Origin of the sequence: Streptomyces rapamycinicus NRRL 5491 (assembly GCF_024298965.1) — a bacterium.
In the GTDB taxonomy this organism is placed as follows: domain Bacteria; phylum Actinomycetota; class Actinomycetes; order Streptomycetales; family Streptomycetaceae; genus Streptomyces; species Streptomyces rapamycinicus.
In genome coordinates, this window is sequence record NZ_CP085193.1 from 1 (window position 1) to 57671 (window position 57671).

Sequence of the window (57671 nt, forward strand, 5' to 3'; positions counted from 1 at the left end):
GGACGCTTGGCATCCTTCCAGGTCAGGGCGTGGGCGGCTTCGATGGGGGTGTGCGGCTGGTCGGTCCGGGCCCAGGTGCCGCGGTGCGGCTTGAGCGCGACCACGTAGGCCAGGCCGGCCGCGCGCAGTGCGAGGTACCAGTCGTCACCGACGGAACAGGCGCAGTCGGCGACCACCGCGCGGCAGCCGAAGCCGGCCTGTTCCGAAGAGAGGTTCGCGCACTGCCCACGAGTCAAAGAGCTTCAGGTGACACAAACCGGATCACGAGACACTAGCTCGACACTTCGATCTCTCTAGAAGAGCATGCGATCCGCCGTTGCATGAAGACCGCGTGATGCGGCAGCCGCGCATCACATACTCTGGCTGCACTCTCGCCTTACAGCCAAAGCATTCTCCACTTCTGCCGACGCTGGCGCGTCACTTCACGGGCATCATTCTGCCCGTCGGGACGTGTCAGACTTTTATGCCGAACAGTTTTTCCGCATTTCGGAACGCAATTTTTTCCTTGGCTTCGCGTGGCAAATCGACTCCCCGGAACCAGTCGGTTTGAGTTTTCATATTTGCAAACGGGTAGTCGGTTGCAAACATCACTCGATCCACACTTATGTACTTCAGCAGGAGATCGAGCAGTTCAGTCTGAGGGAATGCGCTGGTTGTGAACCAGAAATTGTCATGGAAATACTGCTCGAACGGCTTGTCCAGGCTCTTCTTGGTCACTTCGCTCATCTTCTCCACGACGCGTTTGTAGAAGAACGGAAGGCCCTCTCCCATATGGCCGATGATAATCTGGAGCTTGGGATACCTGTCGAATACTCCTGAGGTGATCATTCGGAGGCACTGAGTAACGACTTCCTGGTGCCATCCATATGCAGAGATGCTGAGAACCTGGTCCTGGAACTCCTTCTGATATTCCGGCCGCATATTGCTGTAGTAGATTTCAAAAACCTCATCAGGCGGCAGGCCCGGATGGATATATATCGGCACATCAAGGGCTTCGGCGCGCGCCAGCAGGGGCTCAAAGTCGGGATGGTCGAGAAATTTCTTCCCGATGATTCCATTGGTCAAACATCCCAGGAAGCCATCTTCCCGAACTGTGCGTTCCAGTTCGTCTGCCGAGGCCTCCGGATTCTGTAGAGGCAAGGTTGCAAATGCCTTAAACCGCCCCGGATAGGTGGCCATCGGTCCATCGACGAGCAACTTGTTGAGGCGATACGCAAAATCGATGCCCTTCTGACCTTTGACATTCTGCACACCTGGCGTATGTGCGGAGAGGATTTGAACGTTGATCCCCGCCTCATCCATTGCACCGATGCGGCGCGGGCCGAGCTCGGCAAGACCAGTATCCTCGAGGAACAGCCTGTCGTTCAGCACCATCAACTCATGGGTGGAAAAGGTCTCTTCCGTGCCGATGAAGCGCAGGTCCTGATTCTCGTTCGCTGCCGTGCAGGAGGCAATGGCAGGCGTGGACAAGCCGGCACCAATGCCAAGTGCCGTGGCGCCGTTTAGAAAGGTGCGGCGTCCCATCGTGAGGTGCTCCAGAGGGTTTGCGATGGACTTCATGTCAGTCTCTCTTCAGGTGTTTGTGTGGTGCGATATCCGTGCGGCATCCGTCTGCAAGATCATTCAGATCGACCCTTCGTCGTTACCAGGCGCGCCCAGGGGTCCACCCACGCCGCGTCCCCCTCTTCGACCTCGGCGCCGGCCACGCCGGTCCCGCCGAAACACTGCCAGCCGAGACCAGGGGTCTTCGCGTCCTGCTCGCGCACCGCGGCAGCGCCGCCCGGCGGCACCGCGTACACGACGGCGTGGTGCGCGATGGCAACGTTCTCCGGTCCGAATTGGGTCCCGGTCAGGAACGCCGTCTTGGTCAGGCCCGGATCGATCATCTGGCACCGGTACTCGTCCGAGCCGCCGCCCTCCGGCGGCGCGGGCGTGTAGGCCTCGGCCATCCTCAGGTCGAGGAACCGCTCGCCGGGGCGCAGCGGCTGTGGTGGAGCTGACGACCCGCCCGCGTGCGCGCTGTGCGGGCCGGCCGCGGCGGGCCCCGCACTGTTGTCGGCGTGCGACCCGCAGGCGGCGACAGCGAACGCCGTCGCCGGCGCCATGGTGGCCGCCCCGAACCTCAACCGCCCGGGCGGCGCTTCCCCCTGACGGCGCTGCGTCGACTGCCATCACTAGCCTCCTACATACGGGTTGCATCGCTTATCTGGATGCCTACTTCCTACGGAGCGAACCTGAGACGATTGTTAATGCGGTGCTCAGGCCGGTTGGCCGGACCATGTGCCAAGCGCACGCACCAGCGTGGTGGTGGCGAGGTCCTGCCCGGTAGGCAAGGCCCAGGCGACACAACCGTCGGGCCGGATCAGCAAGGCGTCGACGTCCACCCGGTCCGTGCGGGCTGTGACGGTGTTGACCCGTCCGGTCCACGCGGCCGCGGCGTCGCGGACCTCCGCGCGGTCGACGAGGTCCAGCAGGAGCTCACGACCCTCACGCAGCAGGTCCGCCGACCGGGTCACCGCAGTGAAGTCTTCTCGGCAACATGTGATGGTTGCGGTGCGTGACCGTGTGTGCGAGGTGTCGGCTGGTGACCCGGCGTCAGATATGCGTGAAGCCCTTGGTAGGAACGAGTCTGCGAAGATCAAGTTCCGGCCGAGAGGCTTCACGTGCCGTCCAGTATCACCTACACCGCTGTGCTTGATGTCCGAGGGGACCGCCGAGCATCTCGCGATGCTACTGCGCGACCACCGCAGGCGGATCGGCACCCGCAGGAACACCCGCGCCCTGGGCGTCTTCAAGCAGGCCGTGCTGGTGTTGCGCTGGTTCGTCGACGGCACCCGGCTCGTCCAACTCGCCCGGGACAACGGCATCGCGGCCCCGACCGCCTACCGCTACCTGTACGAGGGCCTGACCGTGCTCGCCGACCACGCGCCCGACCTGTCCACCGCACTAGAACGCGCGGCGGCGGCCGGATACACCCACCTCAACCTGGACGGCACGGTGATCCGCACCGATCGCGTGGCCACCGCTGGCCCCAACGGTGCGGACCTGTGGTGGTCCGGGAAACACCGGCACCATGGCGGGAACGTACAGGTCATCGCGGCCCCGGACGGCTGGCCGCTATGGGTCTCCCCGGTCCGCCCGGGCCGCGAGCACGACACCACCTGCGCCCGCGCCCACGGCTTGGTCGACGCCCTCGACCGGCTCGCCGCCACCCTGGGCGTCCCCACCCTGACCGACCTCGGCTACGAGAACACCGGCGACGGGTTCCGCCACCCGGTCAAGAAACCCAAGAGCGGCGAACTCACCGAGCCCGACGAGGCGTTCAACGCCGTGATCCGAGGCGTGCATGGCATGGCGGAGCGTGCGAACGCCCTACTGAAGGTCACCTTCAAGGCCCTTCGCAGAGTCAGCCTCGACCCAGCCGCCATCTCCCGCATCGCCCGGGCCGCCCTCCTCCTGCTCCACCTCGAACACGGCCGCACCACCTGAACGAAGATCACGAACCGTCACGAGACGTTACCGAGAAGGGTTCATTGATCACGACTCGATACGCGTCTTAGACTACGGCCGCGGGGGCGACAGAGCCGGGCCGTTCCGACCTGGCACATGCGAAAGACGAGAAACTCGTGAACCAACAGAACCCCATCCAAGTCGCCGTCCCCGCTACCGGTAGGGACACTGGGGCCGCGGTCGCGTACCAGTTCAGCCACCGGCAGGACCTCCGTGGCGCTCATGGGGCACACCGAAGCGACCCTGCGGCCCACCGTCCAAGACCGCCCCGCTGGTGTGGTGGAGACGCGTCCCCCGGTGCGTGGACTCGGGCCTGACCGCCATCACGGCGGTCACGAGCGGTGCGGCCGAACGGTCTGGGTGGCTGCACGTACGGGTTCAGCGGCACGGGCATGCCGTTCCTGGCGCCGTCGACCAGATGGGCTTGGGCGACTACCGGACCATGGCCGCGACAAGAGTTCACCGGCGTCGATGACGCGACGCCGTGGAGCGCAGACCTCGGCTGCTTCCGGCCGCAGCGCCCTGGACCGACGCCACCGCCCACATGCTCGACCGAGCAATGGAGTGCGACTCGCCGCTGTCGGGCAGGTCGGGACGTTGGAAAGAGCACCGGTCGGCATCATATCGCCCCGGCCCAGAGGGTTTCGCGGGGCCGAACGTACATGGTTCGTAATTGGTTTCAGATCAGCGGGATCACCTGATCTGCCTTGAACGACTCATGAGGTGAGGGTCGCGGAGGCCGCGGCTCACCGCGTGAAGCGGAGGCCATCCCGTTCTCGCTGTGCGAGGCAGGTTCCCGCCGTGATGAAACGGCGCCGGCCACGGCGCCTCCTCGAAGAAGCCAACCGAAGCCTCCGGCCCACGCGTTACCGCATGAGGAGGGCATGGTGTCACTGGAACGCAGGACTGAACTGGCGACGGCAGCAGCCGCCCTGCGACAGGCCGTGAACGGAAACGGATCACTCCTTGTCGTCCGAGGCCCGCTGGGCATGGGCAAATCGTCGTTCCTGGAAGCTCTTGCCCGGCTGGCGCAGGAGGAGCGGACCGGGCTCCTCAGAGCCCAGGCGTCCGCCACGGAAGAAGACTTGGCACTCGGTGTGGTGCGCCAATTGGCGGACTCCGGCCGCTGTGGCGTCCCGGCGGGGCCCACGGGATCGCGGGCCACCACGGCCATGGTGGCCAAGCCTGGTGGGAAAACAACGCCCGCCGGGCAGGCGCCCCGGACCACACCTGAGCACACGCGGAAGGACCTGAAATCTCTCCTGGACACGCTGTCGGCGGACAGAGCCCTGCTCGTGCTCGTGGACGATCTACACATGGCCGACACCGAGTCGTTGCGGGCACTGGCTCAGGAAGTGGCTCGGCGGCACAGCCGACGGCTGCTGTTCGTCTTCTCGATACTCTCGGGCGACGCGCGCGCCGAACGGCCCGCCATGAAAAGCCTGCTCGGGACCGCGGACCGGACGACCGTCCTGTCCGCCCTCGGCCCAATTGGCACACAGGCCCTGATCGCGGACGCGTTCGAGACGACGGCAGAAGAGGAGTTCGTCAGCGCCCTGCATGAGCGATCCGGTGGCAATCCTCTGTTGACGCAGTCTCTGATGGACGAGGCGCGGTTCCGTGGGCTGAGCCCGACCGCCGCGAACGCCGGCGCCGTCCTCGCGCTGCGCCCCGACCACCTGTACCAGCGCCTGGCCGGCTTCCTCCGGTCCCAGCCCGATCACGTGCGACGCACGGCCAACGCGTTGGCCGTGCTCGGCGGGACCGTGGACCTACCGGTCACGGCCCAGCTTGCCGGGCTGGACGCACACCGGTACGCCGAGGCGCTCCATGTGCTGGGGCTCCTGGGTTTCCTCGACGAGCGCTCTGGCGCACGAGCGGGCGGAACGCTTCTTTGGGACGCAGTGGTGGACAGCATTCCCACCGAAGAGCTCACCGCAATGCGGAGCATGGCCGCAGAGCTGCTGCACCGAGCGGGGCATCCGGCTGAAGTCGCCGCGGAGCAGCTGCTGTCCGTCCCTACCCTGCACACCCCAGAAGCCGTCCACATCCTCCGCAAGGCCGCGGACAGCGCACTGCTCCGGGGCGCGCCCCGCGACGCGGCACGCTACCTGCGGCAGGCCTTGCTGGACAGCTCGTCCGTCGGCTCCGTCCGCACGGGTCTGCTGACCGACCTGGCGTCGGCGGAGCGCAGCTTCGCCACCATGTCCGCACTGCGCCATGTCGCCGAGGCCCTACCACTGCTCGACACCGCCCGGGATCGCGCGGCCGTTGTGACACGGCTGGGCCCGCTGCTGATAGAACCGGCAGAATTCACCATCGACTCGTTGATGCGCGACGTGGCCGATGCCCTGGACGCACCGGGCGCGGGCGATCCTCTGACGAGCGAGCTGGCCCTGCGTCTGGAGGCCCACACATACGCTCTGGCCTCCCCTGACCCCTCCTATATCCGCGACGCCATGCGCAGGTTCAAGGAATTCGGCCCGCGCCCGCCACTGCGTACAGCCGGTCAACGGGCGCTGGTCGCCTCGGTGGCGCATATCGCGTTCGTCACCAACAGCACATCCGCCGATCGATTGGCGGCTTTGTGCACCCAGCTGCTGGAGCGGGAGCGGCCGGGCCCGGAACACGTGCACACCACGCTGCCGCTGGCCGTGAACGTCCTCGCCGCCACAGGGCGTACGGAAGGGATGGCCGACTGGCTGCGCTTGGCAAGTCGACGGGCGCACCGCCAGGGCGGGGAGGTGGAGAGAGCGGTCATACGGGCCGAACAGGCCATGATCGCGCTGGCTGTCGGGAACGTGGCCGACGCCAAGCAGGAGATGCTGCGGGCCGATGTCCTCGCCGGTCCGGAGGCGAGCGGTCTGCCCGCGCTCTGCACCGCCATTCTCGCCATCGTCGCGCTGCACAGCGAAGAGCCCGAATTGGCGGAGGAGTTCCTCACCCGTCATCGGCTCAGCCGCGCGAACCAGTATCTGGCCGCTCTCCTGCACATGGCGCGCGGTCTTCTCTCGGCCCGGCGCCACGAGGCACGCGGTGCTCTCAGCCACTTCCGCACGGCCGGCCAGCGGATGGAGCGGATCGGATGGCTCAACCCCGTCCTGCTGCCGTGGTCCTCGTGCGCCGCCCTGATGCATCACCGCCTTGGCGAGCATGACCAGGCGCTGACTGCCGCTCGGCTGGAGGTGGAACGGGCACGTAAGTGGGGCGCCCCGGCGGCGGAGGGCCACGCACTCGTCGCACTGGGCCGGGTCATCCCCGGTCGCCGGGGGGCCGAAGTGCTGGAGGAGGCTGTCTCCGTACTGGAGAGGGGCGCCAACAGCCATGAGCTGTGCCGGGCGCTGTACGCGTTGGGAAGCCACGCGAAAACGAGCCGGATACGGTCAACGGACATTCTAAAACGGGCATACGACCTGGGTATGGAATGTGGAGCCGACTGGATGGTGCAGAAAATCAGCGCTAAGCTGCAAAGAGAATACACAAACACCAGAACAGAAAAATCTCGGCTGACCCGGTCAGAACTCAGGGTGGCGCGACTGGCGACCGAAGGCAGCAGCAATACGGAGATCTCGGAGCAACTGGGTATATCATCCCGGATGACCGAGAAGCACCTTACGAATTGCTACCGCAAGCTGGGCATTCCGGGACGTCGCAGTTTACCGGAAGCCCTCGACAAGTGGTTCGGCCAGCAGGCGGGCGCATCCGAAGCCCAAACAGGCGGGTAGCATTGTGAACCGCGCCGGACTACAACCCGAACCACCGAGCCCACAGTCTTTCGGCGCAGTGCGAAGGAGTCTGGACGCCTGTACGACCCAGGTCGACCTCGAGGTGCGTACAGTCGCGGCGGAGCTGGTCACCTGGGATGCGTGACCAATGAGGATGCTGCGCGGGCACGACAATCAGAGCGCCACGGCGGTGGGCGCGTGATCATCCGCTACTTTGCGGCTGGTGTCCTGGCCAGAGCCTCGGGGCCGTACGGGCCGGGGACCGGGAGGTCGGGGTGTCACGGCACACGGACCGACCGTCGTCCAGCTCTACGGCCACCTCACCGGTCACTGCGGGTGAGGCAGCTCGGCGACTCCCGCGCCCGTGCCCGGCTCCAGCCCGCGGCGCAGCTCCCGGCGTCCGGACGACAGACTGAGCTTGCGGTACACCGAGGTCAGGTGCGCCTCCACTGTCCGGCGCGTGACGAAGAGGGCGTCCGCGATCCGCGTATTCGACCAGCCGTCGGCCGCCAGCCGCGCGACCTGGGCCTCACTTCGGGTGAGCGCGCCCGACCTGCCCGAGATGGCGCGCCGGGGCCGGGCCCCGGTCGCCAGCAGCGCCTGGTGGGCGGCGGCGTGGAGCGCGCGGGCGCCGAGTGCGTGGGTCTCCCGCCAGCCCTTGCCCAGAACCGTCCGGGCCGCCTGAGTGTGCCCGGCGCGTTGCAGCGCCCGGCCCCGGAGCACCCGCACCCCGGCCAGCAGCAGCGCCGCACGGGTTGGCGCCAGCACCGATTCCGCCTCGTCGAGCAGGGCCAGCCGGTCCCGCTCGTCGGCGGCCTCGGCCAGCAGTTCGAGTCCAGTCCCCAGCGCGCAGGGGAGCCCCGCCGGGCGTGCCAGGCCCACGGCCCATTCGCCCAGCTCGACCGCCGCCGTGCGGTCGCCCACCGCCAAGTGGGCCTGTCCGGCCCAGTACCACCAGAAGGAGACGGCCGGATTCGTACGGTGCCACGCCCGCTGCCGGTGTCCGCACTCCGTCAAGTCCCGCAGGGCGGCCCGTGGTTCGCCCTGGGCCAGGTGCAGGCGCCCACGGGCGCACAGCAGTTCGTTCCAGTGCCACTCGTCGTCGGCCCGGGGGTCGGGCATTTCGGCGGCCAGGGCCATGGCGGCCGCGAGATCGCCCTGGTCGAGGAATGTGTGCAGCCGCACCGCCAGGGGCAGCGCCTCATACCGGGTGGCCCGCGCGATCCGGGTCTTCCGCAGCGCCTCGGCCGTGGTCCGCAGCGCCTCGTCGAGAGCCCCGAGCCGCTCGTCGGCCGCCGCGCCGAGCCCCAGCAGCGTGGGGTAGGCCTGGCTCCGCACGGCGTCGGTGCCGTGCATCAGCTGCCGGTACGCACGGTCCGCCTCGTGCGGGCGGTCTCCGTACAGAAGCACCGAGGCGGCCGCGGCCAGGGTGGCGGTCGAGTCGGTGGTCGGCCCGCCCAGCCTGATCACCGTGCCCGCCGCGGTGAGTGCCTGCGGCACATCATCCATGCGGCACACCGAGATGAACGCGCGCCACGCGAGAAGGGCGCGTGCCTCCGGGGTGTCGCCCGGCAGGTCCATGTGGAACGACTCCGTGTCGAGGAGTTCGGTGTACGCGTCGAGGTTGTCGGTGGCCGCCATCAGCATGTCCGCCTCCAGGAGCCTCGCGCTCGCGGTCCCGGCGGCAGTACCGGCCACGGCGGAGCGGTGCCGGGCAAGGAGCGTGACGGCGCGGTCCACCTGGCCCGTACGCGCCAATCCGCCGATGAGCGTGCTGAGCGAGGCGAACCGCAGGCCGGGGCGGGAGACGCGGTCCAGGACCGCCGTCAGGTGCCGGATACCGGCCGCCGTGTCCACCGTGCTTTCGGCGATGCCCAGTTCCGCCACCAGGTCCGGGTCACAGGCGTCCGCCGCGTCGTCCGGCACGCAGCGGCGCAGCAGTTCCACCGCGCGTGCCACCGCGCCCTCGAGTGTCGCCTTGCGCGCCGCCTCGCGCAGTACGGCCCGCGCCCACGGCTGATCCGCCGTCACCCGGGACCGCAGCAGATGCTCTGCGGTGTCCGAGGCGGGTGCCCCACCGTCGTGCAGCAACCGGGCCGCCCGACCGTGCAGCCCGGCACGTTGCTCGGCCGGCATGTCGGCCAGGACCGCGTTCCGTACGGCTGGGTGCGCGAGGGACCGGCCGTCCGTACGGGAGGACGCCTGCGCCAGCCCGAGGGAGTCCAGGACGGACAGGGCACGGACGAAGGTGGTGGCGTCGACCTGGGCCAGTTGCGCGCAGGTATCGCGGTCCGCCGCGTCGCCGAGTACGGCCACGGCCTCGGCGGCCCGCACGGCCGGTGGTGGCTGACGGCGCAGCAGCCGTACGACGCACTCCCGGAAGGCAGGTAGGTCGTGATCGCCCGCCGCGTCGAGTCCCGCGCCGGTCAGCGGCACGCCGCGCTCCCGCAGCGCGGTGACCAGCCCGGTCACCAGAAGGGGGTTTCCACCGGTGGCCGCCAGGCAGTCCACCTGGAACCGCGTCTCGGTCTCGGCGCCGGTGAGTCGCCGGGCGACCCGGCCGATGCCCGGGGCGGTGAGCGGCCGTGGCCGGACGACGCGGCACAGCGGCTGGGTCATCATCGCCTCGTCCAGCGGGGTCCACGCGCTGCCGTCGCGCCGGCTCAGCGCCAGCAGGACCGGCAGCCCGGCCAGCCTGCGCGCGGTGTACGCAAGGCAACGCAGCGACACCGGGTCGGCCTCGTGGACGTCGTCGATCGCGATCAGGAGGGGCCCTCGCGCCGCGGTGGCGCGCACAGCCTCATGCCATCCGGTCAGAACCCCGTGGGGGATCCCGGCCGGGGCGCGGGCAGCGTCGCCGGGCACCGGCTGCCGCGGCGGCGCGGCGGGGTCCGGGGGTGCGTCGGCGGCCATGGACCCCCACAGGGCCCTCACGGTGCCCAGCGGCAGGGTGCACCGGTCCGCGTCGGCCCGCGTGTGCAGAACCCGCAGCCCGAGCCGGCGCGCGTCCGCGGCGAGGGTGTGGAGCAGCGCCGACCTGCCGATGCCGGCCGGCCCCTGTACGACGACGAGGCCAGGGTGGCCCGCCGCGGTCCGCCGGGCAAGGTCGGCGAGCGTGTCGAGTTCGCGGTCTCGGTCCGCCCATCGCGCGGGCTGCTCCCCGCCCCGGTCCCACGTCCAGTGCGCGCCGTGCCCGACCGGAGTGACGATCACTACCGCGTCCCTCTCCCTCTCCCCCGGTCGGGAGCAATCATGTCCCTTCTTCCACTGAGGGTTTTCCTAGAACGTGGCGTCCCTCCCCGTTCGCCGCCGTTCCGACAGTCACGTGAAAGGTTGAAGGTCACCTGGCCTCCTGAGGGTCCGCTCTCACGAGGGAGGCGGCAGCATGTCGATGTCGCCGAGGCGGTTCCGCTGTTGCCACGGCACGGGAGCGCGCCGCCACCGCGGTGCGGCTCGGCTCGGTGCTGAAGGAACCGGGGGTCCGGCATCTCGCGGCCCGGACCGCTGAGCGACGGATGGAATGGATCGGACGGCTCAACCCCATCCTGCTGCCGTGGTCCTCCCGGTGGAGGCTCGCTGATCGCGCTGGGCCGGGTCACGCCCGGACGCCGGGGGCCGAACTGCCCACGGAGGCCGTCCGCGTACTGGAGAGAGGCGCCCAGGGTCACGATCTGCGCCGGGCGCTGTACGCACTGGGGACCCACCCGGAAACGGACCGGATACGGGCGACGCACACCATGAAACGGGCACGTGACACAAGAGTCGAACGCGGCGCCGATTGACTACGGCAGACCACACGAAGCTGTAGCGGGAACATTCAGCGAGTGCGGCCGGACCTCCGTTGACCAGGGCCGAGCCGAGAGGCACGTCACCAATTGCTACCGGAAACCCGGCACCTGCGGCCTGGCGTCGGGTTTCGCACGGAGATTCGGTCAGCAAGCGGGCTTCTGGAAGAGCCAAACGGACAGATGCTTAACGGGTGCACAGTATCCATTTGGCCGCACCACCGAACCCTGGAACCACAATGTTTCGGGACCGTGCAAAGGATTGCTTGACCGGCCAAGAGGATATTCCTATCGTCAACTACGTTACTTGCGATCGACTGCCGTTAAACCCCCACATATGAGCGTAGAAAGACGGTGTGAGGTGGCGACCACTCGTCCAGCAGGCACCGCACGCGATAGAGGTCGGACGACAGCCCCTCCTCCCTCCTCACACGGGCTCGGAGACGCGTCCCCGCCGCATCGGTGGACCACCCCGGCACGTACACGGCACACATCGACCCCGAGATGCGCACCCTCGGCACGGAAGCAGGGGTCTCCCACCAGTCCGACCGGACCTCGGCCGAGACCTGCGGACGGAACCTGCTGAACCGCCGCACCCAGGTCCCTTCCGGGGCCGGCCCGGCATTTCACCACGGACCGGGGCCGACTGGGATCCGACCGCCCCACGGGACCGGCTGACGGGGAAAGACCGACGCACTCGTCCTCGCCAGTGGCCGCGGGTGTGTGCCACCGGAGTTCATCAAATGATTCTCAGGACTGGGATCACATTCTCAGTGACTCTCCTGGTTCAGGGGTGCAACTCACCACCGCTCTCCCGGCAGAAACGGAGCAAGAATTCGGTGTGCCCCCCACCACGTCAATCGCATGCCGATCGAACGCCGACCTCGTGACATGCCGTCGGTTAGCCGGGAAACGTGCCACGCCAAATACCCCGCACACTCCCACACATCTCCGCCATCGAGGCCTCGGCCGTCCGCCGTCAGGCGGACACACATCCTCGTATCCCGGGACGGCCCTCACCCATGCCCGACCTCACCCACAAGGTAGGTGCTATGTCCGCTTCCCCGACGGCTACCTGCGACATGTGCGGCCGGCCGGTGCGCCCGCACCGGCAGTCCAGTACCTCGCCGCCGCGGGCCCGCTACTGCTCCAACGCCTGCCGACAGCGCTCCTACCGCATGCGGCAGAAGTCCGGCGGCATGGACACCGCGCTGACCGAAACACCGTTGACACAGATGAGCAGCTTCATCGGACGCACGGACGAACTCATCGACCTGGCCCGTACATTGCGCGAGGCGCGACTGCTGACACTGACCGGCCCAGCGGGCATCGGCAAGACGCGGCTGGCCCTGGAACTGGCCGGCCAGGAGGCTCGCGGCCGACGCCACGAAGTGGCGGTGGTGAGGCTGAGTCAGCTCACCGAGCAGGAGGAGATACGGCAGCGGATCCTCACCACGCTCGACGCGATGCCCGACGGCGCGGATGGGGCGGAGAAGGACCGGCTGCTCCTCCTCGACGACTGCGAACACGTCCTGGACACCTGCGGCACGCTGCTGACCGGTCTACTGCCGCGCCACCCCCGACTGCGGGTCCTGGTCACCAGCCGCGAACCCCTGCGGCTCCCGGGCGAATCGGTCTTCCCGGTGATCGAACTGGCGTTGCCGGACCTGGACTCCGGCACCGAGCTCACCGCATGCCTCCGTTCCGACGCGGTCACCCTGTTCATGGACCGGGCCCGCGCCGTCGCTCCCGACTTCCAGCTCACCGAGGCCAACGCGGCGGACGTGGGCGAGATCTGCGTACGGCTGGACGGGGTACCACTGCCCATCGAGATGGCCGCCCGGCTGATGCGCGTGTTCCCGCCCGCCGAGGTCCGGGCCCGGATGGACGACAGTCTCGCGCTGCTGACGAACGGATGGCGGCTCGCCGACGGCAGGCACCGGAGCCTGCGCGCCTCCCTGGAATGGGGGTACGACCTGCTGAGCGCGGCGGAACGCGCACTGCTGCGCAGGCTGTCGGTGCTCCCGGGTGGTTTCGGGCCGGATGCCGCCGCCGCGCTCGCTGCCGACATCCCCGAGGCAGTGTCGGCGATGCCCGAGATCCTCATCGGTCTGGAGGCGAAGTCCGTCATCACACCGCTCCCCGGCGCGGACGGTCCGGCCCGCTTCCGGCTCCTGGAGTCCATGCGACACTACGGGCATGAGATGCTCGTCGCCCAGGGCGAGGACACAGCGGCATACGAGCGGCTGACCGCCTGGCTGACGACGGCGTCCCTGCCGCTGCGCGAGGATGCCGTCGCGCCGGCCGGGACACTCGGCATGCTGGAAAAGGAACACGCCAACCTCATACACGCCCTGCGCAGACTCGGCTCGGGAGACGATGAACGCCAATTGCTGCTGGCCGCGGCGCTGACAGCGGCGGAGGTCGTCGGCGGGCGGCAATCCGGTGCCGCCGGACACATAGCGCACGCCCTGGACCGCACCGCGCCGACCTCCGTCTACCGCGGCGTCGCCCTGGAGGCGGCGGCCGCGCTGGCGCGCCGGGAGGGCGAAGACGCCGCCGCCGCCCGGCGGGCCGACGAGGCGGTGGCGCTGGAGCGCGAGCGCGGCCGCAGCACGGCCCGGCTGGGCCGCCTGCTCCTACTGCGCGGCATGATCCGGCAACAGGCGGACGAGCGAGAGGCGTCCCGCGCCGACCTGGCGGAGGCGCTGAAAATCGGCCTGCGGCTGGGACACAACATGCTGACCGCGCTCTGTCTGGGCGAAATCGCCCGGCAGCAGCTGGAGAACGGCGAACTCGGCAGCGCTGAGCAGACGATCCACCGCGTCCTGCCCGCGCTGCGCCGCCACGCGGTACCCTTCCGACTGCGCTCGGTGCTGGTCACGGCCGGTGCGCTGGCGCTGGAGAAGGACGATCTGACATCGGCGGAGGCATACTTCGCCGAGGCTCTGCGGGCACGCCCGGCCCATCGGAGCGATACTGCCGCGGCGATCGAGGGGCTGGCCCTGGTCGCTACCCGGGCCCGCCGGTTCGACCGGGGGCTGCGGCTGCTGGGTGCGGCGGAGCGAATCCGCGACGACGCCGGGCGGGGCACCGAGTGGTGGCGCCGGCGCGTGCACGAGGCGCGAGAGACGGCGCTCCGGGCCATCCCGCCCGCCCGCGCGGAAGCCTGGCTCGATTCGGCCCAGGGTCTGCCGGAACAGCAGGCGATCTCGCTCGCGCTCGGCGACGACGGACCCGAAGCACCCCACAAGCGCCCCGCCCATCCGTTGAGCAGGCGGGAACGGGACGTGGCCGAGCTGGTCATGGAGGGGCTCACCAACCGTCAGATCGCGGCTCGGATGCATGTGTCGGTACGGACCGTCGAAACCCACATCCGGCACATCCGTACCACGCTGGGGCTACGGTCCCGGGCGCACATCGCGGCGTGGGTGGCGCAGCGGCAGCCCAAGCCTCCGGCCCGCCTCACCCCACCCACGGGGCGGCGAACTCCTCAGGTACGCAGCGTGGTCCACGGTGGCCACGTCGTGGGCGGGCCCAACCCCCTCCAGCTCAAAGACACCTGACGCCCGGGCCGACGCCAGGGCCACGCCGCCCTCACTCGGCCGTGGCCGTTACCGGCAGCGCGCGGCGTGCCGGTAACGGCCACCGGACTTCCGCGGTCGCTGTACGTGAGACAGCCGGGTTCCAGGTCGCCGCTCCGCCCCCTTGCGGTTGACATCTCGGACAAGTCGCCGCAGTTCAGCGTGCACCCGCCTAACGCCGTAGGCGCCCCTCGATGCCAGGTGAATCAGGGTGATCTCGGTGCGGCCGGTCCCCCCGGGGGTACGCAGACGCCGCAGTTCCCGGTCACAGGCGGCGAGGTGGGCGCCGAGGGCGTCGTCGTACTCGGCGTAAGCCGCTTCCTGGAGGAGGAGCCGCCGGATGCGGGTCTCCAGGTCGGAGAGCCGGCCGCGCGACACGGCCGCGGTGTGGACCCCCTCCACGAGGTCATCGCCTACCTGGTCGACAAGGCCCATGTCGGTGGCCTCGGCCAGCGGTATGTCGGTGCCCCACAAGACGATGCGGCGGGCGCGGGCGAGGCCGAGGTGCTGCGCCAGCCGGTAGACGGACATGCCGGACCAGAAGTGGCCGTCGTGCACCGGGAGCGTGAGATTCAGGTCGGGGGCCGATCCGGGAACCCTCGGCGAGGAGCTGGTCGAGAACCAACCCGTCGCACGTTCCCTGGGCGGCGGTGACGCTGACGGCATCGAGACGCTCCAGCCGGCGGACCGCGCGTTCCCATCGGTTGACCTCCTGGATGGAGGGTCACCGGGCCACTCGCGGCGTCAGAGCGGTGCCGGGAGGACCCGCAGAACGGCCACCGTCCTGCTGCTGAGGTTCTCCACCTCCTCGCACAGCATGTCCACCGCCGCGGTCAGCTCCGGCAGCGAGCGGTCGCTGTCCAGCCGGACCAGCACGCCCAAGCGGTCGGGCAGCCGGGCCCGGGCCTCATCTCAGCAGCGGTTCCTTCCGTCACCAGCCCACCAGAGCCGTTTCGATGGTCGATCCCGGTCCCATGGTCATCAGCACTCCGATGTCGCCGGGGAGAGCCGCCTTCTCGTCACGCAGCCGCTCGTAGGAGAACAGGAACGAGCCGCTGGAGAGGTTGCCGTGGTCCCGCAGGACTCCGAGGGTGTGCCGCACGTCGTGCCGGGACAGTCCGAGGTTCACCCGGACCGAGTCGATGACCTTCTTGCCGCCGGAGTGCACCACCCAGTGGGTGACGTCGCTCGTGCGTACCCCGGTACCGGTCAGAAGGCGTTCTACGGCGGTTTCGGCGTTGGCCCCGACAACATAGGGAACTTCGGGGTCGAGGTAGAAACTGAACTTGCCGTGCGCGTCGTCCCAGTCGTAGCGCATGGCGTCGACGGCTTCGGGGATGATGTGGCTGGCGAACCGCAGCAGCGTCGGCGCAGGCGACCGCTCCCCGGAAGTCCGCCCCGGGACGCGGACGGCAACGGCCGCCGCCCCGTCGCCGAACAGGCTGTTGACCACGGACGAGCGCAGGGTCCCGTCGAAGACATACGCGGCGGAGCACACCTCGACGCACACCATCACCGCCAGTTCGCCGGGATGGCCGGCGGCCCAACCGGACACGGCGTTCAGGGCGTTGAGGCCGGCGTTGCAGCCCATGCCGACCACATCCAGGCGTTGGCAGGACCGCTCGACGCCCAGGTCCTTGATGAGCAGCGCGGAGAAGCCCGGCGTGAGAAGTCCGGTGGAGGTGACACAGCACAGGTAGCGGACGTCGGCGAGGGATGCGCCGACGTCCTTCAGACAGCGCTCGACGGCCTCGCGCCCCATGCGCAGCCCGCTCGCCGTGTGTTTGCGCAGCAGGTCGCCCTGTGTCTCGGTAATGGGCTTCCCGTCGGGGCCGAGGGGCGGCAGGCTGAGGTTGCGCCGCTCGATCGCTCCGTTGAGGAAGATCGAGCGGATTCGGGGGTCGGTGACGCCGAAGGTATCGAGGATTTCCCGCTGCGTGTAGGAGTCCGGCGGCACCGCGGCACCTACGCCGACGATGCCGGGCGCCTCTCGGATTGCTCGCATGATTCCCTCCCGTACCGCCGTACTACGGGCAGTCGCTGCCGACCGGATTACGCCAACAAATCAGAACACTTCTGCGTCCTCTCCGGTTCGGTATCAATACTGGAGCAGGCCGATTTCAAACGGCACCAGTGGTAGCCGCAGTTACGCGTTCCGGGTCGGCTGCAAACCGAAATACGCCGCCTCCGGCGATACGGTGAACGCCTTCTCCGTGTGCTCCGTTGGGGCACATCGGCGATCGCCGTTGTTACTACTGGCCCTCGGCCGGGCTGTTGACCGATGTGGTACAGCGGTCGAAAAGGTCCACCAACTGTCGTGCGCACCGCTCCAGGTCGACCTCGCCGTCGCCGAGATGGTGATGACGGACGACGCTGTCGATGGCGCCGCGGATGGCGAGGGCCATCAGACGGGAGTCGAAAGTGTGGAACTCGCCCGCTCTGCACCCCTGCTCCAGCAGGTTGACCAGACACTCGATGGACAGGGCGCTGCGGGCGATGTCGTCCAGGCCGGCTATCTGCCGCGTCTGGGCCATGGCGACGATCTCTGCCAGTGCCTGGGCGTACAGCGGTCGGCGGATGACGATGGTCACCTGAGAGGCAATATAGGCACCGAGCTTCCCCCGGTATGTCATCTCAGCGTCGACGCTGGCCTCTATGGCCGTTCCGGCCTCCGTCAGGATGGTCTGGCCGACCTCCCGAAAGAGTTCGGGCTTCCCCGAGAAATAGTAGGAGATCATTCCGGTACTGCTGAGCCTGGCCCGTCGACATATCGCACTGAATGAGGCCTTTGAATAACCAATATCGGCCAGTGTCTCGATGGTTGCCTGAACTATTTGCGCTCTGCGTGCGTCCTGAGTGAATGTTCGAGCGCTCGGCTGGGCGGCCCTGGTCATCATGATGCGAAAGTAGCAGCTCCGGCTTGAGGATATCTGGCTCCTGCCCCTGACGGGCGATGTCCGGCCTCGCCGTGGCCCGCGGCACGGGCCGGAGCTCCTGCTGGAAGCAGCCGGGGCGACGCGCCCCTCGCCCGCGCCACGTCACGCCGCCTTCAGCGGCGGCCACCAATCGACGTTCAGCCGCCCATCGCCTCGACCAGGCTCTTGGGCCGCATATCCGTCCAGTTCTCCTCGATATGGGGCCAGGCACGCTTCACGGGCGTCCTTGTCATGGTCGACCGTCCACCCCTCGGGTACATCCGCGAAGGTCGGCCACAGCGAGTACTGTCCCTCGTGGTTGACCAGCACCAGAAATTCGGCGTCGGGATCGTCGAAGGGATTCACGCCGGTCTCCGCCTCTCATACCGTCCCAACAGTGGACGACGCGCCTGGACGCCTCCATGTTTGTGTGTCACGGCGGGATCGGCATCAGCGCGAGCCACCGTTACGGACCGGTCGCGGCCGAACCGTCCGGCCGTACCCGTAAAGCAGACCGCTCTCCGGCACCCCCAGTTCCAGGCCCACGTTCAGGATGACCAGCTCGGTGAGTCCACGAGCGTTGAGCAGAACGCCGAGCACGACTGGCTCACTCCCGGAGACCCCTGAAAGGCGCGCGGACATGGCGGCTCCCACGAATTTCCCCGTACAAGCCACCAGGGGCCGGTGGGCGTCGACGTCTTCGACGTCAGCCACGAGGCGACTGTGCCACCTACCCAGCGGCACCTTGAGCGGTGGAGCCCCCACGGCTCCGGCGTCAGTCACTATTGCCGCTGTCCGACCGGCATTCGATTTCCTCCGACAGGAAGGCGGTCAGGCGCCGCACCCCCTCCTCGATCCGTTCGGGATCGAGGTAGCTGCACGACAGTCGAAGTTGGTGATCGCCTGCTCGACCCAGGTAGAACTGCCGCATCGGAGTCCACAGCACACCATATTTGGCCGCGGACACCTCCAGCAGAGCGGCGTCCACAGGGACGGGCAGATGGACGCGGACGAAGAACCCACCGCAGGGGCGGTTCCAGCGGATTCCGGGATGCGACCCGTCTCCCAGATGGTGGTCCAATGCGTCGACCAAGCAGGTCAGGTTGCGTTGGTAGAGCTCGGACTTGCGACGGCTCAACTCGATCACGGAGCCTCCGTGCTCCAGCAACATCCCGCCGATCACGGCCTGGCACAGCGGGGATGTGTTCACGGTGACCATGCTCTTCACGGCGGCCAACTCGTCCGCGAGCAGTGTGCCGCCACCAGAGGAGCCGATCGGCTGATCAGCGATCACATAGCCGACTCTGGCTCCCGGGAAGGCAACCTTGGCAAAGGTACCGATATGAACCACACTCCGAGCGGTGTCAAGCGCTTTGAGTGGGGGCAGTTCGGCTCCGGCTGCCGCCGTGAACCCGTAAGCGTTGTCCTCTATGACGAGGAAGCCCTCGCGCTCCGCGAGGTCGAGAAGTCGCCGACGGCGGCCAAGCGACATACGTGCCGCACCAGGATTGGAGAAGTCGGGTGCGACGTACAGCGCACGAACCGGCCGACCGTCTTCCCGAGAGGAACGACACGTCTGCTCCAAACCGTCGAGATCGATCCCAACGTCCATCTCGTCGACCGGAATCACATCGATGTCCAGGAGCCGGGCCGCCCCGACGATACCCACGAAGCACGGATTGGCCACCGCGAGCACGCCCTCGCCCGAGCGGAACAGCGCACGCAGCACGAGCAGCATCGCTTCCTGGGCACCGACGGTCATGACGAGCGTGTTCGCGGGGGCGTCGATTCCGTGGTCCCGGCGCAGGGCATCTGCGACGATGCCATTGATGATGCCCCGGCTCGGCCCGTACTCAAGAAGCAGTCGGCGTGCCTGCTCCGGGCTCCGCCCCGTTTGGACGAGGTAATCGATAAATCTACCCACATACCATTCGGTGTCGATATTCTCGAGCGTGTCCGGATGCGGCGCGCCGGGTGCGAAGGATATCGCTTCCGGATAGCGGCTCATCACCTCGTTCAGAAATCCGATCGAACCGAGGACCGGATCCCGCAACGAGCCATGCAACGAGGAGGAATGCAGTCTCATCCGCCTGACGTCCTCCTACACACGAGACCGTGAACGCCGCCAGCGCGTTCCCAGCTGGCCAAAGCATCGTCACTCTACGCTCTCGTCGTCCTGCCGTGAAGATCCACCACCTGAACTGCGGCACCATGCATCTGCCCGATGCCCGCTTGGCCTGCCACCCACTGCTGGTCGAGACCGCCAGCAGCCTGGTCCTCGTGGACTTCGGCTACGGCCTCGACGACGTCACGGCCCCCCGGCGCCGCGTGGGACCGGCCCGCTTCTTCGTACGGCCCGCTTTCGACGCCGAAAAGCGTGCATCGCAGTCGACACCGGCGTCCGGTGGATCCCGCGCGCGGGCGACTCCTTCCACCGCCCCGGCACGCTCGGCGGTACCTCCCCCATACCCGCAGCCCTGCGGGCCTTGTCGGCAGCCGTGGCCCACGACGGACGCAAGGTCCGCGAAACCACGCCAACCTCGCCGGACTCCACCGCCACGCGGTGATCGACAACGCCCACAACCCCACGCTGTGGGAGCGGAAGCGCGACGGCAGGTGAGAGGTCGTTCTCTCCCGTTGTCTCATCCCGGAATCTGCGGCTACTGACCTTCAATGCTGGACGTCGTGGGGCCTGACGGTCCATGATCCCTGCGGTCTGCCGTCTGTCTGAGGTATGCACAGGGCGGCGGGCCTTCCGCGAGCAACTGCGAATGGCGGCGGCGGAACGGTTCGCGCACAGGGAGGAGAACGCGGTCATCGCCCGTGACTTACGGGTGAGCGTTCGCTCAGTGCAGCGGTGCGCTTGCGGCGGTGGTCGCGATCCTCTATGCGGAGAACCTCATGCCGAAGAAGCTCGGCAGCCGACAGCAGTTGGCCGCTATCCCGGCCCAGGACGGCTGATACGGCAGCCGGCCGACCCGAACATACGGCTGAGTACGGTCACGGCCCGCGCCAGGGGCGCGGCCCCGCGGGAACCCCTCGATCACTCGGTCACAGGCCCAGGATCGTCGCCACCAGTGCGCTGCGGCTGCGGACGCCGGTTTTCGCGAAGACGCTCTTCAGGTGGTCCTGCACGGTCGCCACGGTGATGTGCAGTTCCGTGGCGATGGCCCGCGACGGCAGTCCGGCGACGACCCGCGCCAGCATGTCCCGCTCGCGTGGTGTGAGCCCGTACGCGAGCAGCAGCACCTCGGCCACATCGGTGGCCGGCGCCGGGTTCATCGTCACGGCCACGGACGCCGGGTCCGGGCCACCGTTCAGCGGGGAGGCGTGCAGCGAGAGCCACCGGCCCGACCGGCCACGGATCCGCCCGTACGCCGGCAGCGCCGCGCCGCTCCCTCGCGCGACGACCTCCAGGACCGCGATCGGCAGCTTCGCCCCCGACGAGGCCAGCTCGTCCCGCCAGAGTTTCGCGGCCGGGTTCTCCGAGAGCAGCCGCAAGTCCTGGTCGAGCAGCAGCACACCCGCCTCAGCCGGGCCCGGGGCCGCGTCGCCGGGTGCCCGGGCGGACGGGTCTGGGTGGAGCGTGAGGCGGAACGCCAACCGGCCATGGCCCTGGCTGAGCTGGAGGCCGCTGCTCCGGCGGAGGAGGGCGCACGGGCGCTCAGCTCGCTGGCCCGGATCATCACGCATCGCGACCGCTGAGAGGTGTGCGAATACCCCTGCCGGCGGACTATGCGCCACCCTCGGAGCCGAAGCCGATGCCGCCGGGGACCCGGCCCCGGAGCGATCCCTGCGGTCGGCCGGCGTGCGGGGCGGGCGCGGTGCTCACCGCACGCTCCCGCGTGCCGCGCGCCGCCGTTCGCGTTCCTGCCAACGCCGTTCGACCTTGGCCAGAACATCCGGGGCGTAGGTGCGTTCGGCCTGCACGACGGCGAACTCGGCGAGGTAGGCGCGGTACAGGTCGAGAGGTTCCTCGGCGACGGTGAGCATGTGGCGGTTGGCTGAGACGGCCGGCGCGCGGAGCGCTTCGACAGCCCTGTCGACGGCGCCGTCCATGTCCTCGGCAGGCACCACGGCGTCGCACACATAGCGGGCCTCCGGTTCAGTCGCGGCGATCCGGCGTCCGCCGAGCACCACCTGACGGGCCAGCCGGGCTCCGGTGAGCCGGGTGAGCCGGAGGTTGCCGAGGCCGGGCACGATGCCCTCCTCGGCGGCGGGCAGGCTGATGTAGGCGTTCTCCTCGGCGATGACGTGGTCGAGGACCAGCAGGAGCTGCATGCCGCCACCGATGGCGAAGGTGTCGACGGCGCCGATCCACGGCTTGCCAACGCTCCGTTCGCACCAGTCACCGGGCGACGGGGCAGTGCGCAGACCGCGAAGCATCTTGTTGACGTAGCCGAGCTCGCGGCCGAGGAGGAACTCGATGAAGGAGATCCGCCCGTCGCGCAGGTCGGTCAGGTTGACTCCGGCGCTGAAGACACGGCGTCCCCGGTACTTGGGATGATCGACGGTACCTCCGCGCAGCACACCGACCTTGACCGCTTCGTCGAGCAGGACGAGGTCGACGGCGGTCTCAAGATCGGTGATCAGCCGGTCGTCCTCCGCATTCAACCGGCCGGCGTTGCGGAACTCGATGTGACCGGCGACACCCCGACGTTCGAGGTACACGGTGTCCAACTCGATCCGGCCCTCGGTACGGAAGCCATCGAGGAGCGTGAGGGCGCGTGGGGTGGGCGTGAGCATCGTCTCGACGAGGTGCCGGCCGGCGGTGGGCGAGCGCAGCACCGCGCCGCAGAAAATGCCCTGATCGATCTCCCGGCCCTCCTTCTCCGCCTGGACGAAGCGGCGCTCGGCCGCCATCTGGGCACGGGTCGGCACCAGGCCTGGGAACCGGTCGGCGGCCTCGTACACGAGGTCCGCCAGGCGTACGGTACGGGCCAGCCCGTCGGTGAGCATCCCGTAGACGGTCTCGGTGTGCCGGGCGAGGAAGACCCGGCGGGCCCGGCGGGCGCGCGCGTGGACCGCGACGGCGCGGTCCCGGTCGTGGGGGGCGCGGTCAGGAGCGGGCGGCAGCGCCGCGAGCTGCCGCTCGGTGCCGGCGATGTACTCGGCCAGGCGGCGGGCGTCTGTCTCGATGCCGCAGATTGGCTCGGGTACGGGATCGAGGGAGACGCCGCTGGGCACACCGGCGCTCATCCGGCCGCCTCGACGTGGCCCGCCGCCGTCCCGGCCGGGGTGCCGGGTCCACCGTTCCGCAGGCGGCGCAGCTCGCGGTCGCAGGCGGCGAGGTGCGCGCCGAGGGCGTCCTGGTACTCGGCGGACGTGGCCTCCTCCAGCAACCGGCGGCGGATCCGGGCCTCACGGTCGGAGAGCCGTCCGCGCAACGCGGCTGCGTTTCGGACCGCTTCGGTCACATCGTTGCTGACCTCGTCGACGATGCCGAGTTCGATGGCATCGGGGAGAGGGATGTCGGAGCCCCACAGCACAATGCGACGGGCACGGGCCGGACCGATGTGCTGGACGAGCCGGTAGAGGACCATACCGGGCCAGAAGTGCTCATCGTTGACCGGAAGTACCAGCTTCAGGTCGGGGGTGCCGATCCGGAAGGCGGCGGCCAGCAGCAAGTCGAGGACGGGGCCGCCACACGTGCCCTGGGCCACGGCGATGGTGAGGTTGTCGAGCCGTTCCAGCCGACGGACGGCCCGTTCCCAGCGGTTGACCTCATGGATGGAGACATCGCCGGGCCATTCGCGGGCGCCGGGCGGTGACGGCGCGAACCGGAGGACGACGACCGTCGGTTCGCGCGGTTCCTCGGCCTCCTCACACACGGCGTTCACCGCTGCGGTCAGCTCGGGCAGCGGGCTGCCACCGTCCAGCCGGGCCAGGATGCCCATGCCGTCGGGCAGCAGGGTCCGGTCAGGATCGGTCTCCTTGTCAGCAATCACGCACGGTGACCGCGCGTCTGAATTGTTCAGAAGCACGCGACAGACCACCCGTTCTTCATTCGCCTCGACATGGACGCGATGCTCCAGGAAATTTGCCTGATCGGCGCCAGTGCTAGCCACAGTTACGGGACGCCGAACGTCCGTAACAGCCACGGTCATCTACGCCGCCCCAACTCCGTGCGCCTGAAAATCTCGGGGACCGCTCGGCGCGCGCCGTCATGCCGCGGCCCGCGTCCCGAAGCGTCGCGGACACCCGACCACCATCCGGTCGAGCGAAGGTGTCCGTCGGCGGTCAGTCCTGGACGGTCACCACGTCCACCAGCCGCACGGCGGCGTCCAGGGTCTCCTCGACCTCCCGGGCCGAGCCGCCGCCCGCGATCACGTAGCCGAGTCGGTCATAGGCGTCCCGCGGCGGCCGTACCGCGCGGCCCGGGGACCCGGTGGTCACCACCCGTTCGACGCCGGGCACACGCTCCGCCTCCGCGGTTCCCGTGATGGCCACAAGGCGCCCTGCCTGGCGCGCCGTCAGGAATCGGATGCCCGCGTGCCGGGTCCGGTCCGCGAGCAGCCGCACAGGGTACCCGGCCGCGGCCCGCACCTGCTGCTCCAGAAGGTCGATCCCGGTCGCTGAACGGACGAGTTCGGGGATCATGCCGCCGGCGAGCCTGGCGTTGATCTCGATGACCGCGGGGCCCATGTCCGTCATCCTGATCTCGACGTGTGCGGGACCTCGATCGAAGCCCACCGCCTTGAGCGCCTGGCGGGCCGCCTCCGCGAGTTCGCTGGAGGTGGCCTCCGGCAGCTCGGCAGGAAAGACGTGGCCGGTCTCGACGAAGTACGGCAGCGCGCTGGCGGTGCGCTGGGTCACCCCTATGCAGGCGGCCTGCCTGTTGTCACAGAACATCTCCACGCTGTATTCCGGCCCGTGGGCGTACTCCTCCACGAGGACCTTGCGGGCGGTGGCCTGGCCGCGAACGTTCTCGGTCACGGCCAGGACTCGGGCGGCGTGCTCCGTGGCCGTGGCGGCGTCCTCGCACCACAGCACGTCCTGCGACCCCGATCCGCCCACGGGCTTGACCACGCACGGCAGGCCCACGGACGCGACGGCACCGGCGATGTCGGCGGAGTCGCTGATCACAGCGAACGCCGGCTGCGGCACCCCTGCGTCCCTCAGCGCTGTACGGGTCAGCGACTTGTCGCGGCAGGCCGTCATCGTCTCCGGAGCGTGGCCCGGCAGGCCGAGCGCGGCGGCCAGCCGTGCGGTGTGTTCCAGATAGAAGTCACTGGTCGTCGTGAGCCCGGCGATGGTCCGCTTCCCGATCGCCTCCCGAACCGCCCGGAGGACGTCCGCGTCGCTCTCGGTGTCGCAGGCGACCGTCAGGCAGCCGGTGCCGTCGAGGCCGGCGTAGCGAGCGGGGTCCTTGGCCAGCAGGACCGGCTCGAAGCCGAGCCGCACCGCGGTACACAATGCGAGCATGCCCGACCCTGTCGTGTTCGACTCCAGAAAGACCAGGACGGGACGGTCCTTGCGCGGGATCGAGGCGAACGACCAACCGGTGACCGTCGTGCCGTAGGGGACCTCGACGGGCCGGGCGGCGATCGGACCGGCGGGCCGGTGGCGGTACACGCTGTCCACGTAGCGGTCGCCGCGATCCGGCAGGATTCCCACCAGACGAGTGCCGGGCACCGCCTCGGCGGCGAGGTGGGTCAGGATCCGGTACACCGACCCGGAGGTGTTCCCGGCGAAGATCTTCTGTTCCCGGGCGAGCCGCCGGGTGGCGTCGAACGCCTCGTCGTCCGAGAGCCAATGCACCTCGTCGAAGAGGCGGTAGTCGATGTTGTCCGGGTACAGGCTGTTGCCCAGTCCGCTCTGTTTGCGGGCCGGTACGTCGGGCTGGCCGAAGAGCACGCTGCCGACGCAGTCGACTCCGACCACCTTCAGGTCGGGCAGCCGCTCCAGCAGCGCCGCGGACGTACCGCACAGGGAGCCGCCGCTGCCGACGGAGCCGACCACGACGTCCACCGTTCCCAGGTCGCCGATCAGTTCGTCAGCCAGCGTGCGGTACGCGGTTGGATTCTGCGGGTTGCTGTACTGCTGGGGCCAGTAAGCACCGGGCATGCCGCTCATCAGCTCCGCGAGCCGCTCCAGCCGGGCGCTTTGCCACCCCTGCCCGGTCATCGTCTCCACCACGTGGACCACGCACCCGAGGGCTTCCAGTTTGGTGAGGGTGATCGGGTCGATGCGGGGGTCCGTGACGATGTGCACGGCGTGCCCCAGGTAGGTGCCGACGAGAGCGATTCCCAGAGCCATCGTGCCGGACGAACTCTCCACGATGGGCGCGCCCTCTTTGAGCGCACCGGACCGGCGGGCCTCGAGGATCATCTGCCGGGCGACGCGGTCCTTCATCGCGTAGGGGTTCAGCAGCTCCAGCTTGGCGTAGACCTCGACCCCCTCGGCGGCGTCCACCCGCAGCCGTACGGCCGGGGTGTTGCCTATCGCGTCGACGATGGTGTCATGACGCATGCGCGCTCCCTGGTGACGTGAACGAACGAAAGACGGTGGTGGCGCCTGGCAGGCGCGCGCATGCCGCGGCGGCGGCCGACAGCTTGTGCTGGTGGTCGGGGTCGCCGGCGTCGAGCAGGAGGCCGAGCATGGTGCCACTGTGGGCGCAGACCACGCCCAGAGCGCCGATCTCATCGCTGACCCGGATCATGGCGTCGAGGTTCCGTTTGGGAACGAGCCGCTGGTTGAGGACCGCGCTGCGGGTGGCGATCGCGCCCACCCAGGCGAGGTCACCGTGATCGACGGCCGTGGTGAGATCCCGCACGAGGCGCTCGTACTCGCGCTTCTGAGCAGGCGTGCGGTGCAGGGGCCGCTGGTTGAAGGTCACCGTGTCGAGGCGACCACCCTCGTCGACGGCCATCACCGTGGCCGGGGGCAGTGTGCCGAGCGACGCGCGCAACCGGACCGTCCGGTGTTCGAACACCACGATGCCCGGATGCATCACCCCGTCAGTGGGCTCGATCGGGCGCAACCAGCCTTCGACGGCCGCGGGCGAGGTGTCCAAGCCGAGCACCGCCCCCACGGCCCTGGCCGTGGCGACCAGGTCGGCGGAGGAACTGGCGAGTCCTTTCCCCACGGCCAAGCCGCTGTCGAGGACCAGGGAGCCGCCGCCGACGACGCCTTGGGCGTCGAACATGGCCCGCGCCAGGCGCAGCGACTTGGCCTTGTGGGAGGGGAAGACGTTCAGTGGGCCGTCGCGGTCGTACCGGAACCACGCCCGGGTGCCGCGGGTGATCGGGAACGTGACGAGGAAGTCGACTCCGTCGGGCAGCACCCCTTGAAGCAGTTCGCCGAAGGTTCCGCAGGCGGTGCCCGCGCCCTCGCGCAGGTCCACGCCCGGCCGGCGGGCGACCAGCGCCGGCTCCCTCATGACCGCCGCTCGGCCGCGGCGAGCAGGTCGTCCCGTTGGCGGGCGGCGTCGGCGGATCTGTGTTCGCGCAGTGACCACTCGTCGGTGAGCTTCGCGAATTCGCCGTCCTGGTCGGCGAGCATCGCCCGCACCTCGTCGGGGTGGGCCGAGCCGGCCGATCGCTTGGCCCGCAGGCCTTCGTCCACGTCGAAGGCGGCGACGAGGAGGGCGTCGGTCCGCGCGACCCCGTATCCCGCGTCGGCGCAGAGCGTGGCCAGCAGCGGGCCGTCTGGTTCGGTCGGCCGCACCCCCTTCTCCAGGGCGCGCTTGATGTACCGGCCGGAGATCACCTGAGCCGTCCGCCAGGGGATGCCGGACTCCAGCGTCAACTGGTTCGCGAGGGTGAATCCTCCCAGGTACTCCCCCGCGCACGCCTCGCGCGTCCGGTCCGCCGAGAAGGCCGCTCCAGCGATGACCGCCCGCGTCAGCCGCAGCACCGAGCGCATGGCGTCGAATTGGGTGCGCAGGTGCCCGCCCGCTTCCTTCGACACCTCCACGGTGTTGGTGTACGAGGTGTTCCGCTGCCCGGCGGCGATGTCGGCCGCGCACCCGGCGACGTGGGCACACCGGCCGCGGATGCGCTCCAGCACGGGAAAGTTGCGCTTTTGCGGCATGGCCGCGGAGATGCCCGACAGCTCGTCAGGAAGCTCCAGGAAGCCGAAACCGCTGCCGCCCCAGGCCATGAGGTCGGTGGCGAAACGGCTCAGCGTCACCGCGTAGCGGGCCAGGTCGCCGGAGATCGCCATGGCCCAGCCGCGGGAGGCGACAGCCACCAGCGCATGCGGCTGGACACGGGAGAAGCCGAGCAGTTCAGCCATGCGCACGCGGTCCCAGGCGAGCTCCTGGCCGGCCATCGTTCCCGAGCCGAGTGGGCAGGCGTCGGCCTCGTCGTAGGTGTGCAGCATTCTGCGCAGGATGGCCGAGGTCTCGGCGGCGAGGGCCGTGAGGTGGAAGCCCGGGCTGATAATCTGCGCGGCCTGGGCATGGGTGTACCCCGGCATGGGCACGTCGGCGTACCGGGCGGCGAGTGAGGAAGCCGCGCGGCCCAACGACAGCAGGTCGGTGGCCACAGCGGTCAGGCTCTCGCGAGCGGACATCAATTGGGCACATACCTGGGAGTCGTTGCGGCTGCGGTCCACGTGCCACGCGTGAAACGGCGGGACCGGGCCGGACAGGACGTGCCGCTCGATGGCGAAGGAGATGTCCGACATATTCTCCTTCGGGTCGGCGCGCACGACATCCGGGGTCAGTGAGTCGAGCCGTGCCCCGATCCCGGCCGCCCCGGCGGCGTCCACCAGCCCCATCCGCACATACTCCAGCAGCAGGACCTTCTCGATGGCGAGGTAGTGTCCGAGAAGGTGCTCCACTTCGTAGGCGAACTGCGGGGCAAGCACCTCCTCGTGCCAGATGTCGCTCGGTACGCCGTCGATTCTGCCCGTCACCGCCATGCCGTCCTCCTCGGGCGCTTGCGTTCGAGTTCGGTGGCGAGACCGGCCACCGTCGGGTCGGCGAAGAACGCCTGGATGCTCAACTCGGTGTCATGCTCCGCCGCGAGGCGCGCCAGCATGCGCAGGGCCTGCACCGAATGACCGCCCAGGTGGAAGAAGTCGTCGTGGACGTCGGTCACCGCGGTGCCTAGGGCGGCGCTCCACGCGTCGGCGACCAGCTTCGCCGTCGCGGTGTGTGGCTTGCCGCCCACGGCTGTCCGGGCGGGGCGCGCCACCGGGGCGTCTCCCGGCCGGGGCGCGACCGGGAGACGAGGCAGGGGCATATCCGCTTCGGAGACTCCCGCGACGAGCAGCGCGAGGTAGTCGGAGAGCAGGGCGTCGGCGGTGCTCTTCTCGATGAGTGCCACGTTGTATTCGATGCGGACCGTGTCAGCCGTGACTTCCAGCAACAGGTCGTCCTCACAGCCAGCGGAACTGGAGGAGGAAGCCCCCAGGGCGCCGCCCGCGGGCACATGGTTGAAGGCCAGTTGGTACAGGGGCGGCACCCCGGGCAGTCGTGGCACGGGCAGCAGTTCGACGAGGGTCTGGAAGGGGATGTCGTACCGATCCTCGACATGGGTCGCCGACCGTACCCGGGCGGCCAGTTCGGCGAAGGTCGGGGCGCCGCTGACATCGACCCGAACCACCAGCATGTTGACGAACGTGCCGATCATCGGCAGCACGTCGGCCTGGCGACGGCCTGTCACCGGCAGACCGACGACGATGTCCTCCTGTCCCGAGTGGCGGTGCAGCAGGGCCACGTAGGCGGCGAGGCAGAGCATGACGGGCTCGGTGCCGAGCCGCCGTGCCGAACCCGGCAGCGACGCGGTGACCTCCGGAGGGAGTCCGGCCCGCAGCTCGGCCCCCACGAATGTCCGGGCCGCGGGCCTCGGGTGATCGAGCGGCAGGCGGTGGACGGGCGGGAGCCGGGCCAGCCGCGCACGCCAGTACGCGGCCAGCTCGGTTCGCCGGCGGGGCGACAGCCGGTCGCGCTCTCGCTGTGCGTAGCCGGTGTAGCTCAGCGGAAGCTCCGGCAGCTTCGGCTCCCGGCCCTGTTCGACGGCCGCGCAGATCTCCGTGAGCTCGGCCTGCAGGTTGAACCGTGAGGCGGCGTCGTAGACGACGTGGTGGGCGGCGAACACCACCGCCCATCCGGTCTCCCCGAGCGCAAGCAGCTCCGCGCGCCACAGGGGGGCTCGCTCCAGGTCGAAGGGCCGGCGCGCCAGCTCTGTCGTGCGAGAGCGCCGGGCGTCCGCCTGCTGTGCGTCGTCCGCACCGGTCAGGTCGACGTGGCGGAGCGCCAGGTCGATCCGCGGGAATACGTACTGCGTGAGCCGGCCGTCGACGACCCACAGGGAAGTGCGCAGGGCCTCGTGGCGCTGCACCAGCAGGGCGAAGGCACGCCGCAGGTCGGCCTCGGTCACGTCGGCGTGCACGACCAGCTCATCCACGATGCGGTACGCCGACGCGTCGGGCGCCATCCGGCTGGCGAACCACACCCGCTCCTGTGCGGGGGCCGCGGGAACGGCGCGCGGCGCGGCAGCGTGAACCAGCTGCGGCTCGACGTGCGCCGCGCGCTCTGGTCCTGCCGTCATGGCGTGGTGCGGGGCGGACCCGGCCGGAGTAGGGGGCGGGCGCCGGTCACGCCTGCTCACCGCCGGTGCCCGCGCCGGTGCCCGGCTGGACGTGGCCGGGGATCCGCACCGCGTCGCCCATGACCACCACGATCTCGCGCTGTCCCTCGAACGGTTCCCGGCTGTGGGCCATCCTGAGGTTGTCGACGACGAGGACGTCCCCGCCTCGCCACGGCTCGCCGACCGTGAACCGGTCGTACACGGCGTTGACGGCCTCCACGGTGTCGCCGTCGATGGCCGTGCCGTCGCCGACCATCGTGTGGAACGGCAGACCGTGCGGCCCGTAGACGTCGGTGAGGTACTCGCGGACGGTCGGATCCATCGTCAGCCCGTTGAGGAAGGCGATCTGGTTGAACCATCCGGGAACGCCTGTCGTGGGATGGCGTACGACGGCGGCGCGCCGCTGACGGGTGCGTAGCCGGCCCCCGGGCAGCCACTCGTGGTCGATGCCGGCGGCGGCACAGTACGCGTCCACTTCGGCGCGGTCCTCGGTCCCGAACGCGTCCGGCCACGCCACGCCCACCTCGTGGTACATGCGAGTCAGCAGCCAGCCGTGGCGCTCGAACGGGGCGACGAGTTCGGGCGGCAGCGCCTTGAGGACCTGCTGGGAGTCCGCGACGTTGGTCCTGCCGCCCCGGTCGGGAGCCGTGAGGCAGCCGAAGACCAGGATGCCGGGGACTGTTGCGGCGTAGCTCAGTTCATGGTGCATGCACATCGGCTCGTCCGACGGCCAATGGCTGGAAGAGTAGAGCCCCGGGGCATGGGCGGTTCTCGGGGCGAAGCCTTCCCGTTCGGTCATCGCGGAGATCCCGAGTCCTTCCGCGACCGCGGCGACGTCGGCGGCCGTGCGCACTCCGATGCCGCGCAGCAGCACGGCGCCGGACTCGGCGACGGCCGCACGGACGGCGTCGCGGTGGTCGGCCGCCCAGGCGGCGGGCCCCTCGTCGGGCTGTGCGGCCAGCACGCGTGGTACGGGCCGCGACTCGGTGTCCGGCGCCGCGGCGGCCTTGCGGTCGACCAGGGCGGCGATGTCCGCGACGGTGGGGGTGTCCCACAGCTCGGCGACGGTCAGCCGGCGGTCCAGGGCGATCGACAGCCGGATCACGGAGAGTGAGGTGCCGCCGAGTTCGGTGAAGCGGGAGTCGCGTCCGATCCGTTCCAGCGGGACCTTCAGCACCTGTGCCCACAGGTCCGCGATCTTCCGCTCGGTCTCCGTGGCGAACTCCGTGGCCCGCACGTGCCCGGTACCGTGCCGCTCCCGCTGGGCGAGCTCGGTCAGGGAGATCTTGTCGATCTTCCCATTGCCGGACAGGGGCAGCTCAGCGGTGCGGTAGAGGCGTGGCGGGACCATGTACTCGGGCAGGGTCCGGGCGAGCGTCCTGGCGACCTGCCCCGCGTCCGGCGCGTCCGCGCCGGTGTAGTAGCCGACGAGCTGTGGCTCGGTGGCGGATCCGGCGACGACCACGGCGCCGTCCCGGATGCCGGGAACCTGAAGGAGCCGGTCCTCGACCTCGCCGATCTCGATCCTGAACCCGCTGATCTTGACCTGCGAGTCGCGACGGCCGAGGTATTCGAGCTCGCCGGAGGGCAGCCAGCGGCCGAAGTCACCCGAGCGGTAGAGTCGCTCGAGCGGCCGGTAGGGGTCGTGACCGTAGACGGCCCCCGTGCGCTCCGGGTCGTTCACGTATCCGCGGCCCACGCAGACACCGGCGATCACGATCTCGCCCGGTGCACCCACCGGGAGAAGCTGGAGCCTTTCGTCCATGACGTAGACGCGCGAATTGCGCACGGGGTTGCCGAGCGGCACGGAGCGGTGAGCGGGCAGAGCGTACATGACGCCGTGATTGGAGTCGTCGCTGACCTCGGTAAGGCCGTAGCAGTTGACCAGCGGCACGGTGGGGAAGGCGTCGAACCAGCGGCGCACCAGCTCCTTCTTCAGTGCCTCGCCGGTGACCGCCATGACGCGCAGGCCGGGCAGCTCCCGGTGCTCCTCGGCCAGCGTGGAGAGGACGAGTTCGAGATAAGTGGGCACCAACTGCGCCACCTGGACACCGTTTTCGGCCAGGGCGTCGATGAACGTGCGAACGTCCATGATCACGTTCTGCTCGATGATGAGCGTCCGGCCGCCCATAAGGAGCCCGGAGACGAGCTGCCACAGCGAGATGTCGAAGCACTGCGGCGCTGTCTGCGCCACGACGTCTCCCTCCTGGACGCCGAGGTCTTCGATCTTGGCGTAGAGGTGGTTGAGGAAGCCGTCGTGCTCGCACATGGCGCCCTTGGGTTCGCCGGTGGAGCCCGAGGTGAAGTAGATGTACGCGAGCTGGTCCCCCGCGATGGCGAGGTCCAGGTTGTGACACGGGCCGCCTTCTTCGAGAAGGTCCCGTACGTACAGGCGCCGCGTGCCCTGGCCCGCCAGCGCCTCCTCCAGCGGCGCGACGCCGTGGTCGGCGAGCACCCACCGGCACTCTCCCCGGTCAAGCGTGTTCGCCATCCGCTCGGCGGGGAAATGCGGTTCGAGCGGGAGATAGCAACCACCCGTCTTGAAGACGGCGATGACGGCCGCGAGCCATTCCAGGCTGCGTTCCGTCACCACCGCCACGACGTCCTCGGCGCGCACCCCTTCCCGGTGCAGGGTCCGGGCGATGACGTTGGCGTTCTCGTTCACCTCGCGGTAGGTCCAGCTTCGGCCACCCTGGACAGCGGCCACCGCGTCCGGGTGGCGGCGCGCCCGCTCCTCGAACAGCTCGTGGAAACGACGCCCCGGCAAGGGTTTCACCGGACCTGAGCAGAAGGCGATCGTCTCCTCGGTCTCCGCCTCGGACAGCAGGCCGTGGCTGGTGTGCGGTTCGTCGGGGGACTCGGTGAGCACGCGCAGGGCGAACCGCATGTAGCCGTCCAGGCGCTCGGCGGAGACGTGGGGCTGTTCGGCCGTACTGTCCCACGCGTCGTCGGCTTCCTTCCGTCCTGCCTGTGTGGCCACGCGCCGGATCAGGTCGCGCCATGTGGCGTCGGGGGAAAGGACGGGTGCCCCGGTGGCGACGGCCGCGACCTTCAGCCGGGCGGCGGCCTCGACCGTCTCGGCGTCGACGCCGCAGGCGCGGGCGAGAACAGTGACGGCACCGGCCGGCTCGGCGGACGGTTCGGGGGCAGGTGTGGCCCGCGCGTCGCCCGCCTCGCGATGGGCTGTGTCCTGCATGGAGTTCCTCCTGTCGATGACCCTGCGGCAGATCGGCACCCGTGAAAGGGAATCCACCCTGAAAAGTGGCTAATCAGTCTCAGCCAGGCCCAGCTCGTTCGCCACGATGTCCCAGATCCGCCGCACGGCCTCAGGGTTCAGCAGCAACTCGCGGTGCGCGCAGTCGAGCGTGTGCTCCAGCACCTCTCCGGAGACCAAGGGGCGCCACAGGTCCGCCTTCGCGTCCGAGTCACCGGAGATCAGCAGCAGGTTGCCGGCCGTCTTCCGCGTCTGGTGTGCCAGCAGGATCTTCGTGTTGTTGCGCACGAGCCGGACGTACGCCTCGTGCTCCTCACCGGTGAGCGCCTCGGCCACGGTGTCCTCCTGCTCAGCGAAGTCCGCCCGCACCTCGGCCGTAGGACGACCGTCCACCGGGCTCGAATCCAGCACGACCAAGGCCGCCACCTCTTCACCGGCCTCCTCCAGTTGAGCGGCCATCTCCTGGACCACGTGGCCGCCGAAAGACCAGCCGAGCAGGTGATACGGGCCCTTGGCCTGCACGGTACGGATCTGTGCGACGTAGTCAGCAGCCATCTGTGTCAGGGAATCAGGCAGTTCGGCCGAGCCGGCGTCCAAGCCCCGCGGCCGCAGGGCATAGAACGGATAGCGCTCCGGTGCGCAGTCGGCCAGCCAGCCGTATTCCCAGCCGAGCCCCATGATGGCGTGGGCGCAGAAGAACGGCGCGTGGTCGCCGGTTGACCGTATGGGCACCAGCACATCCGTGGTCTTCTGCTCGCCACCCTCGGCGATCCGGGCAAGGAGGCCGGCTGCGGTCGGCGCCTCGAACACCGCCCGCATCGGCACCTCCATGCCAAGGACCGCCCGGATCCGGTTGACCAGCCGCACCGCCATCAGCGAGTGCCCGCCCAGCTCGAAGAAGCTCTCCTCGGCCCCGACGGACGACACCCCGAGCACCTGCTCGAAGATCGAGCAGAGCAGTTGCTCCCGCAGCGTGACCGGGCCCCGTCCGCCCCTTCCGGTGCCGGCCGAGTAGTCCGGTGCGGGTAGCGCGGCCCGGTCCAGCTTGCCGTTCGCCGTCAACGGCAGCCGCTCCAGCACCGCCACCGCCGACGGCACCATGGACTCCGGCAACCGGCTCGCCGCGAACTGCCGTACCACCGCGGACAGTTGCACTCCGCCGTCACCGACTCCGGCGTCACCAGCTCCCCCGTCACCATCTCCGGGGTCCGGAACGACATAGGCCACCAAGCGCGGGTCACCGGGGGTGTCCTCACGAGCGACGACCGCCGTCTGCGCCACCTGCTCGTGCCCGGCCAGCACAGCCTCGATCTCACCCGGCTCGATCCGGACCCCCCGAATCTTCACCTGGTCATCCACGCGGCCGGCGAACTCCAAGCGGCCCGCGGGGTCCCACCGCACCATGTCTCCGGTCCGGTACATCAGCTCACCCGCCGGCCCGAACGGGCAGGCCACGAACCGCTCAGCCGTCAGCGCCGGACGCCCCAGATACCCCCGGGCCAACCCGTCGCCGGCCACGTACAACTCACCCGCCACGCCCGGCGGCACAGGCCGGAGCCCACCATCGAGCACATACGTCCGGATGTTCCAGATGGGTCGTCCGATCGGCACCGTCCCGCCGTCCCGCTCCGGATCGCACCGCCATGAGGTGACGGCGACCGAGGCTTCGGTGGGGCCGTAGAGATTGTGCAACGGCACCGCCAGCATCGCCTGGAAGCGGTCGCGCACCGATGCCGGGAGCGCCTCCCCGATGCATATGACCGTCCGCAGGCTGGTGCACTTCTCCACGGCGGCGCCTTCCAGGAACGCCCGCAGCACAGAGGGAACGAACTGAATAACCGTCACCTGCTCCCGGTTGATCAGCTCGATGAGGTACCCGGGATCCCGATGCCCACCCGGTCGGGCCATCACCATCCCGGCACCGTTCAGCAGCGGCCAGAACAGCTCCCATACCGAGGCGTCGAACCCGAACGACGCCTTCTGTACGATCCGGTCCTCCGCTCGCAGCTGGAACTCCTCCTGCATCCAGGTCAGTTGGTTGACCACCCCATGGTGCGGAACGGTCACACCCTTCGGGGTGCCGGTGGACCCGGAGGTGTACATCACATAGGCCGGATGACCGGGGAGCAGTGGCGTCGTCCGGTCGGTGTCGGTGACCGCCCGGGGGTCCGCCGCGGCCACGGCCGCCCGCACCGCCGGATCGTCCAGCCTGATCCACTCCGCCGTGGTCCGCGCCAACCGGGGCTGGCCGGAGTGGCGTTCGAGCAGGCGGGCGGTGACCTCGCCGGTGCTCACCACGACCTCGGGGGAAGCGTCGGCGAGCACCTGGTCGATGCGCTGGAGCGGCTGGTCGGGGTCGACGGACAGGTAGGCGCCGCCGGTCTTGATGACGGCCAGTAGCGCGACGACCTGTTCCACCGAGCGGTCGAGGACCACGCCGACCACGGCTTCCGGCCCCGCCCCATGGGCGATCAGGCTCCGGGCGAGCCTGTTGGTCCGCGTTTCCAGCTCGGCGTAGGAGACCCGCTCGCCCTCGGAGACCAGTGCGATGGCGTCGGGGGCGCGGTCGGCCTGCCGACGGAACAGTTCGGCGAGGGTCACGTCCGGCACCGGGCGGGCGGTGTCGTTCCACTCCTCGAGCATCCGCTGCTGTTCCGCGCCGTCGAGCAGGTCGATGCGGTGGACCGGCAGGGTGGGGTCGGCGGTGACCGCATCCAGGACCCGCACCATCCTGGCCGCCAGCGTCTCCACGGTGGACTGGTCGAACAGCTCGGCCGCGAACACGATCCCGCCGTCCAGGCCGACCGGTGCCCCTGCTTCGTCACAACGCTCGTGGACCTCGATGTCCAGGTCGAACCTGGCCGACAGCAACCCGGCGGGTTTTTCGGCCACCCGCACACCGGACAGCCGCGGCACCGCCGGAGGGTTGTTCTGCACGGCGAGCAGGACCTGGAACAGCGGGGGCCTGGCCATCGAACGCGCGGGGGCGAGCTCCTCCACCAGCCGCTCAAAGGGAACGTCCTGGTGCTCGAACGCCTCCAGACTGGCCGCACGCACCCTGTCGAGCAACTCCACGAAGTCCGGGTCACCTGACAGATCGATGCGCAGCACGAGGGTGTTGGCGAAGAACCCGACCAGGTTGTCCAGGGCCTGATCCAGCCGCCCGGCCACCGGGCTGCCGATCACAATGTCCCGGCCGGCGCCGCTCTTCGACAACAGGACCGCGACCGCCGCATGGAGCAGCATGAACAACGTCACCCCCTGACCGCGCGCCAGCTCGGTCAGCCGTCCATACACCTCCGCGGGTATCCGCAGCGGCACCCATCCGGCGCGGCGGCTGGCCACCACCGGCCGCGCCCGGTCCACCGGGAGGGCGAGCTCCTGGGGCGCCCCCCGAAGCCGGGCCTTCCAGTAGGCCACCTGCCTGGCAAGCACGCTCTCCGGGTCGGAGATATCGCCCAGCAACGCCCGCTGCCACAGCGTGTAGTCGACGTAACTCACCGGCAGTGGCTCCCAGTCCGGCGTACGCCCCGCACACCGCGCCGCGTACGCCTCCGACAGATCCCGCCACAGCGGACCCATCGACCACCCGTCACCCGCGATGTGGTGGAGGACCACCGAAAGCACCCATTCTTCGTCGTCGGGCGACTCATCCTGGGTCAGACGGAACAGGTCGGTCATGAGCGGCAGTTCGGCGGCGAGGTCGAAGGCATGGGCGGCGAGCCGGTCGAGGCACTCCTCCAGCCCCTCGGCCTCGACGGCGGTCACCGGCAGCTCGATGGCCACCTCTTCGACGGGCTGGACGCGCTGGGTCGGCTGATCGCCCACCAGGGGAAAGGTGGTCCGCAGGCTCTCGTGCCGGGCCACGACATCGGCGAGGGCCGCCCGCAGGGCCGCGGTGTCCAGATGCCCGGACAGCCGCAGCCGCAGGCAGATGTTGTACATGTGGTTGGGCCCCTCGAGCCGGTCCAGGAACCACAGTCGGCTCTGCGCGTAGGACACCGGCAGCTCGCGCGGACGCGGCATGGCCACCACCGCCGGCCGCGCCGGGCCACCGAGCTGTGCCAGCCTCCGAGTGAGGCCGGCCGCGGTCGGCGCCTCGAACACGGTGCGCACGGAGATCTCCACCCCGAGAACTGCCCGGATGCGGCTGACCAGTCGCACCGCCAGCAGGGAATGCCCACCCAGGGCGAAGAAGTCGTCCTCGACCCCGACCCGCGGCAGCCCCAGCACCTGCGCGAACACCGAGCACATGAGCTCCTCGCGAGCGGTGGCCGGCATCCGTCCCGCACCGGCACCGGAGGCGTGGTCCGGCTCCGGGAGCGCGGTACGGTCGACCTTGCCGTTCACCGTCAGCGGCAGCCGCTCCAGCACCACCAGCGCCGACGGCACCATGTGCGACGGCAGCCGGGCCGCCAGGGACTCCCGTATCACGTCGGCCACCGCGGGCCCGCCCGGCTTCCCGGCGAATGGGGCGTCGGTCCGGGGCACCACATAGCCGTTCAGGCGCTTGCCACCCGGGGTGGCCTCGCGGGCGACGACCACCGCCTGGGCGACCAACTCGTGCGCGGCCAGCGCCGCCTCCACCTCGGCCGGTTCCACACGGAAGCCGCTGATCTTCACCTGGTCGTCCGTACGGCCCACGAACTCCAACTGCCCGGCATGGACCCAGCGCACCAGGTCACCCGTCCGGTACATCCGCGCACCAGCCCCCTCGAAGGGGCAGGCCACGAACCGCTCACCGGTCTGCCCCGGACGGTTCAGATACCCCCGGGCCAGCCCCGCGCCGGCCAGATACAGCTCTCCTTCCACCCCCACCGGCACCGGAGCCAGCCGCTCGTCCAGCACATACGCCCGGGTGTCGGCCAGCGGGCGTCCGATGGGGATGTCGCCCCCGTCGCTGAGATCGGCCTCGGTGACCGGGTGGGTGTGGGTGTAGGTGGTGCTCTCCGTCGGGCCGTACCCGTTGATGAGCCGGGTGCCCGGCAGGGCTTCGAGGAGGGTCCGGCACTGCGGCACCGAGAGCACGTCCCCGCCCGTGAGGAGGCTGCGGACGCCTCGCAGCGCCTCGACGTCGATGTCCACCACCTGGTGCAGCAGGCCCGTGGGCAGTACGCCGACGGTGACCTGATGGCTGGTCAAGAAATGCCGGAGATCGGTCACGGACAGCGTCCCGGCGGGGCCGACAGCGAGTGTCGCCCCGTTGAGCAGGGCGATCCACATCTCGAAGGTGGTGCAGTCGAACGACACCGAGGCGAGATGCGCCACGACGTCGCCAGGACGTACATCGGCGTACTCGGCCGGACGCACGAGGCGGTCGACGCCCCGGTGGGTGACCGTGACTCCCTTGGGGGTGCCGGTGGAGCCCGAGGTGTAGATGACATAGGCGGCCTGGTCAGGATTCGGCGGTGTGGCAAGCTCCAGCCGGGTGAGCGGGCCGTCGTCCTTGCCGGCCACGGCGGCCCGCACCGCCGGATCGTCCAGCGTGACCCGATCCGGGCCCGACTCCGGGTCGAGGGGGCCCGAGTCGGGCTGGTCGAGTCGGCCGGCGAAGGACGCGGTGGTGACCAAGGCGACCGGGGCCGCGTCGGCCACCATGAGACCGATGCGACCGGTGGGGTACGACGGGTCGATCGGCAGATAGGCGCCCCCGGCCTTCAGCACCGCCAGCAGCACGGCGATCCGCTGGGGCGAACGGTCCATCACCACCGCGACCACGGACTCGGGGCGCACCCCGTGGTCGATCAGGTGCCGGGCGAGGCGGTTGGATTCCGCGTCGAGCTGCGCGTACGTCATCCGCTCGTCGCCGCGGACCAGCGCGACGGCGTCGGGGGTGCGGGCGGCCTGCGCGCCGAACAGCTCGGGCACGGTGGCGGCGGGTTCCGGGCGTGCTGTTTCGTTCCACTCGGTCAGGATTCGCTGCCGCTCGTCTGCGTCAAGCAGGTCGATTCCGTGCAGGGACCGGTGGGGGTCGGCCGCGGCCGTGCGCAGAATATGGACCAGCCGGGTGGCGAGCTTCTCGGCCGTGGCCCGGTCGAAGAGATCGGAGGCGTAGGTGATCCCGCCGTCCACACCGGCCGGCCGGCCCTGGTCGTCGAAGCGCTCTTCGACCTGGAAGTCGAGGTCGAACTTGGCCATGGAGACCTCGGAGGGCCGGCCCTCGATGTCCAGGCCCGGCAGGTCGATCGTCGCCTGGGGAACGTTCTGCACCGCCAGCATGACCTGGAACAGCGGGTGCCTGGCCAGCGAACGGACCGGGGCCAGCTCCTCCACCAGCCGCTCGAACGGCACCTCCTGGTGCGCCAGCGCACCCAGCGCCCTCTGCCGCACCCGCCCCAACAGCTCGGCGAAGCTCGGGTCACCGGACAGGTCGGTGCGCACCACCAGCGTGTTCACGAAGAACCCAACCAGGTCCTCCACCGCCTGATCGTTCCGCCCGGCCACCGGGCTGCCGATCGGGATGTCATCACCCGCGCCCAGCTTCGACAGCAGCACCGCCAGGGCGGCCTGCCACACCATGAACATCGTCACACCCTGCCGGGCCGCCAGCTCCGCCAACTCGGCATGCTGGTCGGCCCGCAGGGTCAGCGGCACCCAGCCACCGCGGCGACTGGCCACCGCGGGCCGCCGCCGGTCCACCGGAAGATCCAACTCCTCCGGCGCACCCCGCAGCTCGGCCTTCCAATAAGCCACCTGGCCGGCCAGCACACTGTCCGGATCCTCCAGATCGCCGAGCATCCCCCGCTGCCACAGCGCGTAGTCCGCGTACTGCACCGGCAGCGGCTCCCAACCCGGCGCACGCCCGGCGCGGCGGGCGGCGTAGGCGGCCGACAGATCCCGTAGGAGCGACCCCATGGACCAGCCGTCGGCCGCTATGTGGTGCACGACCAGCACCAGCACAAAGTCGCCCGTGACCACCGACCCGGTATCGGGTGACGGCCGACCGGTGCCCGAAGTGAACAGCGTGGCGCGCAGGGGCAGCTCGCTCGCGAGGTCGAAGGCGTGCGAGCACGCCCGGTCGATCCGCGCTTCCAGCTCTTCGGCGGCGGCCTGGATCACCGGCAGATCCACGCCCGCCTCGGCGACAGGCACGATCTCCTGGTACGGCTCCCCCGCCACCTGCGGGAAGCGCGTCCGCAGGCTCTCGTGCCGCGCCACCGCATCGCCCAGCGCCGCCCGCAGCGCCGAGATGTCCAACCGGCCCGACAACCGCAGCACGAGCGGAATGTTGTACAACGCGCTAGCGCCCTCGATCCGGTCCACGAACCACAACCGCCGCTGGGCATAGGAGAGCGGCAGCACCCGCGGACGCGGCCCGGCCACCACCGCCGACCGAGCGGGCACACCACCGGACTGTTCCAGCCGCGCCGCCAGACCGGCCACAGTCGGCGTCTCGAACACCGCCGGAACCGGGATCTCCAGACCTATGACCGCCCGAATCCGGCTGACCAACCGCACGGCCAGCAGCGAATGCCCGCCCAACGCGAAGAAGTCGTCCTCCACAACGACCCGGGGAAGGTCGAGCACCTGGGCGAACACCGAGCACAAAATCTCCTCGTACACGGTGGCCGGTCGCCTGCCCGGTCCCGCGCCGGTGCCGGACGCGTGGTGCGGCGCGGGCAGCGCGGCACGGTCGACCTTGCCGTTCACCGTCAGCGGCAGCCGCTCCAGGACCACCGCCGACGGCACCATGTACTCCGGCAGACGACTCGCCATGAAGTCCCGCGCCACCGTGCCGAATCCCGCGTCCGCCGCGTCGTGAGTGGGCACGACGTAGGCGGCGAGGTACTTGTCACCGGGAGTGTCCTCGCGGGCGATGACGACCGCTTGGGCTACCTGCTCGTGTTGGACCAGTACCGCCTCGACCTCACCCGGCTCGACGCGGAAGCCACGGATCTTCACCTGGTCGTCCGCCCGGCTCACGAACTCCAACTGACCGGCACGGTTCCAGCGCACCACGTCACCGGTCCGGTACATGCGCCCGCCGTCGCCTTCGAACAAGCAGGCCACGAACCGCTCACCGGTCAGCCTCGGACGGTTCAGATACCCACGGGCCAGCCCGGCGCCGGCGACGTACAGTTCACCGGCCACCCCCGCCGGCACGGGGTTGAGGAAGTCGTCGAGCACGTACATCCGCGTGTTGTCCAGCGGATACCCGACCGGCACGACATCCCCGACCGCCTTGGGGTCCTGGATCGGGATCTGGGTACCGATAACGGTCACCTCGGTCGGACCGTAGGTGTTGCGGACCGTGATCGAGGGCACGGCCTCCAGCACCTGCCGTACCGCGGCCGTGGGGACGACATCCGCGCCGGTGAACACCTCCTGCAGCCCGGCGAAGGCGGTGGGGTCCTCCTCGGCGATCACCCGGAACAGGCCCGCGGTCAGCTGGACGTGGGTCAGCTCGTGGTCGCTGACCAGCGACCTGAGCAGCGCCGCGTCGATCCGGCCCCGGGGTGCGACGACCACCTGTCCGCCGGTCAACAGCCCTACCCACAGCTCGAGGGTAGAGCCGTCGAAGGTGTGCGGCGCGGCGAACAGGCCCCGGGCCTGCCCAGGGAAGTGCCAGCAGCGGTCACCGGCCAGTTCCACCACGTCCCGGTGGGTGGTCGCGATGCCCTTGGGCTCACCCGTCGATCCGGAGGTGAACATCACGTAGGCCAACTGGTCGGGCAGGACCCGCACCGGTACGGCCGAGTCCAGCGCATCGGCCCACGCGGCCCCCACCTCGTCCGCGTCGGCCACGACCACGGTGCCGACGTGCTCCCGCACGGTCGGCGCGTATACCTGGTCGACCAGGCACACATCCACGTCAGCCTGGAGCAGCACCTGCCCGATGCGCTGGGTCGGCTGACCGGGATCGACGGGCACATACGCGCCGCCGGCCTTCATCACCGCCAGCAGAGCGGTCACAAGGTCGATCGACCGGTCCATGACCACGCCGACGAGGGACTCAGGGTCCACCCCACGGTCGATCAGATGCCGGGCGAGACGATTGGACCGGGCCTCCAGTTCACCGTACGAGACCCGCTCCTCGCCAGACGCCAAGGCAATGGCCTCAGGGGCACGGGTCGCGTGCGCGGTGAACAACGCCGGCACCGTGACGGCGGCCGGACGGCGGTCGCCGTTCCATTCCATCAGCAGTTGCCGTCGCTCGGCGGAGTCCAGCAGGTCCAGGCGGCTGACGGGACGGGCAGGGTCGGCGGCGACGGTCTTCAAGAGGCGGACCAGCCGAATGACCAGCGTCTCAGCCGTGGCCTGGTCGAACAGGTCGGTGGCGTACGTGAGCCCGCCGAGCAGGCCGTCGGGCCGCCCCTGTTCGTTGAACCGCTCGACGACTTGGAAGTCGAGGTCGAGCTTGGCCATGGTGGCCCCACCCGGGCGGGCTTCGGCGTCCAGGCCCGGCAGGTCGATCGTCGCCTCGGGAACGTTCTGCACCGTCATGGTGACCTGGAACAGCGGGTGCCTGGTCAGCGAGCGGGCCGGGGCCAGCTCCTCCACCAGCCGCTCGAATGGCACCTCCTGGTGCTCCAGCGCCTCCAATGCCTTCTGCCGCACCCGCCCCAACAGCTCGGCGAAGCCCGGGTCACCGGACAGGTCGGTGCGCACCACCAACATGTTCATGAACAACCCGATCAGGTCCTCCACCACCTGGTCGGTCCGTCCGGCAATCGCGCTGCCGATCGGGATGTCCTGACCCGCGCCCAGCTTGGACAGCAGCACCGCGAGGGCGGCCTGCCACACCATGAACATCGTCACGCCTTCGGCACGGGCCAGCTCCGCCAGCTCGGCATGGAGCTCCGGCGGAACGTCGATCACCGCCCAGCCGCCTCGGTGGCTGGCCACCGCGGGTCGCCGCCGGTCCACCGGAAGATCCAACTCCTCCGGCACACCCCGCAGCTCGGCCTTCCAATAAGCCACCTGGCCGGCCAGCACACTGTCCGGATCCTCCGGATCGCCGAGCATCCCCCGCTGCCACAGCGCGTAGTCCGCGTACTGCACCGGCAGCGGCTCCCACCCCGGCGCACGCCCCGCACACCTCGCCGCGTACGCCACCGACAGATCCCGCCACAGCAGCCCCATCGACCACCCGTCGCCCGCGATGTGATGCACGACCAGCACCAGCACAAACTCACCCGTCACCACCGTCCCGGCACCAGTCGACGACGGGCCGACGGCGGAGGTGAACAGCGCGGCGCGCAGGGGCAGCTCGCGCGCGAGGTCGAAGGCGTGGCAAGCCGATTGCTCGATCTCCGCTTCCAGCTCGTCGGCGGCGACCTGGATCACCGGCAGATCCACGCCCGCCTCGGCGGCAGGCACGATCTCCTGGTACGGCTCCCCCTCCGTCTCCGGAAAGCGCGTCCGCAGACTCTCGTGCCGCGCCACCACATCGCCCAGCGCCGCCCGCAACGCCGCCACGTCCAGCCGCCCGGACAACCGCAGCACCAGCGGAACGTTGTACAACGCGCTCGCGCCCTCAAGACGGTCCACGAACCACAACCGCCGCTGGGCATAGGAGAGCGGCAGCACCCGCGGACGCGGCCCGGCCACCACCGCCGACCGAGCGGGCACACCACCGGACTGTTCCAGCCGCGCCGCCAGACCGGCCACAGTCGGCGCCTCGAAAAGGGCGCGGACGGGCAGTTCGACTCCCAGCACGGTGCGGATCCGGCTGGCCAGCCGCACCGCCTGCAACGAATGTCCGCCCTGGTCGAAGAAACTGTCGTCGACCCCGATCTGTGGCACGCCCAGCACCTGGGCGAAGACCGCGCACAGAAGCTCCTCGCGCACCGTGGCCGGTCGCCTTCCCGGCGCCGTGCCGGATCGGGTGGGCAGGACGGCGGAGGCGGGTTCCGCCTGCTCTTCCGCCCGGCGCACGAGCTCCAGCTGACCGGCGTGGTTCCAACGCACCACGTCCCCGGTGCGGTACATCCGCGCACCGGGTTCCTCAAACGGGCAGGCCAGGATCTGCTCGGCGACCGGACCCGGACGGTGCCGTTCCGCTCGGGCGAGCCCGGCACCCGCTATATACAGCTCACCGGCCACCCTCGGCGGCACCGGTTCGAGAAAGGCGTCCAGGACGTAGACACGCGTGTCGGCCGACGGATATGCGATCGATACGGGCTCCCCATCGGGTACCGACGTCGCGGCGTCGAGCATACGGGCGGGCCGCGCGCCGAGCAGCTCCGACACCGTGCCCGCCGGCACGGAACGCTCGGCGTCATTCCACTCCGTCAGGATCCGCTGCCGCTCCACGGCATCCAGCAGGTCGATCCCACGGATGGGCCGATGGGGATCACCGACGACTGCCCGCAGGACCCGGATCAGCCGGGTGACGAGCATGTCCACCGTGGCCTGGTCGAACAAATCGATGGCATATGTGATGCCGCCGTCCAGACCGGCCGGCAGACCCCGCGCGTCGAAACGTTCGATGACCTCGAGGTCCAGGTCGAACTTGGCGCCCTGTGCCCCGGACGGCATGGCGCCGACCTCAGCCCCGGGCAGGTCGAGCGGCACGTCGGGGACGTTGTGCAGCGTCAGGGCGACCTGGAACAGCGGGTGCCTGGCCATGGAACGGGCCGGGGCCAGCTCCTCCACCAGCCGTTCGAACGGCACCTCTTGGTGCTCCAGCGCGCCCAGAACAGACCGCCGCACCCGCCCCAGCACCTCGGCGAAGGTCGGGCCACCGGACAGGTCGGTACGCACGACCAGCGTGTTCACGAAGAACCCGGCCAGCTCCTCCAATGCCTGATCGCTGCGCCCGGCTACCGGGCTACCGATGAGGATGTCCTCCCCCGCGCCCATCCTGGACAGCAGCACCGCCACCGCGGCCTGCCACACCATGAACATCGTCACGCCCTCGGCACGGGCCAGCTCCGCCAGCTCCGTATGCAGTTCCGCAGGCATCTGGAAGCCGGCCATCCCACCCCGGTGGCTGGCCTCCGCAGGCCGCGGCCGGTCCACCGGCAAGGCCAGTTCCTCCGGCGCCCCGGCCAGCGCCTTCCGCCAGTACGCCAGCTGGCCGACCAGAACGCTGTCCGGATCGTCCGCCTCACCCAGCAACTTCCGCTGCCACAGCGTGTAGTCCGCGTACTGCACCGGCAGCGGCTCCCACCCCGGCGCACGCCCCGCACACCTCGCCGCGTACGCCACCGACAGATCCCGCCACAGCAGCCCCGTCGACCACCCATCGCCCGCGATGTGATGCACGACCAGCACCAGCACGAACTCACCCGGCACCGCCAGACCGTCCTCTGGCAGCGGCTGATCCGAGTCGAGCGCGAACAGTGTGGCCCGCACCGGCAGTTCGGCCGCCGCGTCGAAGGCATGGGAGGACGCCCGGTCGATCCGCGCCTCCAGCTCGTCAGCCGCAGCGACCGGGATCAGAGGCAGGGCCACACTCGCCTCGGCGACAGGCACGATCTCCTGATACGGCTCCCCCTCCGCCTCCGGAAAGCGCGTCCGCAGACTCTCGTGCCGCGCCACCACATCGCCCAACGCCGCCCGCAACGCCGCCACGTCCAGCCGCCCGGACAACCGCAGCACCAGCGGAACGTTGTACAGCGCGCTCGCGCCTTCGAGACGGTCCAGGAACCACAACCGGCGCTGGGCGTACGACAGTGGCAACACCGACGGACGTGGTCCGGCCACCACCGCGGGCCGCGCTCCATCGTCACCGGCCTGCTCCAGCCGTGCGGCCAGGCCGGCCACGGTCGGCGTCTCGAACAGCGCCCGCACCGGCACCTCCGCACCGAAGACCGCGCGGATCCTGCTGACCAGCCGCACCGCGAGCAGCGAATGCCCGCCGAGGGAGAAGAAGTCGTCCTCGGCCCCGACCCGGGACAGGCCCAGCACCTGTGCGAAGAGCGAGCACAGGAGCTCCTCGCGCATGGTGACGGGCCTCCGTCCCGCGTCGGAGGCGTAGTCCGGCACCGGGAGGGCGGCCCGGTCGAGCTTGCCGTTCACCATCAGTGGCAGCCGCTCCAGCACCACGATCGCCGACGGCACCATGTACTCCGGCAGCCTGCCTGCCAGGTACCCGCGTACCTCCGGCTCCAGCCCTTCGCCGGCGGCCGCGCCGGGGTCACCGGCGGGGACGAGGTAGGCCGTCAGACGCTTGTCACCGGGAGTGTCCTCACGGACGATGACCACCGCCTGCGCCACCCGGTCGTGCCCCGACAGCACCGCCTCGACCTCACCCGGCTCGATCCGGAAGCCGCGGATCTTCACCTGGTCGTCGGCGCGGCCGACGTAAAGGAGCTGGCCGTCAGCGGTCCAGCGCACCTTGTCGCCGGTGCGGTACATGCGCCCTCCCTGCCCGCCATCGGGCTGGGGGCACCCTCCGGCCGCCGAGCTCGGGGAGAGCGGCCCAGCCGCCTCGCGGAACGGATCGGCCACGAACCGCTCGGCGGTGAGCCCGGGGCGGTTCAGGTAACCCCGGGCGACACCGGCGCCGGAGACGTAGAGGTCGCCCACCACCCCCACCGGCACGGGCGCGAGGTGTTCATCGAGGACGTAGACGCTGGTATTGGGAAGCGGCCGGCCGATGCACGGCGGGTCACCGGGGCGCAGCGGGCCCGCGGAGGCCGCGATCACCGTGATCTCGGTCGGCCCGTACGCGTTGCCGAACCAGCGGCCGGCGCCCCACTGGTCGACGAGTTCGGAGCCCAGTGCCTCACCCGCGACCAGCAGCGTCCGTACGGACGCCAGCTCGTCCTCGGTCTCGACCATGCCGAGGACCGTGGGCGGGAGCTGCATGTGCGTGACGGCGTGCCGGGCCACCACACCGGCCAGTCCGGCTCCGGGCAGCAGTTGCTCGGCCGGCGCCACCACCAGGCATGCCCCCGCGGAGAACGCCATCATGATCTCCCAGGTCGCGACGTCGAAGCCGATCGACGCGAACTGCAACAGCCGGCTGTCGGAGTCCAGGTCCGGCCAGCGGTCGGCCATGAGGTTCACGGCGTTCGCGTGCGGTACCACGACACCCTTGGGCGTCCCGGTGGAGCCGGAGGTGTAGATCACATAGGCGGCGTGGTCCGGACACAGGGGGGCGATCCGGTCGGCCTGGGTGAGTGCGCGCGCGTCCTGACCGGCCACCGTCGCCCGGGCCACCGGGTCGTCCAGCGTGATCCACTGCGGGCCGGTCTCCGGTCCGCGCCCGTCCGCGTGAGGCTCGCGCAGTCGGCCTGCGATCGCCGTGGTGGTGAGCAAGGCCACCGGGGTGGCGTCGGCACACATGAAGGCGACGCGCTCGGCGGGCTGGCCGGGGTCGATGGGAAGGTAGGCACCACCGGCCTTCACCACCGCCAGCAGCGCGGTGATCAAGTCGGGCGAACGATCCATCACCACCGCGACCAGGGACTCCGGCCCCACTCCGCGCGTGATCAGATACCGGGCGAGGCGGTTGGAACGCGCCTCCAGCTCGGCGTAGGACAGCCGCACGTCTTCGTAGGCCAGAGCATCGGCGTCGGGGGTGAGGGTGGCCTGGGCGGTGAACATGTCCGCCAGGGTGGTGCTGGGCACCGGGCGGGCGGTGTCGTTCCACTCCGTCAGGATCCGCCGCCGCTCGGCCGCGGGGAGGACGTCGATGTGCTCGAGTGGGGTGTCCGGATGCTGTTCCAGGGCGTTGATCAGGTTTTCGGTGGTGGTGTGCAGCAGGCGGGTGATCAGACCCGGGTCGATCTCCGCGGCCACCTGCACCACGAAGGCGAACTCGTAGCCGCTGTCGTCCACGGACACGGCCAAGGGGTAGTTGGTCCGGTCCCAGGCGCCGAGGATCTCGGTCCCGTGTGACCGGGGCGCCACCCAGTCGCCGCTGAAGAAGTGGCGGTAGTTCAGCAGAGCGGTGAACAGCGGAGCCGGGGCGCGGACGCCGCTGGCCCGCTGGGCAACAGCCAAAGAGGCGTGTTCGTGCACGATCAGGTCGGCCAACTGGGTCTGCATCGAGCGCATCGCGTCACGCACACTGATGCCGCTGCCGGTGCGCGCACGCACCGGCAGCGTATTGATGAACAGCCCCGGGACACGGTCGGCACCCGCTCCGGCGTTCATCCGCCCGAACAGCACGGTGCCGAACACCACGTCATCGCGGGCGGACACCGACGCCAGGACGCGGGCCCATACGGTATGGAACACCGTCGCCGGGCTCACCCCCAGCAGGCTGGCCTGCTGCCGCAACCGCACCGCCAACCGTCCGTCCACCGGCAGACGGGCTTCCCTGACGGCCGTCCCATCCCCGTGCACGTCCACCAGCCCGAACGGAGCCGTCGGCTCGGCCACGTCTGCCAGCAATCCCGCGAAGTACCGCTCGTGCTCCGCTGGAGGTACGCCCAGCCGCGCCTGCGCCACAAACGTGCGGAACGGCAAGGGCACCGGGAGCTGATCCCCTCGCCCGTCCAGGACCGCCTGCACCTCGTCCAGCACCACATCCAGGGCAGTGTGATCCTGCACGAGATGGTGGAACTGCAACACCCCACGCCAGCGTTCACCGTCCGGTTCGGCCGCGACACACACCCGCAACAACGGACGCCGGCCGATATCCATCGCCGAACCGCTCGCGGCCAGCAACTCCTGAACCACATCGGAGGTCCCGCCGTCCAGGGTGATCTCCTGAACCGGGAGCCGGGCTTCGCGGAGTACCACCTGGACCGGCTCCCGCAAGCCTTCCCACAGGAATACCGTCCGGAATGTGTCATGCCGATCCATGACCGTCTGGAAAGCGTCCACGTACCGGTCCAGAAGGGCCCGGGACTCGAACTCCAAAACGATGGACACGACATATGCGTCGTTGCCGCTGTCCCGCATGAGGTGGTGGAAGAAGATGCCTTCCTGCAACGGAGCCAGCGGATACACGTCCGCCACGTTCGCCGCCCCACCGGGTACCTGCTCGACGATCCGTTCAATCTCCGCGCCGGTCAGATCGACGAGCGACAGCATGTCCGGCGTGATCGCCTCTGCCCCCACGGGAATCATGTTCGGCGGGACCGTGACCTCGGACTGACCGGCCACCACCGCCAGGCTGGCCACCGTCGGCGCGGTGAACAACGACTGCACGTCAACTGTCAAACCTCGCTGCCGCAGCCGTTCAACCAACGACACCGCGAGCAGTGAGTGCCCGCCCAGCTCGAAGAAGTTGTCGTCGATGCCCACCTGCGGCAGCCCGAGGACCTCAGCGAACTCCTCGCACAGGATCCCCTCCCGCGGTGTACGCGGCCCATGCTCCGACACGGACGTGTCAGGCGCCGGCAGCGCCTTCCGGTCCAGCTTCCCGTTCACCGTCAACGGCAGGCCGTCCAGCACCACCACCGCGGACGGCACCATGTACTCGGGCAGACTCTCGCTCGCGTATGCACGCAATTCACCGGCCAGTGCGCTCATATCGCCCGGGGCGGCGGGGGTATTGGTGCATTCGGCCAACGGCCGGTGGCGGTTCTCCGACACGTATGTGCCGGTCAGCGCCTGCGGCAGGGACTGCTCCCCACAGGCCACGGCGATGAGCACCGCGTCGAAGCGGTCATCGGCACGGTCGCCGGACCAGGTGATCGCGGCATGGTACCCGGCCTGTTCGGCGCAGCGGCACAACTGCTCCGGATCGATGCCGTCCGTGCCCGCGAGGAGCTCTTTCAGCCGCCGCACGGGCAGATCATCGCGAAGCCCCCGAACCGCGGCGGCCTCACCGCTCAGGCGCGCATTCGGTACCGCACCTACTCGCAACACTTCCGGCGACCGGGCCGCCAGCAATTCGGCCAGATCAGCGAGGGTGCCGACCACACTCCAGTCAACTCGGGGGATCTGTGCCACATCTGTCACACCGCGGCTCGTGTGGATGATCACGTCGTACTGGTGACGGCTCAGTTCGTTGGAGTAGTTCCCGCCCTTGAGCCGGATGTCAAGCCCGCTGATCCGCTCCTCGGCCGATGCGAAGAACGAGAAATAATCGGGATCGATCAACAGTTCTTTCTCGGCGACGATGGCCTGCTCAATGACCCGCCGTACCTTTTCACCCGGCGTCTCCTGGCCGGCCTGATGCAGTTCCACCGCCGTGCCGAAGGCCCGCAGCGTACCGAGATTACGGACATCGCCCACGAACACCGCACCGCCGGGAGCGAGCAGTTCCACCGCGCGGCCCAGCACTTGTGTGAGGTAATCGGTGTCGGGGAAGTACTGCACGACCGAGTTCAGCACGATCGTGTCGAAGAACCCCACCGGCAACCCGGCGAAATCGTCCGCGACCTGGTGACGCAATACCACCCGGTCGACGAGTCCCTCCGCACGGGACACCTGTCCCCGAAGCGTATCGACGACCGGCCCGGAAGGATCGGTGCCCCAGTACTCCTCGCACTCGGGGGCGAGTTCCGCCAGCAGCAGGCCGGAGCCGACACCGATCTCCAGCACCCGCCGGGGCCGCAACGACCGGATCCGCTCCAGCGTCGCTCGCGTTTCCTGGCCGTGATCATGCGCGGATTCACCCCTCGCCGGAACCACGTACGCCACCAGGCGCTTGTCATCAGCCTGATCCTCACGGACCACCACGGCAGCCTGCCCCACCCGTTCGTGGGCGAGCAGCGCTGCTTCCACCTCACCGGGTTCGATCCGGAACCCCCGGACCTTGACCTGGTCATCCGCCCGACCCACGAACTCCAGCCGCCCGCCGCCGGTCCAGCGCACCACGTCCCCGGTCCGGTACATTCGCGCACCAGCACCCTCAAACGGGCAGGCTGCGAACCGCGCGGCGGTCAGGCCCGGACGGTGCAGGTAACCCCGGGCCAGCCCAGCACCGGCCACGTACAACTCACCCGCCACACCCACCGGCACCGGATTGAGAAAGCCGTCGAGGACGTACACCCGAGTGTTGTCCAGCGGGTACCCGATGAGACTCCCCACGTGTTCCTCGTCCGCCATGGCCGCGTCGAGCCGGAGGTGGCTGACATGCACGGTGGTCTCGGTGATGCCATACATGTTCACCAGCATCGGCGTCTCACCCTGGTGCCGGGCGTACCACTCCCGCAACCGGCGGAGATCAAGCGCCTCACCGCCGAACACCACCAGCCGCAGCGCCGGCTGGGCACCCACCTCGGCATGTTGCCCTTCGGCCTGTACGAGCTGGTAGAACGCCGAGGGCGTCTGGTTGAGCACCGTCACCCGCTCCCGCGCCAGCATGCGCAGGAACTCCCCGGGGGAGCGCGAGATCTCGAACGGGACCACCACCAGGCGCCCGCCGTGCAGCAACCCACCCCACAGCTCCCACACCGAGAAATCAAACGCGAAGGAATGGAACCAGGTCCACACGTCCCCGCCGTCGAAGCCGAACCGCTCCCCGGCCCCCTGCAAAAGGGCCACCACATTCGCATGAGCGACAGAGACACCCTTGGGGGCACCGGTCGATCCGGAGGTATAGATCACATAGGCCGGGTGCTCGGGCCGGAGTGGGGCGCTTCGGTGGGCCTGGGCCAGGGCGTGTGCGTCCTGCCCGGCCACCGCGGCCCGCACCGACGAATCATCCAGCACGACCCACTGCGGCACGGACAGTCCGGCATGCGATCCTGGCCGGTCCAGGCTGCCGGAGACCGCGGCAGTCGTCAGCAAAGCGACTGGGGCCGCATCCGCCATCATCGAGGTGATGCGCTCGGACGGATATTCCGGGTCGACCGGCAGATACGCACCACCCGCCTTCATCACCGCCAGCAGCGCCGTGACCAGCTCGGGCGAGCGGTCCATCACCACCGCCACCAGCGACTCCGGACCCACACCCTGCGCGATCAGGTACCGGGCCAACCGGTTCGACTCCGCCTCCAGTTCCGCGTAGGAGACCTGTTCCTCGCCCGATACCACCGCCACGGCCTCAGGAGTGCGAGCGGCCTGCGCGCTGAAGAGCTCCGGCACCGTCGCGGGCGCCACCGGGCGCGCGGTGTCATTCCACTCGACCAGCGTCCGCCGGCGTTCGTCGGCGTCCATCACCTCGACACGGTCCAGCCCGATTTCGGGATCTGCGACGACCTTGCGAAGGACCCGGAGGAGACGGGTGACAAGGCTTTCGGCCGTGGCCCGGTCGAACAGGGCGGCGGCATAGATGAGCACGGCGTCCATACCGGCCGGCCGTCCCTGGCTGTCGAATCGTTCCATCACCTGGAAGTCCAGGTCGAACTTGGCCAGAGGCATCTCGCTGGGCCGGGTCTGGACCGCCAGGCCCGGCAGATCCACCGTTCCCTCGGGGGTGTTGTGGAGTGTGACGTTGACCTGGAACAGCGGGTGCCGGCCCACCGAGCGGACCGGGGCCAGTTCCTCCACCAGCCGCTCGAACGGCAGGTCCTGGTGCTCCAGAGCACCCAGGGCCGCCTGTCGCACCCGTCCCAGCACCTCGGCGAAGGTCGGGGCACCGGACAGGTCGGTGCGCACCACGAGCGTGTTCACGAAGAACCCGACCAGGTCCTCCAGGTCCTGATCGGTCCGCCCGGCGACCGGGCTGCCGATCGGGACGTCCTCCCCCGCGCCCAGTTTGGACAGCAGCACAGCCACCGCGGCCTGCCAGACCATGAACATCGTCACGTCCTGTCGAACCGCCAGCTCCGCCAGCTCCGTGTGCAGTTCTGCGGGCAGGTCGAGGCGCACCAGTCCGCCGTCGTGATCGGCTGTCGCGGGCCGCGGCCGGTCCACCGGCAGGGCCAGTTCGTCCGGCGCCCCGGCCAGGGCCTGCCGCCAGTATGCGAGCTGCCTGGCCAGCACACTGTCCGGGTCGTGTGCCTCACCCAGCAACTCCTGCTGCCACAGGCTGTAGTCGGCGTACTGCACCGGCAGCGGCTCCCAGCCCGGCTCACGCCCGGCGCACCGCGCCGCGTACGCCTCTGAGAGGTCCCGCCACAGCGGGGCCAGCGACCACCCGTCGGCCGCGATGTGGTGCACCACGAGCACCAGCGCACACTCACCGGTCACCACGGGGTCAAGGTCCACCCGCGGTTGCCCGGACACCGGTGTGAGCAGTGTGGCCCGCAGCGGGATTTCGGCCGCCAGGTCGAAAACGTCCTGGGATGCGCGGACGATAGCGGATTCCAGCTCGTCGGCAGGGGTGGGAACCAGAGCCAGGTCGACGCTCGCGTCGTCCGGGGGAAGGATCTCCTGATACGGCTCCCCGTCCAGCTGCGGGAAACGCGTGCGCAGACTCTCGTGCCGGAGCAGGACATCGTCCAGCGCAGCCCGGAGCGCCACGACGTCCAACCGTCCGGACATCCGCAGCACCAGCGGGATGTTGTAGACCGCGGTCGGGCCTTCCAGTTGGTCCAGGAACCACATCTGACGCTGCGCATACGACGCAGGGATCACAAGAACTCCTTACGGGCGGGCGCATCCGACGAAGGAAGGAGAACGACTGTGACGGGTCATCGGGCAGTCGCGATCCCGACCGGCAGCCAGGGATCCAGGCGCCAACCAAACCGTGCATCCACTCCAACGGGTGCGATATTCCAAGGACGCGCCTGCTCACGCCATCGGTAGGAGCCACAGTTACGGCTCGCCCCCCGCGGGTCCTTCAGCCGTTCCGTCGGTCGGGTCAGCCACCGGAGGCGCTTGTGTCTCTCGCGCGCAGGGCAGGCGAAGGGGCTCTCAGCAGGAGACCCGGGCCCGCCGAGGAGGACCCGGACGATGCCTCACCGTTGTCCGGCCGTGCGGTGGTGCAACCGTAACGGCGGTCGTCACCGATGTCTTTGGCCGCGGGTCACCGAATGATGGCCCATGGAAGATCGGGTATGGAGCGCCAGATCGGGCATCCCACTATTCCCAGCCGTCCAGCGAGGTCGACGAGCTCCGGCCGCCTGCTCGACGTCACCCGGCTCGCATGCGCGGGACGCCTTACACGCCTTACTTCGAGAAGTACCCTCCTCAATTCGGGAGCGACGCATGAACAGGACCGACTCCAAGGAGACCGCCGCCGATCTGGCCGCTGACGCCGCTCTCCTTGAGATCGCCGAGGGCCTCGGCCTTTCCACCCTCCTGGACCGGACCGCGCCCTTCACCCTCCACGAGGTGACGGCCACTGCCAACGTGCCCGAGTCCGCTGCCGCCGCGTTTCTCGACGCACTGCTCTGCGCGGGACTGGTGGAACGCGGCGAGGACCCGCACTCTTTCATCCCCTGCTCCGACCTGGCCGACCGCCGGTACGCGGCCGGCTACCTCTCCTGGGCGCTCAATGCGAACCGCCCGTACGTCGACAACGCGGCGTTGTTTCTCCGTGATCCCGCGGCGGCAGGCGCGCAGTACCAGCGGGATGGGCGCCGGGTGGCGGTCTCATCCCGCTGGATCGGGTCGTACGGCTTCTACCCCGGCGTCGTCTCGGAGATCACCAGCCGCAAACCACGGCGGATCGTGGATCTCGGCGCGGGGGCCGGCGGGCTGCTGATCCACCTGTTGACCGCCCTGCCGGACAGCACCGGACTGGCGCTGGACCTGAGTGCGGCGGCCTGCGAGGAGGCCGAACAGGCCGCCCAGCGGGCAGAGGTGGACGATCGTCTCCAGCTGGTGAACCGTTCGATCGAATCGCTCGTCGAGGATTGCTCGCCGGTCCAGGACGCGGACGTCGTGCACGCGGGATTCGTGATGCACGACGTGGTGAGCAGACCCTACGTACTGGACGGCGTCCTGCGCACCTGCCGGGCCTCGATCTCGGACGGGGGGTGTCTCGTCGTCACCGATGCGGTGCCCTACGCCGCCGATCCGAGGGAGCGGAGCTTCAGCGCGCTCTTCACGTACCTGCACTCCAGCTCGATGGACGTACGGCTGCCGCCCGAGGAGGAATGGCGCGCCGCGTTCCGTCGGGCCGGGTTCTCCGACGTGACCAGCACACCGCTGCGGATGCCCGGCAGCCGGATGTTCGTGGCCGCCGGATAGGACGGGAGCACTGTGAGGATGTCGGCCGAAGACACCGCGGCACGGGCGCGAGCACTTTACGAGGCGCGCGCGAAGCGGGTACCCATCGCGCCGTTCACCGACGCGGACCCCACTTTGGGCATGGACGACGGGTATGCCGTCCAGCGTGAACTCGTGCACATGCTCGTCGCGGACGGCGACCGCGTCGTCGGGTACAAGGCGGGCCTCACGTCCGCGCCGATGCAGGACATGTTCAACGTCGACACGCCGGACTACGGCCCCGTGCTGGCCTCCACCGTGTACGCCGACGGGGCGACGGTGTCGTGCGGCTCGTTCATCGCGCCCAAGGTGGAGGCCGAAATCGTCTTCCGCCTCGGCGCGCCCCTCACTGGCCCTGGCATCACGCTGGAGCAGGCGCGCGGAGCCGTCGCGGAGGTCATGGCGGGGCTGGAGATCGTCGACTCCCGGATCGAGAACTGGCGCATCAAGCTCGCCGACACCATCGCTGATCTCGCGTCCAACGGTGCCGTCGCCCTGGCCCGGCCCGCCGTCCCCACCGCGGGCTGCGACCCCCGTCTGATCGGCATGGTGTTCTCGCGCAACGGCGAGATCGTGGCAACCGGCGCCGGCGCCGCGGCCCTGGGAGATCCGGTCACCGTCGTGGCATGGCTGGCGAACGTGCTCGGCGAGCGCGGGGTGTCCCTGGACGCCGGGCAGTTGATCATGACGGGGGCGCTGCACGCCGCGGTCCCGATGCGTCCCGGGGACACGTTCATCGCCGAGTTCGACCGCTTGGGCTCCATCACTCTGCACGTGGACGGCCCCTAGGCAACCGTCCTTCCGACCGGAACGCCGTACCCGGGCTCGTCAAGGCGGGTCTGCTCACAAGGAAGGGCGATACAGTCATGAGTACAGCCAGGAAGAGAAGCGGACGACTATCCGCGGCGGTGCTCGGCGCCGGCCTCATCGGAGTCGACCTGGCGGCCAAGATCATGCGTTCGCGTTCCCTCGACTGCCGGCTGGTCGTGGCACGCGACGACGACACACCAGGTCTGCGGCACGCGGCCGGGCTCGGACTGCCGACCGCGACGGGCGGCGTCCAGTCCCTGGTCGACGCTCCGGACCCGTTCGACGTGGTCTTCGACGCCACCAACGCCGTGTCGCACGCCGAGCACGCGGAGCGGTTGAAGCCCCTCGGAACGATGCTCATCGATCTGACGCCGAGCAAGGTAGGGCGAATGGTTGTCCCGACGGTGAACGGGACGGACGCTCTGGACCACGGCGACATCAACATGATCAGTTGTGGCGGTCAGGCGTCGATACCGATCCTGCACGCGATCGCGCGGCAACACCGGATCGACTACGTCGAGGTGGTGACCACTGCTGCCAGTCCGAGCGTGGGCCGGTCCACCCGGCTGAATCTCGACGAGTACATCGAGACCACCCAGGACGCGGTCCGTGACTTCACCGGGGTCAAGGACGTCAAGGCGATCCTCAACGTGAGCCCCGCCAGGCCGCCGGCGACCTTCCGGGTTGCCATGTCCGTGCTGGGGGAAGAGCTGACCGCGGAATCGGTGCGCGCGGTCGTGGCGACCGCGACGGAGCCGGTCCGGGCATTCGCCAGTGGCTTCGAGGTCACCGCGTGTGTCGTGGACGACGGGAAGGCCCTCATCGCCATCGAGGTCACCTCATCCGGTGACCGCATCCCGCGGTACGCGGGCAACCTCGACATCATCAACTCTGCCGCGCTTCACGTCGCCGAACTGTACACGGCGGCCCATCTCTCGACTGCCGGTGCGGTGATGTCGTGATCGGGACGGCAGATGGGGAGAGCGGCGCGCGGAAGCCGGTTCTCGTCCATGATCCGACCCTGCGCGATGGACATCACGCGGTCCGCCACAACCTCGGCCCCGACCAACTGCGCGGGTACGCGGCCGCCGCGGACGCCGCGGGTATTCCGGTGGTCGAAGTGGGGCACGGCAACGGCCTGGGCGCGTCCTCCCTCCAGGCCGGCCAGGCTCGGCTCGACGACGACGAGATGCTGTCCGTCGTGAGGGAGGCTCTGCCGAACAGCAGGATGGGCGTCTTCATGATCCCCGGATGGGGCACCGTCCAGGACCTGAAGAAGGCCATCGCCCACGGGGTCGACGTGGTGCGGATCGGCACGCACTGCACCGAGGGGGACCTCGCCGAGCGGCATCTGGGGTTCCTCCGCGACGCCGGTGTCGAAGCGCACGGCGTTCTCCTGATGAGCCACATGGCCAGTCCTCAGCGGCTGGCGGAGGAGTGCGCCCGGCTCGTGGAGTACGGGGCGAGCGGGGTGGGGATTCTCGACTCCTCCGGTCACTTCCTCCCGGCGGACGTGGCGGAGCGTATCGGCGCCATCTGCCACACCGTCGACGTACCGGTGATGTTCCACGGGCACAACAACCTCGGCATGGCCGTCGCCAACTCGGTCGCCGCGGTCGAGGCGGGGGCGGGCATCGTGGATGCCTGCGCCCGGGGCTTCGGTGCGGGGGCCGGCAACACCCAGCTCGAGGT

The 57671-nt window shown here is 69.6% G+C and carries 24 protein-coding genes and 4 pseudogenes (1 of these 28 running past the window's edge); 7 read left to right on the forward strand and 21 right to left on the reverse strand.

Annotation, left to right across the window (positions count from 1 at the left end; genetic code table 11):
* The 4 genes and pseudogenes from LIV37_RS00005 to LIV37_RS00020 all read right to left on the reverse strand — a co-directional run.
* A pseudogene (locus LIV37_RS00005) lies at nt 1-203 on the reverse strand (IS701 family transposase); the annotation flags it as partial.
* Nucleotides 204-453: 250 nt separating this feature from the next.
* Nucleotides 454-1560, reverse strand: a complete 1107-nt coding sequence (locus tag LIV37_RS00010) for an amidohydrolase family protein (RefSeq protein ID WP_020865072.1) — start codon at nt 1558-1560, stop codon at nt 454-456.
* Nucleotides 1561-1619: 59 nt separating this feature from the next.
* Nucleotides 1620-2105 carry a hypothetical protein gene (locus tag LIV37_RS00015; RefSeq protein WP_148717893.1) on the reverse strand — a complete coding sequence of 162 codons (486 nt, stop codon included), beginning with the start codon at nt 2103-2105 and terminating at the stop codon, nt 1620-1622.
* Nucleotides 2106-2258: 153 nt separating this feature from the next.
* Entirely contained in the window at nt 2259-2516 is a 258-nt protein-coding gene (locus tag LIV37_RS00020; RefSeq protein ID WP_020865074.1) for an aromatic-ring hydroxylase C-terminal domain-containing protein, read from the reverse strand.
* Between the two features lie 147 nt (nt 2517-2663).
* On the opposite strand from LIV37_RS00020, the pseudogene LIV37_RS00025 reads away from it, so the two are divergent.
* Together LIV37_RS00025 and LIV37_RS00030 are read left to right on the forward strand one after the other, a co-directional pair.
* A pseudogene (locus LIV37_RS00025) lies at nt 2664-3489 on the forward strand (HARBI1 family protein).
* A 905-nt stretch (nt 3490-4394) separates the two neighbouring features.
* Nucleotides 4395-7235, forward strand: a complete 2841-nt coding sequence (locus LIV37_RS00030) for a helix-turn-helix transcriptional regulator (RefSeq protein WP_121826009.1) — start codon at nt 4395-4397, stop codon at nt 7233-7235.
* A 327-nt stretch (nt 7236-7562) separates the two neighbouring features.
* Here LIV37_RS00030 and LIV37_RS00035 read toward each other — a convergent pair whose 3' ends face one another.
* A complete protein-coding gene (locus tag LIV37_RS00035; RefSeq protein ID WP_020865077.1) occupies nt 7563-10448 on the reverse strand; it encodes an ATP-binding protein in 2886 nt (961 codons plus the stop codon).
* 1624 nt (nt 10449-12072) lie between these two features.
* On the opposite strand from LIV37_RS00035, the gene LIV37_RS00040 reads away from it, so the two are divergent.
* Nucleotides 12073-14586, forward strand: coding sequence for an ATP-binding protein (locus tag LIV37_RS00040; RefSeq protein ID WP_158634963.1), 2514 nt, complete (start codon nt 12073-12075; stop codon nt 14584-14586).
* Between the two features lie 48 nt (nt 14587-14634).
* On the opposite strand, the gene LIV37_RS00045 is transcribed toward LIV37_RS00040, so the two are convergent.
* From LIV37_RS00045 to LIV37_RS00115, 16 genes and pseudogenes are all read right to left on the reverse strand, one after another.
* Entirely contained in the window at nt 14635-15162 is a 528-nt protein-coding gene (locus LIV37_RS00045; RefSeq protein WP_020865081.1) for a Clp protease/crotonase-like domain-containing protein, read from the reverse strand.
* Nucleotides 15163-15348: 186 nt separating this feature from the next.
* Nucleotides 15349-15480, reverse strand: a complete 132-nt coding sequence (locus LIV37_RS51640) for a hypothetical protein (RefSeq protein WP_020865082.1) — start codon at nt 15478-15480, stop codon at nt 15349-15351.
* A 55-nt stretch (nt 15481-15535) separates the two neighbouring features.
* Nucleotides 15536-16609 (reverse strand): 3,5-dihydroxyphenylacetyl-CoA synthase DpgA, encoded by a 1074-nt coding sequence (dpgA, locus tag LIV37_RS00050; protein ID WP_020865083.1) that lies wholly within the window; start codon nt 16607-16609, stop codon nt 15536-15538.
* A 247-nt stretch (nt 16610-16856) separates the two neighbouring features.
* Nucleotides 16857-17501, reverse strand: a complete 645-nt coding sequence (locus tag LIV37_RS00055; RefSeq protein ID WP_121826007.1) for a TetR/AcrR family transcriptional regulator — start codon at nt 17499-17501, stop codon at nt 16857-16859.
* A gap of 176 nt (nt 17502-17677) precedes the next feature.
* Nucleotides 17678-17885: pseudogene (locus tag LIV37_RS00060) on the reverse strand (MbtH family protein).
* An 84-nt stretch (nt 17886-17969) separates the two neighbouring features.
* Entirely contained in the window at nt 17970-18233 is a 264-nt protein-coding gene (locus LIV37_RS00065; RefSeq protein WP_148717892.1) for a hypothetical protein, read from the reverse strand.
* 61 nt (nt 18234-18294) lie between these two features.
* The gene (locus tag LIV37_RS00070) at nt 18295-19605 is read right to left on the reverse strand and encodes an aminotransferase-like domain-containing protein (protein ID WP_020865086.1); all 1311 of its coding nucleotides are present in this window, start codon (nt 19603-19605) and stop codon (nt 18295-18297) included.
* A gap of 965 nt (nt 19606-20570) precedes the next feature.
* A complete protein-coding gene (locus LIV37_RS00075) occupies nt 20571-21122 on the reverse strand; it encodes a helix-turn-helix transcriptional regulator (protein WP_158634962.1) in 552 nt (183 codons plus the stop codon).
* Between the two features lie 225 nt (nt 21123-21347).
* Complete coding sequence (gene dpgC, locus LIV37_RS00080) at nt 21348-22718, reverse strand: (3,5-dihydroxyphenyl)acetyl-CoA 1,2-dioxygenase DpgC (protein ID WP_020865090.1); 1371 nt, start codon at nt 22716-22718, stop codon at nt 21348-21350.
* Nucleotides 22715-23467 carry an enoyl-CoA-hydratase DpgB gene (dpgB, locus tag LIV37_RS00085; RefSeq protein WP_243146439.1) on the reverse strand — a complete coding sequence of 251 codons (753 nt, stop codon included), beginning with the start codon at nt 23465-23467 and terminating at the stop codon, nt 22715-22717. Before dpgB ends, dpgC begins: the two co-directional genes overlap by 4 nt.
* A gap of 292 nt (nt 23468-23759) precedes the next feature.
* Nucleotides 23760-25991 carry a pyridoxal-phosphate dependent enzyme gene (locus tag LIV37_RS00090; RefSeq protein WP_020865092.1) on the reverse strand — a complete coding sequence of 744 codons (2232 nt, stop codon included), beginning with the start codon at nt 25989-25991 and terminating at the stop codon, nt 23760-23762.
* On the reverse strand, nt 25981-26901 hold the full coding sequence (locus LIV37_RS00095; protein WP_020865093.1) for a GHMP family kinase ATP-binding protein: 921 nt from the start codon (nt 26899-26901) through the stop codon (nt 25981-25983). Before LIV37_RS00095 ends, LIV37_RS00090 begins: the two co-directional genes overlap by 11 nt.
* Nucleotides 26898-28388 carry an argininosuccinate lyase gene (locus tag LIV37_RS00100; protein ID WP_020865094.1) on the reverse strand — a complete coding sequence of 497 codons (1491 nt, stop codon included), beginning with the start codon at nt 28386-28388 and terminating at the stop codon, nt 26898-26900. Before LIV37_RS00100 ends, LIV37_RS00095 begins: the two co-directional genes overlap by 4 nt.
* On the reverse strand, nt 28379-30022 hold the full coding sequence (locus tag LIV37_RS00105) for a condensation domain-containing protein (protein WP_121826005.1): 1644 nt from the start codon (nt 30020-30022) through the stop codon (nt 28379-28381). The genes LIV37_RS00100 and LIV37_RS00105 overlap by 10 nt, the downstream gene beginning before the upstream one ends.
* Nucleotides 30023-30068: 46 nt before the next feature.
* Complete coding sequence (locus tag LIV37_RS00110; protein WP_020865096.1) at nt 30069-33257, reverse strand: non-ribosomal peptide synthetase; 3189 nt, start codon at nt 33255-33257, stop codon at nt 30069-30071.
* A gap of 69 nt (nt 33258-33326) precedes the next feature.
* The gene (locus LIV37_RS00115) at nt 33327-53591 is read right to left on the reverse strand and encodes a non-ribosomal peptide synthetase (RefSeq protein ID WP_020865097.1); all 20265 of its coding nucleotides are present in this window, start codon (nt 53589-53591) and stop codon (nt 33327-33329) included.
* A gap of 573 nt (nt 53592-54164) precedes the next feature.
* Here LIV37_RS00115 and LIV37_RS00120 point away from each other — a divergent pair.
* The 4 genes and pseudogenes from LIV37_RS00120 to dmpG all read left to right on the forward strand — a co-directional run.
* Nucleotides 54165-55151 carry a class I SAM-dependent methyltransferase gene (locus LIV37_RS00120; RefSeq protein WP_020865098.1) on the forward strand — a complete coding sequence of 329 codons (987 nt, stop codon included), beginning with the start codon at nt 54165-54167 and terminating at the stop codon, nt 55149-55151.
* Between the two features lie 18 nt (nt 55152-55169).
* Entirely contained in the window at nt 55170-55958 is a 789-nt protein-coding gene (locus tag LIV37_RS00125; RefSeq protein ID WP_020865099.1) for a 2-keto-4-pentenoate hydratase, read from the forward strand.
* 77 nt (nt 55959-56035) lie between these two features.
* On the forward strand, nt 56036-56941 hold the full coding sequence (locus tag LIV37_RS00130) for an acetaldehyde dehydrogenase (acetylating) (RefSeq protein ID WP_121826003.1): 906 nt from the start codon (nt 56036-56038) through the stop codon (nt 56939-56941).
* Nucleotides 56941-57671, forward strand: a pseudogene (gene dmpG, locus LIV37_RS00135) (4-hydroxy-2-oxovalerate aldolase) (its annotated part continues 289 nt past the right edge of the window); the annotation flags it as partial. The gene LIV37_RS00130 and the pseudogene dmpG, both read left to right, overlap by 1 nt.

Coding starts and splice junctions, on each gene's coding strand:
- LIV37_RS00010 (WP_020865072.1), bottom strand. CDS start 1,560: ATGAAGTCCATCGCAAACCCTCTGGAGCACCTCACGATGGGACGCCGC.
- LIV37_RS00015 (WP_148717893.1), bottom strand. CDS start 2,105: ATGGCGCCGGCGACGGCGTTCGCTGTCGCCGCCTGCGGGTCGCACGCC.
- LIV37_RS00030 (WP_121826009.1), top strand. CDS start 4,395: ATGGTGTCACTGGAACGCAGGACTGAACTGGCGACGGCAGCAGCCGCC.
- LIV37_RS00040 (WP_158634963.1), top strand. CDS start 12,073: ATGTCCGCTTCCCCGACGGCTACCTGCGACATGTGCGGCCGGCCGGTG.
- dpgA (WP_020865083.1), bottom strand. CDS start 16,609: ATGCGAGCAATCCGAGAGGCGCCCGGCATCGTCGGCGTAGGTGCCGCG.
- LIV37_RS00055 (WP_121826007.1), bottom strand. CDS start 17,501: ATGATGACCAGGGCCGCCCAGCCGAGCGCTCGAACATTCACTCAGGAC.
- LIV37_RS00070 (WP_020865086.1), bottom strand. CDS start 19,605: ATGAGACTGCATTCCTCCTCGTTGCATGGCTCGTTGCGGGATCCGGTC.
- dpgC (WP_020865090.1), bottom strand. CDS start 22,718: ATGAGCGCCGGTGTGCCCAGCGGCGTCTCCCTCGATCCCGTACCCGAG.
- LIV37_RS00090 (WP_020865092.1), bottom strand. CDS start 25,991: ATGCGTCATGACACCATCGTCGACGCGATAGGCAACACCCCGGCCGTA.
- LIV37_RS00095 (WP_020865093.1), bottom strand. CDS start 26,901: ATGAGGGAGCCGGCGCTGGTCGCCCGCCGGCCGGGCGTGGACCTGCGC.
- LIV37_RS00100 (WP_020865094.1), bottom strand. CDS start 28,388: ATGGCGGTGACGGGCAGAATCGACGGCGTACCGAGCGACATCTGGCAC.
- LIV37_RS00105 (WP_121826005.1), bottom strand. CDS start 30,022: ATGACGGCAGGACCAGAGCGCGCGGCGCACGTCGAGCCGCAGCTGGTT.
- LIV37_RS00110 (WP_020865096.1), bottom strand. CDS start 33,257: ATGCAGGACACAGCCCATCGCGAGGCGGGCGACGCGCGGGCCACACCT.
- LIV37_RS00120 (WP_020865098.1), top strand. CDS start 54,165: ATGAACAGGACCGACTCCAAGGAGACCGCCGCCGATCTGGCCGCTGAC.
- LIV37_RS00125 (WP_020865099.1), top strand. CDS start 55,170: ATGTCGGCCGAAGACACCGCGGCACGGGCGCGAGCACTTTACGAGGCG.
- LIV37_RS00130 (WP_121826003.1), top strand. CDS start 56,036: ATGAGTACAGCCAGGAAGAGAAGCGGACGACTATCCGCGGCGGTGCTC.